Annotated in this window: 50 protein-coding genes and 1 tRNA gene; 29 read left to right on the top strand and 22 right to left on the bottom strand. The window is 67.0% G+C overall.

The annotated features are described in order from the left end of the window. Both O1Q03_RS31345 and O1Q03_RS31340 read right to left on the bottom strand, forming a co-directional pair. Window positions 1-494, bottom strand: a 494-nt coding sequence (locus tag O1Q03_RS31345) for a single-stranded DNA-binding protein (RefSeq protein ID WP_269508231.1), incomplete at its 3' end; no start/stop codon positions are given. Between the two features lie 103 nt (window positions 495-597). Beyond that, window positions 598-1,788 carry an MFS transporter gene (locus tag O1Q03_RS31340; protein WP_269508229.1) on the bottom strand — a complete coding sequence of 397 codons (1,191 nt, stop codon included), beginning with the start codon at window positions 1,786-1,788 and terminating at the stop codon, window positions 598-600. Window positions 1,789-2,052: 264 nt separating this feature from the next. On the opposite strand from O1Q03_RS31340, the gene uvrA reads away from it, so the two are divergent. Next, entirely contained in the window at window positions 2,053-4,938 is a 2,886-nt protein-coding gene (uvrA, locus tag O1Q03_RS31335) for an excinuclease ABC subunit UvrA (RefSeq protein WP_269508226.1), read from the top strand. 282 nt (window positions 4,939-5,220) lie between these two features. Next, window positions 5,221-6,303 carry an AI-2E family transporter gene (locus O1Q03_RS31330; RefSeq protein WP_269508224.1) on the top strand — a complete coding sequence of 361 codons (1,083 nt, stop codon included), beginning with the start codon at window positions 5,221-5,223 and terminating at the stop codon, window positions 6,301-6,303. A gap of 118 nt (window positions 6,304-6,421) precedes the next feature. Here O1Q03_RS31330 and purU read toward each other — a convergent pair whose 3' ends face one another. From purU to O1Q03_RS31305, 5 genes are all read right to left on the bottom strand, one after another. After that, a complete protein-coding gene (purU, locus tag O1Q03_RS31325; protein ID WP_269508222.1) occupies window positions 6,422-7,306 on the bottom strand; it encodes a formyltetrahydrofolate deformylase in 885 nt (294 codons plus the stop codon). Between the two features lie 73 nt (window positions 7,307-7,379). After that, complete coding sequence (locus O1Q03_RS31320; protein ID WP_269508220.1) at window positions 7,380-8,237, bottom strand: NUDIX hydrolase; 858 nt, start codon at window positions 8,235-8,237, stop codon at window positions 7,380-7,382. Window positions 8,238-8,242: 5 nt separating this feature from the next. Further along, entirely contained in the window at window positions 8,243-8,857 is a 615-nt protein-coding gene (locus O1Q03_RS31315) for a LysE family translocator (RefSeq protein ID WP_269508219.1), read from the bottom strand. Between the two features lie 42 nt (window positions 8,858-8,899). Beyond that, a complete protein-coding gene (locus tag O1Q03_RS31310) occupies window positions 8,900-9,466 on the bottom strand; it encodes an adenine phosphoribosyltransferase (protein ID WP_269508217.1) in 567 nt (188 codons plus the stop codon). Between the two features lie 124 nt (window positions 9,467-9,590). Continuing rightward, the gene (locus tag O1Q03_RS31305; RefSeq protein WP_269508216.1) at window positions 9,591-11,597 is read right to left on the bottom strand and encodes a monovalent cation:proton antiporter family protein; all 2,007 of its coding nucleotides are present in this window, start codon (window positions 11,595-11,597) and stop codon (window positions 9,591-9,593) included. Window positions 11,598-11,722: 125 nt separating this feature from the next. On the opposite strand from O1Q03_RS31305, the gene kdsD reads away from it, so the two are divergent. The 11 genes from kdsD to O1Q03_RS31250 all read left to right on the top strand — a co-directional run bounded on the left by kdsD (window position 11,723) and on the right by O1Q03_RS31250 (window position 20,965). After that, the gene (kdsD, locus tag O1Q03_RS31300; RefSeq protein ID WP_269508215.1) at window positions 11,723-12,706 is read left to right on the top strand and encodes an arabinose 5-phosphate isomerase KdsD; all 984 of its coding nucleotides are present in this window, start codon (window positions 11,723-11,725) and stop codon (window positions 12,704-12,706) included. Continuing rightward, on the top strand, window positions 12,706-13,242 hold the full coding sequence (locus O1Q03_RS31295) for a KdsC family phosphatase (protein WP_269508213.1): 537 nt from the start codon (window positions 12,706-12,708) through the stop codon (window positions 13,240-13,242). Before kdsD ends, O1Q03_RS31295 begins: the two co-directional genes overlap by 1 nt. 3 nt (window positions 13,243-13,245) lie before the next feature. Beyond that, on the top strand, window positions 13,246-13,860 hold the full coding sequence (gene lptC, locus O1Q03_RS31290) for an LPS export ABC transporter periplasmic protein LptC (protein ID WP_269508210.1): 615 nt from the start codon (window positions 13,246-13,248) through the stop codon (window positions 13,858-13,860). A gap of 20 nt (window positions 13,861-13,880) precedes the next feature. Then, window positions 13,881-14,546 (top strand): lipopolysaccharide transport periplasmic protein LptA, encoded by a 666-nt coding sequence (gene lptA / locus O1Q03_RS31285; protein WP_269508207.1) that lies wholly within the window; start codon window positions 13,881-13,883, stop codon window positions 14,544-14,546. Next, window positions 14,543-15,319, top strand: coding sequence for an LPS export ABC transporter ATP-binding protein (gene lptB / locus O1Q03_RS31280; RefSeq protein ID WP_269508204.1), 777 nt, complete (start codon window positions 14,543-14,545; stop codon window positions 15,317-15,319). The genes lptA and lptB overlap by 4 nt, the downstream gene beginning before the upstream one ends. A 169-nt stretch (window positions 15,320-15,488) precedes the next feature. Beyond that, window positions 15,489-16,994 carry an RNA polymerase factor sigma-54 gene (locus O1Q03_RS31275; protein ID WP_269508202.1) on the top strand — a complete coding sequence of 502 codons (1,506 nt, stop codon included), beginning with the start codon at window positions 15,489-15,491 and terminating at the stop codon, window positions 16,992-16,994. Window positions 16,995-17,153: 159 nt separating this feature from the next. Continuing rightward, window positions 17,154-17,513: a ribosome hibernation-promoting factor, HPF/YfiA family gene (gene hpf, locus O1Q03_RS31270; protein ID WP_006477786.1), complete on the top strand. Its 360-nt coding sequence runs from the start codon at window positions 17,154-17,156 to the stop codon at window positions 17,511-17,513. 168 nt (window positions 17,514-17,681) lie between these two features. Continuing rightward, the gene (locus O1Q03_RS31265; protein ID WP_269508199.1) at window positions 17,682-18,221 is read left to right on the top strand and encodes a PTS sugar transporter subunit IIA; all 540 of its coding nucleotides are present in this window, start codon (window positions 17,682-17,684) and stop codon (window positions 18,219-18,221) included. A gap of 129 nt (window positions 18,222-18,350) precedes the next feature. Continuing rightward, a complete protein-coding gene (hprK, locus tag O1Q03_RS31260) occupies window positions 18,351-19,319 on the top strand; it encodes an HPr(Ser) kinase/phosphatase (protein ID WP_006483133.1) in 969 nt (322 codons plus the stop codon). 75 nt (window positions 19,320-19,394) lie between these two features. Beyond that, window positions 19,395-20,303 carry an RNase adapter RapZ gene (gene rapZ / locus O1Q03_RS31255; RefSeq protein WP_269508197.1) on the top strand — a complete coding sequence of 303 codons (909 nt, stop codon included), beginning with the start codon at window positions 19,395-19,397 and terminating at the stop codon, window positions 20,301-20,303. A 26-nt stretch (window positions 20,304-20,329) separates the two neighbouring features. Continuing rightward, window positions 20,330-20,965, top strand: a complete 636-nt coding sequence (locus O1Q03_RS31250) for an LON peptidase substrate-binding domain-containing protein (RefSeq protein ID WP_269508195.1) — start codon at window positions 20,330-20,332, stop codon at window positions 20,963-20,965. Between the two features lie 111 nt (window positions 20,966-21,076). On the opposite strand, the gene mutY is transcribed toward O1Q03_RS31250, so the two are convergent. Both mutY and mutM read right to left on the bottom strand, forming a co-directional pair. Then, window positions 21,077-22,177 carry an A/G-specific adenine glycosylase gene (mutY, locus tag O1Q03_RS31245; protein WP_269508192.1) on the bottom strand — a complete coding sequence of 367 codons (1,101 nt, stop codon included), beginning with the start codon at window positions 22,175-22,177 and terminating at the stop codon, window positions 21,077-21,079. A gap of 35 nt (window positions 22,178-22,212) precedes the next feature. Continuing rightward, entirely contained in the window at window positions 22,213-23,040 is an 828-nt protein-coding gene (mutM, locus tag O1Q03_RS31240; protein ID WP_269508189.1) for a bifunctional DNA-formamidopyrimidine glycosylase/DNA-(apurinic or apyrimidinic site) lyase, read from the bottom strand. Window positions 23,041-23,126: 86 nt separating this feature from the next. Between mutM and O1Q03_RS31235 the strand changes: the two genes are divergently transcribed. From O1Q03_RS31235 to hisC, 8 genes are all read left to right on the top strand, one after another. After that, entirely contained in the window at window positions 23,127-24,950 is a 1,824-nt protein-coding gene (locus tag O1Q03_RS31235) for a tetratricopeptide repeat protein (protein WP_269508186.1), read from the top strand. Next, entirely contained in the window at window positions 24,950-25,570 is a 621-nt protein-coding gene (lolB, locus tag O1Q03_RS31230; protein ID WP_269508183.1) for a lipoprotein insertase outer membrane protein LolB, read from the top strand. Before O1Q03_RS31235 ends, lolB begins: the two co-directional genes overlap by 1 nt. A gap of 26 nt (window positions 25,571-25,596) precedes the next feature. After that, window positions 25,597-26,478, top strand: coding sequence for a 4-(cytidine 5'-diphospho)-2-C-methyl-D-erythritol kinase (ispE, locus tag O1Q03_RS31225; RefSeq protein WP_269508181.1), 882 nt, complete (start codon window positions 25,597-25,599; stop codon window positions 26,476-26,478). Window positions 26,479-26,533: 55 nt separating this feature from the next. After that, window positions 26,534-26,610 (top strand) — tRNA-Gln (locus tag O1Q03_RS31220). A gap of 43 nt (window positions 26,611-26,653) precedes the next feature. Then, complete coding sequence (locus O1Q03_RS31215) at window positions 26,654-27,616, top strand: ribose-phosphate pyrophosphokinase (RefSeq protein ID WP_269508179.1); 963 nt, start codon at window positions 26,654-26,656, stop codon at window positions 27,614-27,616. 163 nt (window positions 27,617-27,779) lie between these two features. After that, window positions 27,780-28,385: a 50S ribosomal protein L25/general stress protein Ctc gene (locus tag O1Q03_RS31210; RefSeq protein ID WP_269508176.1), complete on the top strand. Its 606-nt coding sequence runs from the start codon at window positions 27,780-27,782 to the stop codon at window positions 28,383-28,385. Between the two features lie 107 nt (window positions 28,386-28,492). Next, window positions 28,493-29,092, top strand: a complete 600-nt coding sequence (pth, locus tag O1Q03_RS31205; protein WP_269508174.1) for an aminoacyl-tRNA hydrolase — start codon at window positions 28,493-28,495, stop codon at window positions 29,090-29,092. Between the two features lie 151 nt (window positions 29,093-29,243). Beyond that, window positions 29,244-30,311, top strand: coding sequence for a histidinol-phosphate transaminase (gene hisC / locus O1Q03_RS31200; protein ID WP_269508171.1), 1,068 nt, complete (start codon window positions 29,244-29,246; stop codon window positions 30,309-30,311). Window positions 30,312-30,419: 108 nt separating this feature from the next. Here the strand turns inward: hisC and O1Q03_RS31195 are convergent, their stop codons facing one another. From O1Q03_RS31195 to rsmD, 3 genes are all read right to left on the bottom strand, one after another. Further along, window positions 30,420-30,686, bottom strand: coding sequence for a YfhL family 4Fe-4S dicluster ferredoxin (locus O1Q03_RS31195; protein ID WP_039321670.1), 267 nt, complete (start codon window positions 30,684-30,686; stop codon window positions 30,420-30,422). 59 nt (window positions 30,687-30,745) lie between these two features. After that, window positions 30,746-31,243: a pantetheine-phosphate adenylyltransferase gene (coaD, locus tag O1Q03_RS31190; protein WP_269508168.1), complete on the bottom strand. Its 498-nt coding sequence runs from the start codon at window positions 31,241-31,243 to the stop codon at window positions 30,746-30,748. 111 nt (window positions 31,244-31,354) lie between these two features. Beyond that, entirely contained in the window at window positions 31,355-31,969 is a 615-nt protein-coding gene (gene rsmD, locus O1Q03_RS31185; protein ID WP_269508166.1) for a 16S rRNA (guanine(966)-N(2))-methyltransferase RsmD, read from the bottom strand. Between the two features lie 200 nt (window positions 31,970-32,169). On the opposite strand from rsmD, the gene ftsY reads away from it, so the two are divergent. Continuing rightward, a complete protein-coding gene (gene ftsY, locus O1Q03_RS31180) occupies window positions 32,170-33,306 on the top strand; it encodes a signal recognition particle-docking protein FtsY (RefSeq protein WP_269508164.1) in 1,137 nt (378 codons plus the stop codon). Between the two features lie 77 nt (window positions 33,307-33,383). Here ftsY and maiA read toward each other — a convergent pair whose 3' ends face one another. Then, complete coding sequence (gene maiA, locus O1Q03_RS31175) at window positions 33,384-34,028, bottom strand: maleylacetoacetate isomerase (protein ID WP_269508161.1); 645 nt, start codon at window positions 34,026-34,028, stop codon at window positions 33,384-33,386. Between the two features lie 200 nt (window positions 34,029-34,228). On the opposite strand from maiA, the gene ybiB reads away from it, so the two are divergent. Further along, on the top strand, window positions 34,229-35,203 hold the full coding sequence (gene ybiB / locus O1Q03_RS31170; RefSeq protein ID WP_269508159.1) for a DNA-binding protein YbiB: 975 nt from the start codon (window positions 34,229-34,231) through the stop codon (window positions 35,201-35,203). A 401-nt stretch (window positions 35,204-35,604) separates the two neighbouring features. Further along, window positions 35,605-37,251 carry a 2-isopropylmalate synthase gene (leuA, locus tag O1Q03_RS31165; protein ID WP_269508156.1) on the top strand — a complete coding sequence of 549 codons (1,647 nt, stop codon included), beginning with the start codon at window positions 35,605-35,607 and terminating at the stop codon, window positions 37,249-37,251. 143 nt (window positions 37,252-37,394) lie between these two features. On the opposite strand, the gene O1Q03_RS31160 is transcribed toward leuA, so the two are convergent. Both O1Q03_RS31160 and O1Q03_RS31155 read right to left on the bottom strand, forming a co-directional pair. Then, window positions 37,395-37,778: a nuclear transport factor 2 family protein gene (locus O1Q03_RS31160; RefSeq protein ID WP_057926513.1), complete on the bottom strand. Its 384-nt coding sequence runs from the start codon at window positions 37,776-37,778 to the stop codon at window positions 37,395-37,397. A gap of 46 nt (window positions 37,779-37,824) precedes the next feature. Then, window positions 37,825-38,394 (bottom strand): acyloxyacyl hydrolase, encoded by a 570-nt coding sequence (locus O1Q03_RS31155; protein ID WP_269508154.1) that lies wholly within the window; start codon window positions 38,392-38,394, stop codon window positions 37,825-37,827. 362 nt (window positions 38,395-38,756) lie between these two features. Between O1Q03_RS31155 and rpoH the strand changes: the two genes are divergently transcribed. From rpoH to cydX, 5 genes are all read left to right on the top strand, one after another. Next, window positions 38,757-39,692: an RNA polymerase sigma factor RpoH gene (rpoH, locus tag O1Q03_RS31150; RefSeq protein ID WP_269508151.1), complete on the top strand. Its 936-nt coding sequence runs from the start codon at window positions 38,757-38,759 to the stop codon at window positions 39,690-39,692. 326 nt (window positions 39,693-40,018) lie between these two features. Then, the gene (gene cydP / locus O1Q03_RS31145; RefSeq protein ID WP_098550538.1) at window positions 40,019-40,297 is read left to right on the top strand and encodes a cytochrome oxidase putative small subunit CydP; all 279 of its coding nucleotides are present in this window, start codon (window positions 40,019-40,021) and stop codon (window positions 40,295-40,297) included. Next, window positions 40,287-41,867 (top strand): cytochrome ubiquinol oxidase subunit I, encoded by a 1,581-nt coding sequence (locus tag O1Q03_RS31140; protein WP_269508148.1) that lies wholly within the window; start codon window positions 40,287-40,289, stop codon window positions 41,865-41,867. The genes cydP and O1Q03_RS31140 overlap by 11 nt, the downstream gene beginning before the upstream one ends. 31 nt (window positions 41,868-41,898) lie before the next feature. Continuing rightward, entirely contained in the window at window positions 41,899-43,035 is a 1,137-nt protein-coding gene (gene cydB / locus O1Q03_RS31135; RefSeq protein ID WP_269508145.1) for a cytochrome d ubiquinol oxidase subunit II, read from the top strand. Window positions 43,036-43,094: 59 nt separating this feature from the next. Continuing rightward, window positions 43,095-43,217 (top strand): cytochrome bd-I oxidase subunit CydX, encoded by a 123-nt coding sequence (gene cydX, locus O1Q03_RS31130; RefSeq protein ID WP_442865891.1) that lies wholly within the window; start codon window positions 43,095-43,097, stop codon window positions 43,215-43,217. Between the two features lie 257 nt (window positions 43,218-43,474). On the opposite strand, the gene nagE is transcribed toward cydX, so the two are convergent. From nagE to O1Q03_RS31095, 7 genes are all read right to left on the bottom strand, one after another. Further along, window positions 43,475-45,256 (bottom strand): N-acetylglucosamine-specific PTS transporter subunit IIBC, encoded by a 1,782-nt coding sequence (gene nagE / locus O1Q03_RS31125; RefSeq protein ID WP_269508142.1) that lies wholly within the window; start codon window positions 45,254-45,256, stop codon window positions 43,475-43,477. Window positions 45,257-45,343: 87 nt separating this feature from the next. After that, window positions 45,344-47,926: a phosphoenolpyruvate--protein phosphotransferase gene (gene ptsP, locus O1Q03_RS31120; RefSeq protein ID WP_269508139.1), complete on the bottom strand. Its 2,583-nt coding sequence runs from the start codon at window positions 47,924-47,926 to the stop codon at window positions 45,344-45,346. A gap of 15 nt (window positions 47,927-47,941) precedes the next feature. Beyond that, window positions 47,942-48,988: an SIS domain-containing protein gene (locus O1Q03_RS31115; protein WP_269508234.1), complete on the bottom strand. Its 1,047-nt coding sequence runs from the start codon at window positions 48,986-48,988 to the stop codon at window positions 47,942-47,944. Beyond that, window positions 48,981-50,084 carry an N-acetylglucosamine-6-phosphate deacetylase gene (gene nagA / locus O1Q03_RS31110; protein WP_269508137.1) on the bottom strand — a complete coding sequence of 368 codons (1,104 nt, stop codon included), beginning with the start codon at window positions 50,082-50,084 and terminating at the stop codon, window positions 48,981-48,983. Before nagA ends, O1Q03_RS31115 begins: the two co-directional genes overlap by 8 nt. Before the next feature lie 120 nt (window positions 50,085-50,204). Then, window positions 50,205-50,939 carry a GntR family transcriptional regulator gene (locus O1Q03_RS31105; protein ID WP_269508134.1) on the bottom strand — a complete coding sequence of 245 codons (735 nt, stop codon included), beginning with the start codon at window positions 50,937-50,939 and terminating at the stop codon, window positions 50,205-50,207. A gap of 320 nt (window positions 50,940-51,259) precedes the next feature. Further along, a complete protein-coding gene (locus O1Q03_RS31100; protein WP_269508131.1) occupies window positions 51,260-54,478 on the bottom strand; it encodes an error-prone DNA polymerase in 3,219 nt (1,072 codons plus the stop codon). A gap of 6 nt (window positions 54,479-54,484) precedes the next feature. Then, the coding region (locus O1Q03_RS31095) for a Y-family DNA polymerase (RefSeq protein WP_269508127.1) at window positions 54,485-55,549 on the bottom strand (1,065 nt) is incomplete at its 5' end.

The following is a 55,549-nucleotide window of genomic DNA, read 5'->3' as shown; positions in this document are numbered from 1 at the left end:
TGGCCGCCGCCCGCTCCGCCGCGCGGCGCGCCGCCGGCACGACCGCCGCCGCCGCCACCGCCACGTTCCATCTGTTCGCCGCCGCGACCGCCGCCGCCACCACCGTAGCCGCCGCCGTAACCGCCTTCGTCACCGCCGCCACCGCCGCCGCCCGCACCGCCGCGGCCGCCGAGCATCTGCATTTGATCCGCGACGATTTCGGTCGAATAGCGATCCTGGCCGTCCTGGCCTTGCCACTTGCGCGTGCGGATGCGGCCTTCGATGTAGACCGACGAGCCCTTCTTCAGGTACTCGCTGACGATTTCGGCGAGACGGCCGAAAAACGCGACGCGGTGCCACTCGGTCATTTCCTTGAAATCGCCGCTCGCCTTGTCCTTGTAGCGATCGGTCGTTGCGAGACGAATGTTCGCAACCGCGTCGCCGCTCGGCAGGTAACGGACTTCAGGATCGGCGCCGAGATTGCCGACGAGGATGACCTTGTTGACGGATGCCATGTGTTTCTCCAGTAAATTCGATGCGGAGCCGCCCGCGAAAATCGTCGGAGCGGCCCGCCGGGCAAGCCGGCGAGCGCCGCCGGCGCCTGCCCGAAAAGAAGGGTCAGGCCTTGCGCAGCGGCGGCGCTTTCATGCTGGCCGCGATTATAAGCCACGCGGCAACGAGCCCTGAGCACGCGTAAAAGACGGTATCCGCACCGCCGTGCTTCAGCAGCCAGCCGCCCGCGATGCCGCCGAGCGCGAGCCCGATCGACTGCGTGGTGTTGTAGACGCCCGTGGCCGCGCCCTTGCGCGAACCGGGCGCGAGCTTCGACACGAGCGACGGCTGCGACGCTTCCAGGATGTTGAAGCCCAGGAAGTACACGAACAGGATCGCCGCCACAATCAGGATGGTATGCGGCGCGGTGCCCAGCAGCAATTGGCCGATCAGGATAGCCAGAATGCCGCCGAGCAGCACCGGCTTCATCTTGCCCCGTTTTTCGGCGACGATGATCGCCGGCACCATCATCACGAACGCGAGCCCCATCACCGGCAGGTAGACCTTCCAGTGCGACGCGACCGGCAGCCCGCCGTCGACCAGCAGGCGCGGCACGACGAGGAACAGCGCCGTCTGCGTCGCGTGCAGCACCAGCACGCCGAAGTTCAGGCGCAGCAGCTCCGCGTTGTGGAGCACCTCGGCGAACGGCGCGGGCACGTGCACCGGCTTCGCCGCGTCGGGCACGATCCACAGCACGACGCCGATTGCGAGGATCGACAGCACGCCGACGATCGCGAACAGGCCGCTCATCCCGACCCAGTGGAACACGATCGGCGCGCCGACGATCGCGATCGCGAACGACACGCCGATCGAGCCGCCGACCATCGCCATCGCCTTGGTGCGGTTCTGCTCGGAGGTGAGGTCGGCGATGAACGCGAGCACGGCGGACGACACGGCGCCCATCCCCTGGATCACGCGGCCGACGATGATCCACGTGATGTCGTGCGCGAACGCGGCGACGAAGCTGCCGAGCGCGAAGATCAGCAGGCCGGTGGCAATCACGGGCTTGCGGCCGAACTTGTCGGACGCCCATCCGTAGAAGATGTACAGCAGCGACTGCGTGACGCCGTAGGCGCCGAGCGCGAGGCCGACGAGCAGCACGTTGTCGCCGCCCGGGATGGTTTTCGCGTAGACCGAGAACACCGGCATGATCATGAACAGGCCGAGCATGCGCAGCGCGAAGATCGCCGCGAGCGACGTGGTCGCGCGCAGTTCGGGCGCGCTCATGCGGGAAGACGTGGCGGACGGATTGGACATCGGGAATGAATTTCGAATGATCGGATTGTCCGCGCGGCGGCGGGCGGCGGAAGATCAGGGCCACCGGCCCGGCAGGCCGGGCAGGTCGCGTGCCGGGGCATGACGCGGGCAGCCTGCGGGCCGTGCGAAGCCTCGCGGCGCGGCCGTTTTCCCGGCGCGGGCACTGCCTTGCTGCCAGCTGCTGCCGAGGCTGGGGGCCCCCAACGACGGCCTCGAAAAGCCGTTATAGTAGCAGGTTTGGTTCCCTCCATTTTCGCCAGGTTCATGGAACAGATCCGTATCCGTGGGGCACGTACCCACAACCTGAAAAACGTCAATCTCGACCTGCCGCGCCACAAGCTCGTCGTGATTACCGGGTTGTCCGGGTCGGGCAAGTCGTCGCTCGCGTTCGATACCCTTTATGCCGAAGGGCAGCGCCGCTACGTCGAAAGCCTGTCCGCGTATGCCCGCCAGTTCCTGCAGCTGATGGAGAAGCCCGACGTCGACCTGATCGAAGGCCTGTCGCCCGCGATCTCGATCGAGCAGAAGGCGACGTCCCACAACCCGCGTTCGACCGTCGGCACGGTCACCGAGATCCACGACTACCTGCGACTTTTGTTCGCACGTGTCGGCACGCCGTACTGCCCCGACCACGACATCCCGCTCGAGGCGCAGAGCGTGTCGCAGATGGTCGACGCCGCGCTCGCGCTGCCCGAGGAAACCAAGCTGATGATCCTCGCGCCGGTCGTCGCGAACCGCAAGGGCGAGCACGCCGAGCTGTTCGAGGACATGCAGGCACAGGGCTTCGTGCGCTTTCGCGTGCGCTCGGGCGGCGGCACCGCGAACGAAGGGGTCGCGAAGATCTACGAGGTCGAGTCGCTGCCGAAGCTGAAGAAGAACGACAAGCACACGATCGACGTCGTCGTCGATCGCCTGAAGGTGCGCCCGGACATGAAGCAGCGCCTCGCCGAATCGTTCGAGACGGCGCTGCGCCTCGCCGACGGCCGCGCGATCGCGCTGGAAATGGATACCGATCACGAGCACCTGTTCAGCTCGAAGTTCGCGTGCCCCATCTGCTCGTATTCGCTGCAGGAGCTCGAGCCGCGGCTGTTCTCGTTCAACAACCCGATGGGCGCGTGCCCGGAATGCGACGGCCTCGGCCAGATCACGTTCTTCGACCCGAAGCGGGTCGTCGCGCATCCGTCGCTGTCGCTCGCCGCGGGCGCCGTGAAAGGCTGGGATCGCCGCAACCAGTTCTACTTCCAGATGCTGCAGAGCCTCGCGGCGTTCTACGAATTCGACATCGACGCCGCGTTCGAGGATCTGCCCGAAAAGATCCGCAAGGTGCTGCTGTTCGGCTCGGGCAAGCAGACGATCCCGTTCTCGTACATCAACGAGCGCGGCCGCACGACGATCCGCGAGCACGTGTTCGAAGGGATCATCCCGAACCTCGAGCGCCGCTACCGCGAGACCGATTCGGTCGCGGTGCGCGAAGAGCTGTCGAAGTATCAGAACAACCAGCCGTGCCCGTCGTGCGAAGGCACGCGCCTGCGCCGCGAAGCGCGCCACGTGCGGGTCGGCACCGGCGACTACGCGCGCGGCATCTATGAAATCAGCGGCTGGCCGCTGCGCGACGCGCTCGGCTATTTCGACGGCCTGACGCTCGACGGCGCGAAGCGCGAGATCGCCGACAAGGTGATCAAGGAAATCGTCGCGCGCCTGACCTTCCTGAACAACGTCGGCCTCGACTACCTGTCGCTCGAGCGCAGCGCCGAAACCCTGTCGGGCGGCGAAGCGCAACGGATCCGGCTCGCGTCGCAGATCGGCTCGGGCCTGACCGGCGTGATGTACGTGCTCGACGAGCCGTCGATCGGCCTGCACCAGCGCGACAACGACCGCCTGATCGGCACGCTCAAGCACCTGCGCGACCTCGGCAACTCGGTGATCGTCGTCGAGCACGACGAGGACATGATCCGCACGGCCGACTACGTCGTCGACATGGGCCCGGGCGCCGGCGAACACGGCGGCGTGGTGGTCGCCGAAGGCACGCCGAAGCAGGTGCAGTCGAATCCGCAATCGCTGACGGGCCAGTACCTCGTCGGCAAGCGCGTGATCGAGTATCCGGACGAGCGCCTCGCGCCTGATCCCGAGCGGATGCTGCGGATCGTCGACGCGCACGGCAACAACCTGCAGCACGTCGATCTCGAGCTGCCGGTCGGCCTCCTGACCTGCATCACCGGCGTGTCGGGCTCCGGCAAGTCGACGCTGATCAACGACACGCTGTATCACGCGGTCGCGCGCCACCTGTACGGTTCGTCGGCCGAGCCGGCGCCGCACGAGGCGATCGAGGGCCTCGAGCACTTCGACAAGGTGATCAACGTCGACCAGTCGCCGATCGGCCGCACGCCGCGCTCGAACCCGGCCACCTACACGGGCCTGTTCACGCCGATCCGCGAGCTGTTCTCGGGCGTGCCGACCGCGAAGGAGCGCGGCTACGATCCGGGCCGCTTCTCGTTCAACGTGAAGGGCGGCCGCTGCGAGTCGTGCCAGGGCGACGGCGTGCTGAAGGTCGAGATGCACTTCCTGCCGGATGTGTACGTGCCGTGCGACGTGTGCCACGGCAAGCGCTACAACCGCGAAACGCTCGAGGTGCAGTACAAGGGCAAGAACATCAGCGAAGTACTCGACATGACGGTCGAACATGCGTATGAATTCTTCAGCGCGGTGCCGGTCATCGCGCGCAAGCTGAAGACGCTGCTCGACGTCGGCCTCGGCTACATCCGCCTCGGCCAGTCGGCCACGACGCTGTCGGGCGGCGAGGCGCAGCGCGTGAAGCTGTCGCTGGAGCTGTCGAAACGCGACACCGGCCGCACGCTGTACATCCTCGACGAGCCGACCACCGGCCTGCACTTCCACGATATCGCGCTGCTGCTGGAAGTGATCCACCGGCTGCGCGACCAGGGCAACACGGTCGTGATCATCGAGCACAACCTCGACGTGATCAAGACGGCCGACTGGGTGATCGACCTCGGCCCCGAGGGCGGCGCCGGCGGCGGCCAGATCATCGCGCAGGGCACGCCCGAGCAGGTCGCGAAGACCAAGGCCAGTTTCACCGGCAAGTATCTCGCGCCGCTGCTCAAACGCCCGACCCGCAAGGCGGCGGCCGGCTGACGGCCCGCCTCCGGCGTGCGCGGCCGCCCGGCCGCGCACGGTCCGGGCCCGCGGCGGCGCCCTGCGATTTGCCGTCCCGCGGTTTCCCCTCCGGCGGTTTCCCTCCTGTGGTTTTCCCTTCTGCGTTTACACCATGAGCCAAACTGCCTCATGGCGGACCATAATGGCAGCTATACTTTACGGTCGTAAGATTCGCCGTCCGCACCAATCCGGTGCCATGCCGGGCGAACGCCGCTCTGCCGCCCATCGCGCGGCATGACACACGAACGACAGGAATCCACGATGGAGAAGCAACAAGAGTCGCGCGACGCGCAGAACCGCGAGCCGCACCTGCGCAGCGTGCGGCTGACGAGCGACTTCAGCCTGCCGAAGTTGTCGGCGATCGAGATCGGCAGCTACCTGTTCGCCCTCGTGTCGATGGTGCTCGTCATCGAACTGAAGCTCCTCGGCGGGCTGCTGGCCGGCATGCTGGTCTACCAGCTCATCCACACGATCGCGCCGGTGATCGAACGCCACACCACCAGCATGCGGGCGCGCTGGGTCGCCGTCGTGCTGCTGTCGATCGCGATCGTCGGCGGGCTCACCGGCCTGACGATCGGCATCATCGAACACTTCGAGCACACGGTGCCGAACCTGCAGACCCTGCTCGGCCAGTTGATGCAGATCGTCGAGCAAACGCGCGCGCGCACGCCGGCGTGGATCGCGAACCTGCTGCCTGTCGACGTCGAGCAGATGAAGACCAAGGCGGCGCTGCTGATGCACTCGCACATGGATCAGCTCCAGCAAGGCGGCAAGAGCGTCGCGCGCGGCTTCGGCCACGTGGTATTCGGGATGATCATCGGCGCGATGATCGCGATCGGCGTCGAGCACGGCAAGGTGCGCCGGCCGCTGTCGACCGCCCTCGTCACGCGCGTGTCGCGCTTTGCCGAATCGTTCCGCCGGATCGTGTTCGCGCAGATCAAGATCTCGGCGATCAACTCCGCATTCACGGCCATCTACCTGCTCGTCGCGCTGCCGATCTTCCACGAGCAGTTGCCGCTGTCGAAAACGCTGGTGCTCGTGACCTTCATCGTCGGCCTGCTGCCGGTGATCGGCAATCTGGTCTCGAACACGCTGATCGTCGCGGTGTCGCTGTCGGTCAGCATGGGCACCGCGATCGCGTCGCTCGCGTTCCTCGTGATCATCCACAAGTTCGAATACTTCCTGAACGCGAAGATCATCGGCGGCCAGATCGAGTCGCGCGCGTGGGAACTGCTGCTCGCAATGCTGATCATGGAAGCCGCGTTCGGGCTGCCGGGCGTGATCGCGGCGCCGATCTTCTATGCGTACCTGAAGCGCGAGCTGTACATGCTGCGGCTGATCTGACGCGCCGCCGTCGGCGCCCTACTGGTCACGCAAACAAAAACGCCGCGCTCCGAAAAGCGCGGCGTTCTTGTTTGCGGCCACCGGCGGCCAGCACGGGCCGCCCGACGCGAATCGCCGATCAGCGAAACACGACCGTCTTGGTCCCGTTCAACACGATCCGGTGCTCGACGTGCCACTTCACCGCGCGCGCAAGCGTCACGCACTCGACGTCGCGGCCGATCGCGGTGAGCTGGTCGGGCGTCATGCTGTGGTCGACGCGCTCGACTTCCTGCTCGATGATCGGGCCTTCGTCGAGATCGGTCGTCACGTAGTGCGCGGTCGCGCCGATCAGCTTCACGCCGCGGTCGAACGCCTGGTAGTACGGCTTCGCGCCCTTGAAGCTCGGCAGGAACGAATGGTGGATGTTGATCGCGCGGCCGGCGAGCTGCGCGCACATGTTCGGCGACAGGATCTGCATGTAGCGCGCGAGCACGACGAGGTCGGCCTGGTGCTCGTCGATCACTTCCAGCACGCGCGCTTCCTGCGCGGCCTTCGCGGCATCGGACGAGCCGCCGACGAGCGGGAAGTGATGGAACGGGATGTTGTAGCTCGCGGCGAGCTGGTAGAACTCCTTGTGATTCGACACGATCGCCGGGATCTCGATCGGCAGCTGGCCGGTGCGATAGCGGAACAGCAGGTCGTTCAGGCAATGGCCGATCTTCGACACCATGATCACGACGCGCGGCTTCACGGCCGCATCGTGCAGCTCCCAGCGCATCGCGAACTGTTCGGCGAGCGGTGCGAATTCCTTGCGAAGCGTGTCGAGCGCCGACGCTGCATCCTCGCCGCCGCCGTCCTGCTCGAAGTGCACGCGCATGAAGAACTCGCCGGTGCGGCTGTCGCCGAACTGCGCCGAATCGAGAATGTTGTTGCTGCGCTCGAACAGGAAGCCCGAGACCGCGTGGACGATGCCGTGCCGGTCGGGGCACGACAGTTTCAAGATAAAGCTGTGATCGGTCGGCATGACCGCTACTCCCTTCGTTTCGGTATTCGTCAAATGGCCGGTTCGTGCGGCTGCGCCCCGGCCCGGGCGCGCGTCATGCGGACGGCGCGAACAGCGCGTCGATGCCCGCGGCATCGGCCGCCGCGAGCCAGCGATGGCGCAGCAGCGTGTCGAGCATCGCGAGGCTCGCATCCGTCGTCGCGCGGCCTTCGCGCAACCAGCCGATCACCTCCGGCACGCCGGCCAGCAGGTGCTCGGCGACTTCGCCGTCCTGGTTGTGCGGCGCGAAGTCGCGCGGCAGCGGCAGGTCGTACACGAAGATCAGTTCGGACTGCGTGCCTTCCGGCAGCGAGCACAGTACCTGCACCGCGCGGCCCGCGATCGCACGCGCCGCCAGTTCGGCCGGCATGCCGGCCTCTTCCCAGCACTCCTTGACGAGCGTCTCGTGAACGCCCAACCCCCAGCCGATGCCGCCCGCGACGACGTTGTCGAGCATGCCGGGGTCGGTGGCCTTGGTCGCGCTGCGACGGCCGAGCCACATCTGCGGCACGGCGGGCGAACCCGGTGCAACCGCATATTCTACGATGCCGTTCACGTGCACCGCGTAAGTCTGCGTACCGAAGAAGCGCGACGCGGCGCGCTCGATGTACGCGAGCGGCGGATCGTCGAAGCGGTTGCGGATCGCATAGATCTCGTCGCGCCAGCCGGGAATCGCGCCCTCGGCCGCCAGCGCGCCGATCGCGCTCGCGAGCGCCATGCTGCGCGCGTCCACGGAGTCGTAGCGCGCCGACAGCACGACACGCGCGTCGGTCAGCTCGAACACGTCGGGCCAGCGCGCGAGCTTCGCGACGTCCTGGCGACGCACCCAGCCGACCTGCTCGCCGGCGATCACGAAACGCAGGTGCGCGGCCGGATCGAAGCGGCGTGCAGCGGCGATGCAGGGAAACGTCATCGTCATCAATCCTTCAGCGCGACGCGAATGCCGATCGCGATGAACGTCGCGCCGGCGATCCGGTCGAGCCACACGCCGGCCTTCGGGCGGCGCTTCAGCCACGCGCCGATCGCACCCGCGCCGACGCCGAACAGCGTGAAGATCGCGGCCGTCTGCAGCATGAACAGCGCACCCAGTTCGAACATCTGCAGCGTCACGCTCTGCACGCCGTGCGGATCGACGAACTGCGGCAGGAACACGACGAAGAACAGCGTGACCTTCGGGTTCATCAGGTTGCCGATCACGCTCTGCCGGAAGATCGCACCGAGCGGCTGCGGCGGACGCGCATGCGCGTTCGCGAGACCGTGGCTGCGCAGCGCCTTGATGCCGATCCACACGAGATACGCGGCGCCCGCGAGCTTCAGCGCCTGGAACGCGAGCGGCGACGAACGCAGCACGGCGGCGACGCCGAGCGCCGCCAGCGTCGTGTGGAACAGGATCCCGGCCGTGAAGCCGAGCGCCGCGACGAAGCCGGCGGCGCGCCCCTGCGAGATGCCGCGCGCGAGCACCTGCAGGTTGTCGGGACCGGGCGCGAACGTGATCGCGACCGACGTCGCGAGAAACAGCATGAAATTGGGCATCGTGACCTCGCGGCGTAGGCCGGCGCTCAGTGATTCACTGGTTCAGTGGCCGGCGAATTCGGTGACGGTATAGACGGGCAGCCCCGCGTTGCGCAGCAGCGTCGAGCCGCCGAGATCGGGCAGGTCGATGATCGCCGCGCCTTCGACGACCACCGCGCCGAGCCGGTGCAGCAGGTTGCGCCCCGCCATCATCGTGCCGCCGGTCGCGATCAGGTCGTCCATGATGATCACGCGGTCGCCGGGGCGGCACGCGTCTTCGTGGATCTCGACCGTCGCACTGCCGTATTCGAGGTCGTACGACTCGGAACGCGTCTTGTACGGCAGCTTGCCGACCTTGCGGATCGGCACGAAGCCGACGCTCAGCTCGTACGCGACGATCGGCGCGATGATGAAGCCGCGCGCATCGAGCCCCGCGACGTAGTCGAGCTTCGCATCGACATAGCGTTCGACGAACAGGTCGACGAGGATGCGCAGCGCCTTCGGGCTCTGCAGCAGCGTCGTAATGTCGCGGAACTGCACGCCCGGCTGCGGCCAGTCGGGCACCGTGCGGATCTGGTTGTGAATGAAGGCGACCGGATCGAGCGGCGCGCCCGACGACGAATGCGGCATGAAACTCTCCGAAAAAAACGGTGCGCGACGATCGGGCACCGTTTCGAATAAATACGGGTCGGGTTGGCGAATCGCGGCTCAGGCGACTCCATCAACTCCGCCAGCTCCGGCGCCCCCGGGCGACTCAGGCGACCGCGACCGGCGGATCGCGCCGATGGCGCGACAGCCGTTCCTCCGCGAGCGCGAGCGCCTCGGGCAGCCCGCGCAGCACCACGATGTCGCTCGCGCGCAGCTTGGTCTGCGGATCGGGTTCGACGCCGCGAATGCCGTGCCGGCGGATCGCCGTGACTTCCAGCCCGAGCGCATACAGCCCGAGCTCTTCCAGCGAGCGCCCGACCGCGTCCGCGCGCGCGTCGACCGGCACAGATTGTAGCCGCACCTGCTCGTGATCGTCGTCGTCCGCATCGTCGGCGCCGCGGAAATAGCCGCGCAGCAGGCTGTAGCGCTCGTCGCGCATCTCCTCGACGCGCCGCACGACCTTGCGCATCGGCACGCCGACCAGCACCAGCGTGTGCGACGCGAGCATCAGGCTGCCTTCGACGATCTCCGGAATCACCTCGGTCGCACCGGCTGCAAGCAGCTTCTCGAGATCGGCATCGTCGACGGTGCGCACGATCGCCGGCAGCGTCGGCTCGAGCTCGTGCACATGGTGCAGCACGCGCAGCGCGGACGGCGTGTTCGCGTAGGTGATCGCGACGGCCGCCGCCCGGTGGATACCGGCCGCGAGCAGCGACTCGCGGCGCGCCGCGTCGCCGAACACGACCGACTCGCCGGCCGTCGCGGCCGCGCTCACGCGATCGGGATCGAGGTCGAGCGCGACGTACGAAATGCCTTCCTGCTCGAGCATGCGCGCCAGGTTCTGGCCCGCGCGGCCGTAGCCGCAGATGATCACGTGGCCGCGCTGCTTGAGGCTTTGCGTCGCGATCCGCGTCATCTGCAGCGACTGCTGCATCCATTCCGTCGACGACAGCCGCATCACGATGCGGTCCGCGTTCTGGATCAGGAACGGCGCGGCGAGCATCGACAGCAGCATCGACGCGAGGATCGCCTGCAGCAGCGTCGAATCGACGAGGTGCCGGTCGAGGATCAGGTTCAGCAGCACGAAGCCGAATTCGCCGGCCTGCGCGAGGCCGATGCCGGTGCGCATCGCGACGCCCGGCGTCGCGCCGAACAGCCGCGCGAGGCCCGCGATCATCGTCGCCTTGAACAGGATTTGCCCGACGAAGAAGCCGAGCACGAGGAACGGGTGTTCCCAGATCACGCGCGGATCGAGCAGCATCCCGGTCGTCACGAAGAACAGGCCGAGCAGCACGTCGCGAAACGGCTTGATGTCCTCTTCCACCTGATGGCGGAACGGCGTCTCGGAAATGAGCATCCCCGCGATGAACGCGCCGAGCGCGAGCGACAGCCCGAAGCGGTCGGTGATGAACGCGGCGCCGAGCGTGACGAGCAGCAGGTTCAGCACGAACAGCTCCTGCGAGCGGCGCCGCGCGACGACGTTGAGCCAGCGCGTCATGAAGCGCTGGCCGATGACGAGCAGCAGCGCGAGCGCGATCACGATCTTGACCGCCGCGAAGCCGAGCGTGAGCGCAAGATCCTTCGACGACTCCGCGCCGAATGCGGCGATCACGATCAAGAGCGGCACCACCGCCAGATCCTGGAACAGCAGCACGCCGAAGATGTTCCGACCATGCTCGGTCTCGATCTCGAGCCGCTCGGCGAGCATCTTCGACACGATCGCCGTCGACGACATCGCGAGCGCGCCGCCGAGCGCGACGCTGCCCTGCCACGTGATGTGCACCCAGCGCTCGAACAGCGCGCCGAGCACGACCGCGAGCACGAGGGTCGCGACGACCTGCAGCAACCCGAGCCCGAACACGAGCCGCTGCATCGCCCTGAGCTTCGCGAGCGAGAATTCGAGGCCGATCGAGAACATCAGGAACACCACGCCGAATTCCGCGAGGTGTTCGGCCCGTTCGAGGTCGGCGGCAATGCCGAACGCATGCGGGCCGACCAGGATGCCGACGGTCAGGTAGCCGAGCATCGGCGGCAGGTTCAACGAGCGAAATACGACGACACCCACCACCGAGGCCAGCAACAGCAGCAGGGTCATTTCGAGCGGGGAAATCACAGGCGAAGCGTCCTCGTTCGTCGGGGCCGCGGCAATGCGGGCGCGGGTGGTGGCGGTGGTCAGGCTGCATCGGACAAGTCCGAAAGCCCGGCGCGGCGAACAAACGCCTTTGCTATACTCCGCGCATGATAGCGAAAATCAATGATGATCGGGCGCTCGCGCTCGCCCGCGACGTGCTCGACATCGAGGCGGACGCCGTACGCGCGCTGCGCGACCAGCTCGACGGCGACTTCGTCCAGGCCGTTGCGCTGCTGCTCGGCTGTCGCGGCCGCGTGGTGGTGTCCGGCATCGGCAAATCGGGGCATATCGCCCGCAAGATCGCGGCCACGCTGGCCAGCACCGGCACGCCGGCGTTCTTCGTCCATCCGGCCGAGGCCAGCCACGGCGACCTCGGCATGGTCACGTCGGACGACGTCTTCATCGGCATCTCGTATTCGGGCGAGTCGGAAGAGCTCGTTGCGATCCTGCCGCTCGTCAAGCGGATCGGCGCGAAGCTGATCGCGATCACGGGCCGCGCGGGATCGAGCCTCGGCACGCTCGCCGACGTGAACCTGAACGCCGCGGTCTCGAAGGAAGCGTGCCCGCTGAACCTCGCGCCTACCGCGAGCACGACCGCCGCGCTCGCGCTCGGCGATGCGCTCGCCGTCGCGGTGCTCGACGCGCGCGGCTTCGGTTCCGAGGATTTCGCGCGCTCGCATCCGGGCGGCGCGCTCGGCCGCCGCCTGCTCACCCATGTGCGCGACGTGATGCGCTCGGGCGACGACGTGCCGCAGGTCGGCGCCGACGCGACGCTGTCGGACGCACTGTTCCAGATCACCGCGAAGCGAATGGGCATGACGGCCGTGGTCGAGGCCGACGGCCGCGTCGCCGGCATCTTCACCGATGGCGACCTGCGTCGCGTGCTCGCCCGCGACGGCGATTTCCGCACGCTGCCGATCGTCGAGGTGATGACCCGCGAGCCGCGCACGATCGGCCCCGAACATCTCGCGGTCGAAGCGGTGGAACTGATGGAGCGCCACCGGATCAACCAGATGCTGGTGGTCGATGCCGACGGCGTGCTGATCGGCGCGCTGAACATGCACGACCTGTTTTCGAAGAAGGTGATCTGATGAGCGCAGCGCTGACTGCGGCCGAACGAGCGAGCCGCGTGAAGCTGATGATTTTCGACGTCGACGGTGTGCTGACCGACGGCGGCCTGCTGTTTACCGCGGCCGGCGACGCGATGAAGTCGTTCAATTCGCTCGACGGCCACGGCGTGAAGCTGCTCGGCGAGGCCGGCATCGCGACCGCGATCATCACCGGCCGCCGCTCGGAAATCGTCGCGGCGCGCGCGAAGGAAATGAAGATCGCGCACCTGTTCCAGGGCGTCGAGAACAAGCTCACCGTGTTCGCCGACCTGGTCGCGTCGCTCGGCCTGACGGCCGACGCATGCGGCTACATGGGCGACGACTGGCCCGACCTGCCCGTGATGCTGCGCTGCGGCTTCGCGACCGCGCCGGCCAATGCGCATCCCGAGGTGATCGCCCGCGCGCACTGGGTGGCCGAGGCGCGCGGCGGCCACGGCGCCGTGCGCGAAGTGTGCGACGCGATCCTGCGCGCGCAACGCCGCTACGACGCGATGCTCGCGGCCGCCTGCGGAGCCTGACGGATGAACACGCATTTCCGCTGGACCCAGTTGCTGCCGCTCGTCGCGGTCGCCGCGCTCGCGGGCATCACGTGGTGGCTGCTGCAGGCGACGCTGCCGCCCCCCGGCGAGGGCGCCGCGCAGCCGAAGCGCCACACCCCCGACTACTTCGCGGACAACTTCTCCGTCACCGAGCTCGATCAGTCCGGCACGACCCAGTACCGGCTGACGGCCGCGAAGCTGATCCATTACGAAGACACCGACAACAGCGACCTGACCGATCCGGCCATGCGCGCGTTCCAGCCCGGCAAGCCGATCGTGACGACCACCGCGAAGCGCGGCATCGTCAACGGCGACGTGTCGATCGTCGATTTGTACGATGACGCGCGCATCCTGCGTGTGGCCGGCGGCGGCGATCCGCAGATGCAGGCCGATTCCCAGCATTTCCGGATCTTCGTCAATGACGATGTGATCCAGACCGAAAAGCCGGTTAAACTTCAGCGCGGCCTGTCGCTCGTCAACGCGACCGACGGCATGAAGTACAACAACGTCACCCGGGTCATCGAGCTTTACGGCAACGTGCGCGGCACCATTGCCGCGTCCGACACGTCCGGCGGCTCGAAAGGTCGACCCAAGTGACGCATCCCTCACGTGACTGCATGAACGAACCGTTCCCTCGACCGAATTCCGGCGGCGCTGCGCGCGCCGTCCGCGCCGCGCTCGCCGCGACGCTCGTGGCGCTCCCGCTCGTCGGGCTGGCGCCGCTCGCCCATGCCGAGAAGGCCGACCAGAACAAGCCGATCAACGTCGAGGCGGACAACCTCACCTATGACGACCTGAAGCAGGTCACGGTCGCGACCGGCAACGTCGTGATCACGAAGGGCACGATCGTCATCAAGGGCGACCGCGTCGAAGTGCGTCAGGATCCGGAAGGCTATCAGTACGCGACGTCGTTCGGCAGCGGCAAGAAGCATGCGACGTTCCGCCAGAAGCGCGAAGGTCTCGACGAGTACATCGACGGCGACGCCGAGCGCATCGACTACGACGGCAAGCAGGACCTGACGACACTGACGACCGCCGCGACCGTGCGCCGCCTGCAGGGCACGTCGACCATCGCCGACACCGTGCACGGCAGCGTGATCACGTACGACGGCCAGCACGACTTCTACACCGCGAAGGGCGGCAAGGACATCGCGGCGCCGGGCAACCCGACCGGCCGCGTGCGCGCGATGCTGTCGCCGAAGAACGGCGGCGCGGGGCCGCTGAACGGCGCGCCGGCGAAGCTGTCGCCGTCGACCACGATCCAGGGAGCGCCGGGCCAATGAATGCGCTACCGAATCGCCAGCCGGCCGGCACGACGAGTTCGCTCGTCGTCCGCAACCTGAAGAAGCGCTACGGCTCGCGCACGGTCGTCAAGGACGTGTCGCTCGACGTGAAGAGCGGCGAGGTCGTCGGCCTGCTCGGCCCGAACGGCGCCGGCAAGACGACGTCGTTCTACATGATCGTCGGCCTCGTGCCGACGGATGCGGGCGAGATCTCGCTGAACGGCAGCTCGATCAGCCTGCTGCCGATCCACAAGCGCGCGTCGCTCGGCCTGTCGTACCTGCCGCAGGAAGCATCGGTGTTCCGCAAGCTGACCGTCGAGGAGAATATCCGCGCGGTACTCGAGCTGCAGTTCGGCGACGACGGCAAGCGGCTGTCGAAGGAGGCGATCGCGTCGCGCACCGAGGCGCTGCTCGACGAGCTGCAGATCGGCCACCTGCGCGAGAATCCGGCGCTGTCGCTGTCGGGCGGCGAGCGCCGTCGCGTCGAAATCGCGCGGGCGCTCGCGACCAACCCGAGCTTCATCCTGCTCGACGAACCGTTCGCCGGCGTCGACCCGATCGCGGTGCTCGAGATCCAGAAGATCGTCAAGTTCCTGAAACAGCGTAACATCGGCGTGTTGATTACCGATCACAACGTCCGCGAAACGCTCGGCATCTGCGACCACGCATACATCATCAGCGACGGTTCGGTGCTCGCCGCCGGCGCGCCGAGCGACATCATCGAGAACGAAAGCGTACGCCGCGTGTACCTCGGCGAACACTTCCGCATGTAAGTCCCCTCGTGGCTCGCTGCACCCCGCCCGGCACCGCCGCGCGGGGCTGCGCGCGGCTTTCCGGCCATGTCGCCGCTCATCCCGCGGCCGGGCGCCGCGCCGCGCGTAATCGCGGATGGCTCAACGCGCCCGGGTCGTGGCACACTGCCGGTATGACTCCCTCTCTGCCATGAAAGCCAGCCTTCAACTCCGCCTGTCGCAACATTTGGCGCTGACGCCGCAGCTGCAGCAGTCGATCCGGCTTCTGCAGCTGTCGACGCTCGAACTGCAGCAGGAAGTCGCGATGGCCGTCGCGCAGAATCCGCTGCTCGAGAACGACGATGAATGGATCGCGAGTCCGCTGCGTGTCGCAGCGGATGGATCGCTGATCGCGCAGACGCCGCCCGCGCAGAACACCGAGCCGGCCGTAGCCAACGGCAGCAGCACGTCCAGCGATCGCGCGGAGCGCGACGAGCCGGCCGGCGCCGATGAATACGACGGCTATGGGTCCGGCGACGGCAACGACGGCCCGCAGTGGAATCTCGACGAGTTCGGCCGCTCGAGCGGCGCGTCCGACGACGACGACCTGCCGCCGCTGCAGGTGCAGGAAGCCGCGACGTCGCTGCGCGACCATCTGTCCGCGCAACTGCGCGTCACGCAGGCCGGCCCGCGCGATCGCGCGCTCGTGATGTTCCTGATCGAATCGCTCGACGACGACGGCTACCTGACCGCGTCGCTCGACGAAGTGCTCGCCGATCTGCCGGCCGAACTCGAAATCGACGGCGACGAACTGAACGCGGCGCTCGCGCTGCTGCACAGCTTCGACCCGGCCGGGGTCGGCGCGCGCTCGGCGTCCGAGTGCCTGAAGCTGCAGCTGCTGCGCCTCGATCCGTCCCCCACCCGCACGCTCGCGCTCGAAATCGTGTCGCAGCATCTCGAGCTGCTCGCCGCGCGCGATTTCACGCGGCTGCGCAAGCAGCTGAAGGCGAGCGACGACGCGCTGCGCGACGCGCACGCGCTGATCCGCTCGCTGGAGCCGTTCCCGGGCGCCGCATACGGCAAGGCCGAAGCCGACTACGTCGTGCCCGACATCATGGTGAAGAAGTCCGGCCAGGGCTGGGTCGCGGAACTCAATCCGGAAGTGATGCCGCGCCTGCGCATCAACAACCTGTACGCGAACATCCTGCGCAACAGCCGCGGCGATCCGTCGGCCGGCTCGCTGAAGCAGCAGCTCCAGGAAGCACGCTGGCTGATCAAGAACATCCAGCAGCGCTTCGACACGATCCTGCGGGTCGCGCAGGCTATTGTCGAGCGTCAGAAGAATTTCTTTGCGCACGGTGAAATTGCCATGCGCCCCTTGGTTTTGCGGGAAATAGCTGATACGCTGGGCCTACACGAGTCGACTGTCAGCCGTGTGACAACAGGCAAGTACATGCTGACCCCGTTCGGGACGCTGGAATTTAAGTACTTCTTCGGATCACACGTTTCGACCGACACCGGAGGCGCCGCTTCGTCGACCGCCATCCGAGCCCTGATCAAGCAACTGATAGGAGCTGAAGACCCAAAATCGCCACTTTCGGACAGCCGCATTGCCGAGCTGCTGGCAGAACAGGGTTTCGTGGTTGCGCGCCGCACGGTTGCCAAGTATCGCGAAGCTCTCAAAATCCCGGCAGTGAATCTGCGCAAGTCTCTTTAAGCCTGCTGCCTGCCTGGCGGCAGGCGTGTTCCGGCCACCGCGCACTCGGGGAACAGGCCGGGCGACTTGTCCGCGAATTTGCCGCCGCGTGCGGCAGGGGCAAGTCGACCGGAGCGCCGCCTCGATGCGGCCGGGTGGTCACTCGCTTGGAGAAGCACTATGAACCTGAAGATCAGTGGACATCATCTCGAAGTCACGCCTGCAATTCGCGAATACGTGATCACCAAGCTGGACCGGGTGCTACGCCATAGCGATCAGGTGATCGATGGCACTGTGATCCTCTCGGTCGACAACCACAAGGAAAAGGACAAGCAGCAGCGCGCGGAAATCAATCTGCATCTGAAGGGCAAGGACATCTTCGTCGAAAGCGCGAACGGTAACCTGTACGCCGCGATCGATCTGCTGATCGACAAATTGGATCGTCAGGTCGTCAAGCACATGGAGCGTCTGCAAACGCACGCGCACGACCCGATCAAGCTGCAGCCGTCGATCGACCAGATCGAACTGCCGCCGCAATAACGGTCACTGCAATACATGCGCCGCCCGGTTCGCCGGGCGTTTTTTTTGTGGCTTCGACGCAGCGGTGCGACCGGTCTGTCCATGCTGCGCCACGCGCGCGGCTGTGCTCTATAATGTTCCGGTTATCGCCGGGGGGCGTTGGTGCGGTAGCTGCCTTGCAGGTTGCCAATGCCGAACGCCTTGATATCGCCGAACATGGACAATCAGTCTGCCGCCGCAAGGAGACCCCAGGCCGCCCAATCGCCTGCCAACATGAATCGCCTAGCCAAAATCCTGCCCATAGAGAACGTCGTCATCGACCTCTCCGTCACCAGCAAGAAACGCGTCTTCGAACAAGCCGGGCTGATCTTCGAGAATCAGAACGGCATCGCCCGCAGCACCGTCACGGACAACCTGTTCGCGCGCGAGCGCCTCGGCTCGACCGGGCTCGGCGAAGGCGTCGCGATTCCGCACGGGCGCATCAAGGGGCTCAAGCACCCGCTCGCCGCCTTCGTGCGGCTCGCCGATGCGATCCCGTTCGAAGCGCCCGACGGCCAGCCGGTCGGTCTCCTGATTTTCCTGCTCGTCCCCGAGCAAGCCACTCAGCAACACCTCGAGATCCTGTCGGAAATCGCGCAACTGTTGTCCGATCGCGATGCGCGCGAGCGTCTGCACAACGAAACGGATATCGCCGAGTTGCATCGCCTGCTCACTCAGTGGCAACCTTGAGTTGATCCGGGCGGAATATTTTCCCGAACGAGGCGGCACGCGCCGCCGTCCACGGCTGCCCGGCGCCGGTCCCGCATGGCGACGCCCGTCGCCGCGCGCACGCACCGGCTCATTGGAGTGACGAGAGTCATGGATACGTCCAGCATCAACGCCCAGAGCATCTTCGACGACAACGCAGCCACGCTGAAGCTGAGCTGGCTGACGGGGCATGAAGGCTGGGAGCGCGGTTTTTCGGCCGACACCGTGGGCAACGCGACGTCGAGCGCCGACCTCGTCGGCCACTTGAACCTGATCCACCCGAACCGGATCCAGGTGCTCGGCGAAGCCGAAATCGACTACTACCAGCGGCAGACCGACGAAGACCGTTCGCGCCACATGGCCGAGCTGATCGCCCTCGAGCCGCCGTTCCTCGTCGTCGCCGGCGGCGCGGCGGCGCCGCCCGAATTGGTGCTGCGCTGCACGCGCTCGTCCACCCCGCTGTTCACGACGCCGATGTCGGCCGCCGCGGTGATCGACAGCCTGCGGCTCTACATGTCGCGCATCCTCGCGCCGCGCGCGACGCTGCACGGCGTGTTCCTCGACATCCTCGGGATGGGCGTGCTGCTCACCGGCGACTCCGGCCTCGGCAAGAGCGAACTCGGCCTCGAACTCATCAGCCGCGGCCACGGTCTCGTCGCCGACGATGCCGTCGACTTCGTCCGACTTGGCCCCGATTTCGTCGAAGGCCGCTGCCCGCCGCTGCTGCAGAACCTGCTCGAAGTGCGCGGCCTCGGCCTGCTCGACATCAAGACGATCTTCGGCGAAACCGCCGTGCGGCGGAAAATGAAGCTGAAGCTGATCGTCCAGCTCGTCCGCCGTCCGGACGGCGAATTCCAGCGCCTGCCGCTGGAAAGCCAGACCGTCGACGTGCTCGGTTTGCCGATCAGCAAGGTGACGATCCAGGTGGCGGCCGGCCGCAACCTCGCGGTGCTGGTCGAGGCGGCCGTGCGGAACACGATCCTGCAGCTGCGCGGAATCGACACGTTGCGCGACTTCATGGATCGGCAACGGCTCGCGATGCAGGATCCCGACAGCCAATTCCCCGGCAAGCTCGTGTAATTTCCGCGCGCCGGCCGCGCAGCGCCGACGCGTCGAGCCGGTGCTATGATGAAACGTCAGGATTCTCTGCTTCCCATGCGCATCGTCCTCATCACCGGCATCTCCGGCTCAGGCAAGTCCGTCGCGCTGAACGCGCTCGAAGACGCAGGCTATTACTGCGTCGACAACCTGCCGCCGCACGTGCTCCCCGAACTCGCCCGCTACCTCGCCGAGGCAGGCCAGCACCGGCTCGCGGTTGCAATCGATGCGCGCTCCAGCGCGTCGCTCGACGAAATGCCCGGCCTGATCCGCGCGCTGTCGCTCGAGCACGACGTCCGCGTGCTGTTCCTGAACGCGAGCACGCAGGCACTGATCCAGCGCTTCTCCGAAACGCGCCGGCGCCACCCGCTGTCCGGCTCGCCGTCGCACGATGCGAACGTCGGCCTGCTGTCGTCGCTCGAGGAAGCGATCGAGCGCGAACGCGATCTCGTCGCGCCGCTCGCCGAATTCGGCCACCAGATCGATACCAGCACGCTGCGCGCAAATGCGCTGCGCACGTGGGTCAAGCGCTTCATCGAGCAGAAGAACAACGACCTGATGGTGATGTTCGAGTCGTTCGGCTTCAAGCGCGGCGTGCCGCTCGACGCCGACCTGATGTTCGACGTGCGCGCGCTGCCGAATCCGTACTACGACCATGAGCTGCGCCCGCTCACCGGGCTCGACCAGCCGGTCATCGACTTTCTCGACGCACTGCCGATCGTCCATCAGATGATCGACGACATCCATGCGTTCCTGATGAAATGGCTACCGCACTTTCGCGAAGACAACCGCAGCTACCTGACCGTCGCCATCGGCTGCACGGGCGGTCAGCATCGCTCGGTGTTCATTGCGGAAACGCTCGCCGCGCGCCTCGCGCACGATGCGAACGTGATCGTGCGGCATCGTGACGCGCCCGTGGATGTCGACGCGTCGTCGCGGCTCGTCACCGAGGTCGATCGACCTTAGCGACTCCGCTCTTTCGCCGGCGCGCCATGTCTACCCTATCGACCACGCTGATCGACCTGCCGCTGTTTCCGCTGCACACGGTGCTGTTCCCCGGCGGCTCGCTGCCGCTCAAGGTGTTCGAGGCGCGCTATCTCGACATGGCCCGTGCATGCCTGCGCGACGACGCGCCGTTCGGCGTGTGCCTGCTGAAGAGCGGCCCCGAAGTGGCCCAGGAAGGCGCCGTCTCGGTGCCCGAGACCATCGGCTGCATGGCACGCATCACGGAGTGCGACACCGGCGAATTCGGGATGCTGTTCCTGCAGACCGTCGGCACGCAGCGCTTCGAGCTGCTGTCGTATCGCGTCGAAAGCAACGGGCTGCTGGTCGGCATCGCGGAGCCGCTGCCCGACGACATCCCGCTCGAAGGCGAGCAGGCGCTCGCGCAATTCGGCTCGTGCGCCGAGGTGCTCGAGCGCATCATCGAAGCGCTGAAGAAATCGGAACCGGACAAGATGCCGTTCGGCGAACCGTTCCGCCTCGACGATCCGAGCTGGGTGTCGAACCGTCTCGCCGAACTGCTGCCTCTCGACCTGCGCGCGCGGCAGAAGCTGATGGAGTTTCCGGACGTCGGTGCGCGCATCGACGCCGTACACCACGTGCTCGATCGGCACGGGTGGCTGTAGGCCGACCCATCGCGCATCGCTTCGTGGCGACATCGCGCGCAATTCAGCGGCCGGGTTGAAAACCCGGCGTCTCGCAGCATGCGCGGCCCATGCCGCGCACCACCCCACTCGTTACAGCAGCGGCCCGCTCAGCGCATCGAGCAGCTTGCGCACGGGCGCCGGCACGCCATACGCGTCGAGCCTGCCGAGCGGCACCCACGCCGTCTCGGCATCCTGGGCAAGCGGCAGTCCGGCGGCCGTCATGTCGCTCAGCCGCGGCTCGATCTCGAGCCGGAAATGCGTGAACGTGTGCGTGAACGGCGCGAGCGGCACCGGGCCGCCGCCGCCGAAGCCGCGCGCGAGCTCCGCGAGCGCGGCGTCGCCGTCGGCCTGCGGCAGGCACCACAGCCCGCCCCAGATGCCCGCCGGCGGCCGCCGCTCGAGCAGCACGGCATCGCCGTCGCGCAGCACGAGCATCCAGGTCTTGCGCGTCGGCACCGCCTTCTTCGGCCGCGCGGCCGGCAGTTCGCGCTGCCGCCCCGTCGATTGCGCGACGCAGTCGCCCGCGAACGGACAACGCGCGCAATCCGGCTTGCCGCGCATGCACAGCGTCGCGCCGAGATCCATCAGCCCCTGCGTGTACGCACTCACGTCGGCCGGGTTCGCGGCATCCGGCAGCAACGATTCGGCAAGGGCCCACATGTCGTTCTCGACGCGCTTCTCGCCCGGGAACCCTTCGACGCCGAACACCCGCGCGAGCACGCGCTTCACGTTGCCGTCGAGAATCGTCGCGCGCGCGCCGTATGCGAACGACGCGATCGCCGCCGCCGTCGAGCGGCCGATGCCGGGCAGTTCGGCGAGCGCGTCGGGCGTCGACGGGAATACGCCGCCATGCTCGGCGGCGACCACCTGCGCGCAGCGATGCAGATTGCGGGCGCGCGAGTAGTAGCCGAGGCCGGCCCACAGCGCCATCACGTCGTCGGCGGGCGCGTCGGCCAGCGCGACGACGGTCGGGAAGCGTTCGAGAAAACGCGTGTAGTACGGGACGACGGTCGATACCTGCGTCTGCTGCAGCATGATTTCCGACAGCCAGATCCGGTACGGATCGCGGGTGTTCTGCCATGGCAGGTCGTGGCGGCCGTGCACGCGCTGCCATGCGATGAGGCGCGTGGCGAACGTGCGGTGCAGCGGCGTGACGGGGTATGGGGCGGGAGCGGTGCGAGGCGGCTTCAAGTTCGAATCTGTGAAGAAAGGGTTCAACGCGCGGTTCAGCGCTGGCAGGTCGGGCAGTAATAGGTCGAACGCTGACCCTGCACGATCTGGCGGATCGGCGTGCCGCATGCGCGGCAAGGCAGGCCCGCGCGATCGTAGACGAAGCAGTCGAGCTGGAAATACCCGCTTTCGCCGTTGCTGCCGACGAAGTCGCGCAGCGTGCTGCCGCCGCGCTCGATCGCGTCGGCAAGCGTCGCCCGTACGGCGTCGGCCAGCCGTTCGTAGCGCGGCAACGAGACCTTGCCGGCGGCCGTCGTCGGCCGGATGCCGGCGCGAAACAGGCTCTCGGACGCATAGATGTTGCCGACGCCGACGACCATGTCGCCCGCGAGCAGCGCCTGCTTGACCGACACCGTGCGGCCGCGCGTGCGCGCGTGCAGCAGCGCGCCGGTGAACGCGGGCGAGAACGGCTCGACGCCGAGGCTCGCGAGGAGCGGATGCGAATGCACGTCGCCCGCTTCGCGCGGGTGCCACAGCACGGCACCGAAACGGCGCGGATCGCGAAAGCGCAGCACGAATTCGTCGAAAATCCAGTCGATGTGGTCGTGTTTGGCCGCAACGGGCACGCCGGCTGCTGGCAGTACGCGCAACGTGCCCGTCATCCCGAGATGAACGATGAACCAGCCCGCGTCGACCTCGAACAGCAGGTACTTGCCGCGCCGCTCGACGGCGAGCACCTCGCGCGCGCACAGCTGCTCCGCGAGCCCCGCCGGCACGGGCCAGCGCAGCATCGCGGTACGGACGTCGACACGCTCGACGCGGCGGCCTGCGACAAAGGGCTCGATGCCCCGCCGCGTGACTTCGACTTCTGGCAACTCTGGCATGTTTTGCAGGTCTGAGACGGGATTCACGATCGTGCGTGTATTGTAGCGAGCGCGTTACAATCGGTTGAAACATCGAACGGATTTCCATGACCCTGCCCTCGAAGCTGCTTCTGAAGCGCCGCGCCGCCGAGCGTGGCGTGCGTGCGCTCCCGGTCCGCCGCGCGCTCGGCGCCGCGCTGTTCGCCGCCTGGACCCTCACCGCCTTCCCGGCTCACGCGCAGGATCCGGCCCCGGACGACGCGGATTCGCAGGGCGCGTTCGAGCACGTGATGCCGGACGAGCAGAAGGATGTCCCCGGCGTCCCGCTGACGAGCCAGATCGTCTACCAGGTGCTGGCTGCCGAGGTCGCGCTCCAGCGCAACCAGCCCGCGCCCGCCTACCAGACCTATCTCGCACTCGCCCGCGACACGCACGATCCGCGCATGGCGCAGCGCGCGACCGAGATCGCGCTCGGCGCGCAGAGCCCGGCCGATGCGTTGTCCGCCGCTTCCCTGTGGCGCCAGTACGCCCCCGATTCGAACCGCGCATCGCAGGTCGACGCCGCGTTGCTCGTGCTCGCCGGCAAGCCGGCCGACGCACAGCCGATGCTCGCGCGCGAGCTGGCCCGCGCGACCGGCGAAACGCGCGGCCCCGCGATCCTCGCGCTGCAGGCGCTGCTGGTACGCGGCGCCGACCGCGTCGGCGGCCTCGCGGTGCTGAAGGACATGCTGAAGAACGACATGAATCGGCCCGAAGCGCAGCTCGCGATCGCGCGGCAGCAGCTCGCGGTCGACGACAAGGACGGCGCCGCGCAGTCGCTGAAGCACGCGCTGCAGATCCGCCCGGACTACCTGCCGGCGGCGCTGATGCTGGCGCAGATGGGCCCCGCGGAGCGGGCGGCCGGCATCGCGTCGTTCGAGAAATATGTTCAGCAGAATCCGAAGTCGCGCGACGCGCGGCTTGCGCTGTCGCAGCTCTATCTCGCCGACGATCGTCTGGACGACGCGCAGAAGCAGTTCGAGACGATGCGCAAGCTCGACTCGAAGGATCCGACGCCGCTGATGGCGCTCGCGCTGATCAAGATCCAGCAGAAGAAGCTCGACGACGCGAGCGCGTACCTGAAACAGTACGTGCAGCTCGGCGACAAGCAGCCGAACCTCGACGTCGGCCAGGGCTACATCTATCTGGCGCAGATCTCGATCGAGCAGGGCAACGACGCGCAGGCGTCGCAATGGCTCGACAAGGTCGACCAGACGAGCCAGCACTACCTGCCCGCGCAGATCACGCGCGCGCAGTTGCTGCAGAAACAGGGCAAGACCGATCAGGCGCGCAAGGTGCTCGACGATCTGCCGATCAGCGATCCGCGCGATGCAGCGGTCGTCGCACGCACCGACGCGTCGATCCTCTTTACCGCGAAGCGCTATCAGGAAGCCGAGGCGCGGCTCGCGCAGGCGGTGCAGGACTTCCCGGACGATCCCGACCTGCGCTACGACTACGCGATGGCGGCCGAGAAGACCGGCCACTACACGACGATGGAACAGCAGCTGCGCGAGCTGATCCGCACGCAGCCCGACAATCCGCAGGCGTACAACGCGCTCGGCTATTCGCTGGCCGATCGCAACCAGCGCCTGCCCGAGGCCAGCAAGCTGATCGACAAGGCACTGTCGCTCGCACCGAACGATGCGTACATCATGGACAGCCTCGGCTGGGTGAAGTACCGCATGGGCGACACGGCCGGCGCGGCGAAGATCCTGCGGCATGCGTACAACCTGCAGCCGAACGCCGAGATCGGCGCGCACCTCGGCGAAGTGCTGTGGAAGAGCGGCGCGCAGGACGACGCACGCGCCGCGTGGCGTGCCGCGCAGAAGCTCGAGCCCGACAACGACACGCTCGTGCAGACGCTCAAGCGCTTCCAGATCAACAGGCTCTGATGCGGATGTTCCCGATGCTTTCCCCGTCTTCCCGCGCGCTGCGCACGCTGGCCGCGGCCGGCGCGGCGCTCGCGCTTGCCGGCTGCGCGAGCACGCCGCCGTCCGCGAATGCGCCGTCGGGCGCCGTGCTGAAGACGGCCGCGACGCACGCGTACCACGGCCGCTTCGCGGTGCAGTACAACGATCGCCTCGGCCGGCCGCAGAACGTGTACGGCAACTTCGACTGGCAGGAGCACGGCGACGACGTGTCGGTCGAGTTGCGCAGCCCGCTCGGCCAGACGCTCGCGATCGTGAAGTCGACGCCGCAGGCCGCATCGCTCGAGTTGCCGAACCGTCAACCGCAATATGCGACGGACGTCGGCGAGCTGATGCAGAACACGCTCGGCTTCTCGCTGCCGCTCGCCGGCCTGCGCTACTGGCTGCTGCCGACGCCCGCGCCCACGACAGCCGCGCAGACGGTGCGCGACCCGGCCGACAGCACGCATCTGAAGCAGATTCGCCAGGACGGCTGGACGATCGACTACCTCGCCTACGCGGACGCACCGGCCACCGGCGTCAAACGCGTGAACCTCGTGCGCGCGACACCGCCGCTCGACATCAAGCTCGTGCTCGACCAGTAAGCACGCGAACCTATCCCGACATACGCATGACCGATTCGACCCGCTCGCTGCGCAATTGCCTCGCGCCCGCGAAACTCAACCTGTTCCTGCACATCACCGGCCGTCGTCCGAACGGCTATCACGATCTGCAGAGCGTGTTCCAGTTGCTGAACTGGGGCGATACGCTGCACTTCACGCTGCGCGACGACGGTCGCGTCGCCCGCGTCACGGAGGTGCCGGGCGTGCCCGAGGCAAGCGATCTCGTCGTACGCGCGGCGAACCTGCTGAAGGCCCACACGGGCACCGCGGCTGGCGTCGACATCGAAATCGACAAGTGCCTGCCGATGGGTGCGGGCCTCGGCGGCGGCAGCTCCGACGCGGCGACGACGCTGCTCGCGCTGAACCGCCTGTGGCAACTCGACCTGCCGCGCACGGAGTTGCAATCGCTCGCGGTGAAACTCGGCGCAGACGTGCCGTTTTTTGTTTTTGGAAAAAATGCGTTCGCAGAGGGTATCGGGGAAGAATTAGCTGAGGTACAATTGCCGACTCGCTGGTTCCTGGTTGTGACGCCGCGAGTTCATGTCCCCACCGCTGAAATTTTTTCAGATGAGTTGTTGACAAGAGATACGAAGCCAGTCACAATTGCTGACTTTCTTGCACAGCAAAACAGCGATGCGGGATGGCCAGACAGTTTCGGCCGGAACGATATGCAGCAAGTTGTAGCAAGTAAGTACGCGGAAGTTGCAAAGGTGGTCAAATGGTTGTATAATGTGACCCCCGCGAGGATGACAGGCTCCGGAGCAAGTGTGTTTGCAGCGTTTCGCAGCAAGCATGAGGCAGAAGCGGCGAAAGCCAAGCTGCCCACCGGTTGGAACGGTGCAGTTGCCGAGAGCTTGAGCGAGCATCCGCTCTTCGCTTTCGCGTCATGAAGTTTTACTTTGCCGAACGGCCTACACGAGTTCGGTGAAGTTATCAGTTAAGTGTAGGGGAGTCGCCAAGTTGGTCAAGGCACCGGATTTTGATTCCGGCATGCGAGGGTTCGAGTCCTTCCTCCCCTGCCAAAATTTTCCCGCATTTCCCGCCCAAGCCTGAAGCAGGTGCACGATGAGCAGCCACAGCCATGATGGCCTGATGGTCTTTACTGGCAACGCGAATCCCGCGCTCGCCCAGGAAGTCGTCAGTATCCTTGGTATCCCCCTCGGCAAAGCAATGGTCAGCCGGTTCTCCGACGGCGAGATCCAGGTCGAGATCCAGGAAAACGTGCGCGGCAAGGACGTCTTCGTCCTGCAATCCACGTGCGCACCGGCGAACGACAATCTGATGGAACTGATGATCATGGTCGATGCGCTCAAGCGCGCATCCGCCGGCCGGATCACCGCAGCCATCCCCTACTTCGGCTATGCCCGTCAGGATCGTCGCCCGCGCTCGGCGCGCGTCGCGATCTCGGCGAAGGTCGTCGCGAACATGCTGGAAATCGCCGGCGTCGAGCGGATCATCACGATGGATCTGCACGCCGACCAGATTCAGGGCTTCTTCGACATTCCGGTCGACAACATCTACGCAACGCCGATCCTGCTGGGTGACCTGCGCAAGCAGAACTACTCGGATCTGCTCGTCGTGTCGCCGGACGTCGGCGGCGTGGTGCGTGCCCGTGCACTCGCGAAGCAGCTCAACTGCGATCTCGCGATCATCGACAAGCGTCGTCCGAAGGCGAACATCGCCGAAGTGATGAACATCATCGGTGAAGTCGAAGGCCGCACCTGCGTGATCATGGACGACATGGTCGATACGGCAGGCACGCTCTGCAAGGCTGCACAAGTGCTGAAGGATCGCGGCGCGAAGCAGGTGTTTGCCTACGCGACGCACCCGGTGCTGTCGGGCGGCGCCGCCGATCGTATCGCGGCATCGGCACTCGACGAGCTGGTCGTCACCGATACGATCCCGCTGTCGGCCGAATCGCTGGCCTGCTCGAAGATCCGCTCGCTGACGAGCGCGAGCCTGCTGGCCGAAACGTTCTCGCGGATCCGCCGCGGCGACTCGGTGATGTCGCTGTTCGCGGAATCCTGATCGCGGAACGACACGACAAAGTAATGCGCGGAAAGCGAAGCGGCAACGCTTCGCTTTTTGCACAATCGGACGGGATAGACGAAACCCCGTCCGCTTCATCGGGGGCCGCCATTTCGCCGGCCCCGTTTTACTGCCTGGTCGCGGGCAGCTATTGGAGAATCACATGAAAGTCGTCGCTTTCGAGCGCCAAGAGCAAGGTACGGGTGCGAGCCGCCGCCTGCGCAACGCTGGTAAGACCACGGGTATCGTCTACGGTGGCGAAGCAGCCCCGCAAAAGATCGAACTCGATCACAACGCGCTGTGGCATGCACTGAAGAAGGAAGCCTTCCACTCGTCGATCCTCGACCTGGAAGTCGCTGGCCAGTCGCAACAGGTTCTGCTGCGCGACGTGCAATACCACCCGTTCAAGCAACTCGTGCTGCACGTTGACTTCCAGCGCGTCGATGCGAAGAAGAAGCTGCACACGAAGGTGCCGCTGCACTTCCTGAACGCCGAAGTCAGCCCGGCAGTGAAGCTGTCGAGCGCAATCGTCTCGCACGTCGCGACGGAAATCGAAGTCGAGTGCCTGCCGTCGGCTCTGCCGGAATTCCTCGAAGTCGATCTGTCGAAGATCGAAGCAGGTCAGTCGCTGCACGCGAAGGACATCGCGCTGCCGAAGGGCGTCGCGCTGGTCGCGCACGTCGACGCGGAAAACCCGGTTGTCGCATCGGCGACGGTCCCGGCTGGTGCCGTGTCGGACGCAGCAGAAGGCGAAACGCCGGCTGCCTAAGCGCTGTTCGATCCGTTTCACGAAACGGTCGACGCAACCCGCCGCGGCTTGCCCGGCGGGTTTTTCTTTTTCTGCGCCCAGGCGGCCGCGGCCGCCCACGAAACGTCATGATCAAACTGATCGTCGGCCTCGGCAATCCCGGGGCGGAATACACCGCGACGCGTCACAACGCCGGCTTCTGGCTGATCGACCAGCTCGCCCGCGAAGCAGGGACGACGCTGCGCGACGAGCGCCGCTTCCACGGCTTCTACGCGAAAGCGCGCCTGCACGGCGAGGAAGTGCACCTGCTCGAGCCGCAAACCTACATGAACCGCTCCGGCCAGTCGGTCGTCGCGCTCGCGAGTTTCTTCAAGATCCTGCCCGACCAGATTCTCGTCGCCCACGACGAGCTCGACCTACCGCCAGGCACCGTGAAGCTGAAGCTCGGCGGCGGCAGCGGCGGCCACAACGGCCTGAAGGACATCACCGCGCACCTGTCGTCGCAGCAGTACTGGCGGCTGCGGATCGGCATCGGCCATCCACGCGACCTGATTCCGGAAGGCGCGCGCGCCGGCGCGAAGCCCGACGTCGCGAACTTCGTGCTGAAGCCGCCACGCCGCGACGAGCAGGACGTGATCGACGCGTCGATCGAACGCGCGCTCGCCGTGATGCCGATGGTGGTCAAAGGCGAACTCGATCGCGCAACGATGCAGTTGCATCGCAACTGAAATCGCAACTGAGCGCGCGTCGCACCGGCATGGTGCGTCATGCCGTCCGGCAGCGTCGGGCGGCCGCCGCTTCCCGCCCCTTGCCGCGCAAGTGCGCACTGCAACGCGCACATGCGGTAATCTCGTCGTTTTGCCCGTCAGGAGCCAAGCGGTGAGCCGTTACTGGAGCGACGTCGTTCAGCAACTCGTGCCTTACGTGCCGGGCGAACAGCCCGCGCTCGCGCACCCCGTCAAGCTGAACACCAACGAGAATCCCTATCCGCCTTCCCCGCGCGTCGTCGCGGCGATCGCACGCGAACTCGGCGAAACCGGCGATACGCTGCGCCGCTATCCCGATCCGCTCGCACGCGCGCTGCGCGAGACGATCGCGGCCCATCACCGCATCAAGCCCGAGCAGATCTTCGTCGGCAACGGCTCCGACGAAGTGCTCGCGCATGCGTTCCAGGCGTTGCTCAAGCACGAGCGACCGCTGCGTTTCCCCGACATCTCATACAGCTTCTATCCGACCTATGCACGGCTGTACGGCATCGAGACCACCATCGTGCCGCTCGCGGACGACTTCTCGATCCGGGTGGAAGACTATCTGGACGACGCCGGCGGCGTGCTGTTTCCGAATCCGAATGCGCCCACCGGACGCGCGCTGCCGCTCGCAGACATCGAACGGATCGTGGCCGCGAACCCGTCGTCGGTCGTGGTGATCGACGAAGCGTACGTGGATTTCGGCGCGCAATCGGCCATCACGCTGATCGACCGGTATCCGAACCTGCTCGTCGTGCACACGACGTCGAAGGCGCGCTCGCTCGCGGGCATGCGCGTCGGTTTCGCGTTCGGCGATGCAGGGTTGATCGACGCGCTCAATCGCGTGAAGGACAGTTTCAACTCGTATCCGCTCGACCGACTCGCGCAGGTTGCCGCTCAGGCCGCATACGAAGACACCGACTATTTCGATGCGACCTGCCGCCGCGTGATCGACAGCCGCGAGCGGCTCACGCATGCGCTCGAAGGGCTCGGTTTCGACGTCGTCCCGTCGGCCGCGAACTTCCTGTTCGCGCGCCATCCCGCGCACGATGCGGGCGCGATCACGGCCAAGCTGAAGGATCGGGAGATTTTCGTGCGGCACTTCCGCGCGCCGCGAATCGACCAGTATCTGCGCATCACCGTCGGCACCGATGCCGAGTGCGACGCGCTCGTCGCGGCGCTGCGCGACCTGCTGGGCTGAAACGGAACCGGCCCCGAAAGGCGCCGGCCGGAAATCGTGATGGCATGACGGTGACGCCGTGACCCGCGCGGCAATGCCGAAGCGCGTCACTGCAGCCTCACCCCACGGTCACTGCGCGTCGTCGCCCTTCGCGGCGATCAGCGCGTGGTACTTCTCCATCAATTGCGCGTGCGATTCGTCATGTTGCGGATCGCGCGGAATGCACTCGACCGGACACACCTGCTGGCACTGCGGCTCGTCGAAATGGCCGACGCACTCGGTGCACTTGTTCGGGTCGATCACGTAGATATCCGGGCCCATCGAAATCGCGCCGTTCGGGCACTCGGGCTCGCACACGTCGCAATTGATGCACTCGTCGGTAATCATCAAAGACATACTGATCTCACTTCTTCAGGCCGGCGGCCGGCTTCGTGACGAAACCGGCCGGCGCCGCGTCACGCGGCCGGGCCTCCTATCGCAGCGACTTTCTCGGTCAGCCACTTCTCGACGGACGGAAACACGAACTTGCTGACATCGCCGCCCAACTGCGCGATTTCTCGCACGATCGTCCCCGAGATGAACTGGTACTGATCGGACGGCGTCATGAACATCGTCTCGACGTCGGGCAGCAGATAGCGGTTCATCCCTGCCATCTGGAACTCGTATTCGAAATCGGACACGGCGCGCAGGCCGCGCACGATCACGCGTGCGTTGTTGATGCGGACGAAGTCTTTCAGCAGACCGGTGAAACTCATTACCTTTACGTTCGGATAATGACCGAGCACCTCGTTTGCAATCGTCAGACGTTCTTCCAGCGAAAAGAACGGCTTCTTCGCGCGGCTATCCGCAACGCCCACCACCAGCGTATCAAAAATGCTGGACGCACGCCGCACGAGGTCTTCGTGCCCGCGCGTCAGCGGATCGAACGTACCGGGATACACGGCGACTACCATGTCGCTCCTCCTGTCATCACGCAAACGGGTTGGCAGCCGTGCAATCCGCACACCGCTGCCGAGATGGGCATGCGTCGCCTTTGCGGCGCGCCGCCTCGTATGGAACGCGCATTATTCATCATTTTCGCGCCGCAGCAAATGATAGTGAACCGCCCCGGCCTTGCCGTGCTTCACCACCTGCCAGCCAGCGAGCGCTTCGTGCGCTGCCGTGTCGAGCTCGGCGCCCGTCTCGACATACAGCGCGCCGCCCGGCGCGACGAGCGATGCCGACAGCGCGATCGCGCGATCGAGCACGGCCTGCTCGCCGAACGGCGGATCGAGGAACACGACGTCGAAGGCGCCCGGCGTCAGCCCGGCCGCGAGCCTCAGCGCATCGGCTTCCGCGACCTCGACCGCGCGTGCGCCGAGCTTGTCCTTGATCGCGCGCAGCTGCTGCGCGGCGCGCGGATGACGCTCGACCATCACGACGCTCGACGCGCCGCGCGACGCGGCTTCGAAGCCGAGCGCACCGGTGCCCGCGAACAGGTCGAGACAGCGCCGGCCTTCGAGATCCTGGCCGAGCCAGTTGAACAGCGTCTCGCGCACGCGATCGGGCGTCGGCCGCAGGCCGTCGAGATCGAGCACGGCGAGCGGCGTGCGCTTCCAGTCACCGCCGATGATGCGGATCGTGTGCGGCTTGCCGCGGCCAGAGGGGGCCGCAGGGCGGCCGGAAGAGGAACGGGACATACGGAATATCGACAACGGAGGGACCGGGTGCGCACGGGGCGCACCGCCAAACAGGCGCACGTTACCACAGCGGCGGCGCGCACTGGCGCGAGTGGCCCGCCGCGCTGATAAAATGCACGGTTTCGGCCGCCGTGCGCACGCAGGACGGCCCCTTCGGCGCTCCGCCATGGCGGCGCCCGCCCTCTTCCCGACGCCAGACCATGTTCAGCTTCTTCAAACGATTCAAGAAAACGCAGGAGTCCGACTCCGCGGAATCGCAATCGGCCGACGCGCCGCAACCGGACGAAACGTCCGAAGCACCTGAAGCGCCCGCGCCCGAGGCCCCGCAAGCACCCGCGCAGCCGGCCGTCGTGATGACGGTCACGCCGGCGAACGACGGCAGCGACGAGGTCGTCGAAACGGTCGAGATCGTGCCGCCGCCCACGCAGGACGCGACCGCGAAGAAGTCGTGGCTCGCGCGCCTGAAAACGGGGCTCGCAAAGACGGGTTCGAGCATCACCGGCGTGTTCATCAACACGAAGATCGACGAAGATCTGTACGAAGAACTCGAAACCGCGCTGCTGATGTCCGACGCCGGCGTCGACGCGACCGAGTACCTGCTCGGCGCGCTGCGCGAGAAGGTGCGCGTGGGCCGGCTGACCGACCCGCAGCAGGTGAAGAGCGCGCTGCGCGACCTGCTCGTCGAGCTGCTGACGCCGCTCGAGAAATCGCTGATGCTCGGCCGCGCGCAGCCGCTCGTGATGATGATCACCGGCGTGAACGGCGCCGGCAAGACGACCAGCATCGGCAAGCTCGCGAAGCATCTGCAGAGCTTCGACCAGTCGGTGCTGCTGGCCGCGGGCGACACGTTCCGCGCGGCCGCGCGCGAGCAGCTGGCGGTCTGGGGCGAACGCAACAACGTGACGGTCGTGCAGCAGGAAAGCGGCGACCCGGCCGCGGTGATCTTCGACGCGGTCAGCGCCGCGCGCGCGCGCAGGATCGACGTGATGATGGCCGACACGGCCGGCCGCCTGCCGACGCAGCTCCATCTGATGGAAGAGCTGAAGAAGGTGAAGCGGGTGATCTCGAAGGCGCACGACGGCGCGCCGCACGAGGTGCTGCTCGTGATCGACGCGAACACGGGCCAGAACGCGCTCACGCAGGTGAAGGCATTCGACGATGCGCTCGGCCTCACCGGCCTGATCGTCACGAAACTCGACGGCACCGCGAAGGGCGGCATTCTCGCCGCGATCGCGCGGCAGCGTCCGGTGCCCGTCTACTTCATCGGCGTCGGCGAGAAGGTCGAAGACCTGCAGCCGTTCAGCGCAGAGGAATTCGCCGACGCGCTGCTCGGCTGAACACCACCGGCCCGCACCGCACGGGGCGCCTTCGGGCGCCCTTTTTCATGCGCGGCCGCGAGCCGACGGCCGCCGCGTCATTCGGCGTCGGGCTGCACGCCGGGCTCGGCGGCCTTGAACGCGTCGAGCGTCGATGCGTAGTCGGCGATCCGCTGGATCGTCGGGAAGCGCGACGTGTCGATCGAGAACCGGTTCGCGTTGAACACCTGCGGCACGATGCAGATATCGGCGAGCGTCGGTGTGTCGCCGAAGCACAGCTTGCCGGTGCGCGAATCGTTCGCGAGACGCGTCTCGAGCGATGCGAAACCGGCCTCGATCCAGTGCCGGTACCACGCGTTCTTCGCTTCCTCCGGCACCTTCAGCGTGTGCTTCAGGTACTTCAGCACGCGCAGGTTGTTCAGCGGATGGATCTCGCATGCGACCTGCAGCGCGATCGCCCGCACATACGCGCGATCGAGCGGCTGCTTCGGCAGCAGCGCGGGTTCGGGATGCGTTTCCTCGAGATATTCGATGATCGCGAGCGATTGCTGCAGCGTCGCGTCGCCGTCGACGAGCGACGGCACGACGGCATCCGGATTCACCGCGCGGTAGGCGTCCTTCAGTTGCTCGCCGCCGTCGCGCAGCATGTGCACCGGGACGGTTTCGAACGGCAGCTGCTTCAGGTTCAGGGCGATCCGCACGCGGTACGACGCGGAACTGCGGAAATAGCTGTAGAGCTTCATGGGCTGTCTCTGTTGGTCGTATTCGGCCCGCACCGGTATGCGCGGCACGCGCGCGACACCGCCGGGTATCAGAGTTTAGCGCGCCGCGCCCGGCCGGCGCGCGCGGCCGTACGCTTGGGCGAGCCGCGCCCGTGCGATACTCGGGGCATTCCTTACCGCTCACCGCGCGGCCCGATGCCGGCCGCCCGCCCCACGCTCCAATGACCGCTCCTCAAGACTCCGCAGCCTCGCCGTTCCCTTGTGCCCGCTTCATCAAGGAAATCGGCCGCGGCCCGCACGGCGCGCGCGCGCTGTCCGCAGAAGACACGTTCGAGCTCTATCGCGCGATGCTCGATGCGCGCGTGTCGGACGTCGAGCTCGGCGCGATCCTGATCGCGTATCGCCTGAAGGGCGAAACCGCCGACGAGCTCGCCGCGATGCTCGCCGCCGCACAGGCGTCGTTCGAGCCCATTCGCGTGCGGGATGCGGCGTTCCGCCCGGTGTCGATCCCCAGTTACAACGGCGCGCGCAAGCAGCCGAACCTGGTGCCGCTCCTCGCACTGCTGCTCGCACGCGAAGGCGTGCCGGTGCTCGTGCACGGCGTCGAGCGCGATCCGGGCCGCGTGACGAGCGCGGAGATCTTCTCCGCGCTGTCGATCACGCCGGCGACGTCGCACGACGCGATCGAGGACACGCTCGCCGAGCGCCGCGTCGCGTTCGCGCCGATCGACGCGCTGGCGCCACGCGTCGCGCGCCTCTTGGCGATGCGCGGCGTACTCGGCGTGCGCAACTCCACGCATACGCTCGTCAAGATCCTGCAGCCGTTCGCGCCGGCGGGCCTGCGGCTCGTCAACTACACGCATTCGCCGTACCGCGACAGCCTCGCGCAACTGTTCCGCGGCCATCCCGAAGCCGCGCTCGGCGGCGCGCTGCTCGCGCGCGGCACCGAAGGCGAGGCGGTTGCCGACACACGGCGCCAGGTGCAGGTCGACTGGCTGCACGACGGCGTGTGCGACACGCTGATCGAGCCCGAGCGTTCGTCGACCGACGCGGCGCCCGTCGCGCTACCGGAATCGCGCGACGCGGCGACGACGGCCGCATGGACCGATGCGGTGCTGCGTGGCGAAATCCCGGTGCCCGACACGCTCGCGCGGCAGGTCGAAACGATCGTGCGGATTGCCCGGACCGCGCCCTGAGCGTCGCGCCCGCCGCCTTCGCGGGCCCTGCCTTGCGCCGATATTTCCGCCGACCATTTGACACGCGTGCGCATCCTGGCATAGAGTTGCCGACATGCGTTCCTTTCCGAACACCCTCCGAATTACCTCCGGCCGCCTAGCGCGGCCGCTATCGCTACGACTAGCCTAAGGCTTTCGTAGCGCCGTGTGCTGTTCGCACGGTCCCTCCCGGCAGTTCCTCGCAGCACCCTTCTCGCAGTTTTTACAACCCGAAGTCGTCAGCATTCGTCCGTCTATCCGTCGGTCGATTCGCGAAGATCATCCGTATCCGCAGCGCTATCCGGCGCCACGGTGCGAGGCAGCGCCAACCGGCGCCCATGCCGCCCGTCTTCGCTCGCGACTTGAGACCCGAGGTCCAGAAGATGAAGCGCAACCCGCAAGACAAGTACCGTCCGTTCGAGCCCGTCCGCATCCATGGCCGCCGCTGGCCGACCCGCACCATCGAGCGTGCGCCGGTCTGGATGAGCACCGACCTGCGCGACGGCAACCAGTCGCTGATCGAGCCGATGAGCATCGAGCAGAAGCTGGAATTCTTCGACATGCTGGTCGCAATCGGTTTCAAGGAGATCGAAGTCGGTTTTCCGTCGGCGTCGCAAACCGACTTCGATTTCGTCCGCAAGCTGATCGACGAGAAGCGCATTCCCGACGACGTGACGATCGAAGTGCTCGTGCAGTCGCGCGAAGACCTGATCGCGCGTACGTTCGACGCGCTCGAAGGCGTACCGCGTGCGATCGTGCACCTTTACAACGCGATCTGCCCGTCGTTCCGCCGCATCGTGTTCGGGATGTCGAAGGCGGACGTGAAGGCGCTCGCGGTCGAGGGCACGCGGATCATCAAGGAACACGCGGCCGCCCGTCCGGACACGCGCTGGACCTACCAGTACTCGCCGGAAACCTTCAGCATGACCGAGCTGACGTTCGCGCGCGAAGTGTGCGATGCGGTCGCGCAGATGTGGCGCCCGACCCGCGATCACAAGATGATCGTGAACCTGCCGGCGACCGTCGAGGCCGCGAGCCCGAACGTGTTCGCCGACCAGATCGAATGGATGGACCGCAACCTCGCGTATCGCGACAGCATCGTGTTGTCGGTGCATCCGCACAACGATCGCGGCACCGCGGTCGCGGCCGCCGAACTCGCGCTGCTCGCGGGCGCCGACCGCATCGAAGGCTGCCTGTTCGGCAACGGCGAGCGCACCGGCAACGTGGACCTCGTCACGCTCGCGCTGAACCTCTATACGCAGGGCATCGACCCGGGGCTCGACTTCTCCGACATCGACGCGGTGCGCCGCGTGGTCGAGCGCTGCAACCAGATTCCCGTGCATCCGCGCCATCCGTACGCGGGCGACCTCGTATTCACCGCATTCTCGGGCTCGCATCAGGACGCGATCCGCAAGGGCTTCGCGCAGCAGCGCGCGGACGCGGTGTGGGAAGTTCCGTATCTGCCGATCGACCCGGCCGACCTCGGCCGCAGCTACGACGCGGTGATTCGCGTGAACAGCCAGTCCGGCAAGGGCGGCGCCACGTTCCTGCTCGAACGCGGGATGGGCTTCACGCCCACGCGCCGCGTGCAGATCGAGTTCAGCGCCGCGGTGCAGACGCTCGCCGACGCATCCGGCGAGGAAGTGACGGGCGACGCGATCTGCGCGCTGTTCGCACGCGAATTCCTCGAAACGGATGGCCCGGCCGCGCGCCACGGCAACGGCGCACGCTGGCAGCACCGGGAGATCGCGAGCACGCCGCCGGCCGACGCGACGCCCGACGACGCCGTGCAATGCGCGGCCGCGGCGTTCGCGGCGGCGGCCGGCGTGACGATCGATGTCGCATCGTGCGAACACGTACGCACGACGGACGGCCGGATCGCGGTATCGGTCGGCTGCCGGGTCGGCGATGCGCCGCTGCGGCATGGCGTCGGGCTGCACGCCGATGCGGCGAGCGCCGCGCTCGACGCGGTCGCGAGCGCGATCAACCGCTCGGCGTGGCATTGCGCCGACCGCCGCGCGGCAGCGTGACTGCCGGGTTCCGATTCAAGGTTTGAACGTCAGCGAGCGGTGTGTGAACGCCCGTGCGCCGCGCGATCCGCGCCGCACGGGCCAGCAAAAAGCGGCCCAGAAGGCCGCGTCGGTCGGGACATGAAAACGGGCGCTACCTGCGCTCACGTCTCGGTCGCACACCGCGTCGCCTGCCACGCCAGCAGGCGCCAGTGGCCCTGCTCGTGGGTGTGGACGGCGGTGTACGCGATCGGGAACACGAGCCCGCCGTTGTTCGTTTCCATCTCGATCAACGCGCGCCCCGTGACGACGCAGGTTGCGTCGCCGACGGGCAGCAGATCCTGCGACTGGATTTCGATCTGGCGATAGCGGCGGCGGCCGGCAACGATGGCGTCGATGAACTGCTGCTTGGTTTCGCGTTTGCCGTTGGTGTGCACGAAGAACACCTTGTCCGACAATTGCGCATCGAGCGCTTCGCCGTCCCCGTCCACCATCGCCCGGAACCGATCGCGCTCGAGCGCGCGAATCGCATCGACCACCTTCGCCATCGCCTGACTCCTCGGCAACGCGCCCGCCGCGCGGGCGTAGTACGGATCAGAAGTTGTACTGCACGTAGAACTGGTGGAAATTTATACCAGGATTCGGCTCTTTGATACCCGCGTTAGACACATGTTCGAAACGGTAGCCAACCTGATACTGTTGCCGTTGTCCGAACTGCACGCCCACCCCGCCCGTCGGTGCGAACTGGAACGCGGTCGACAGCGAGAAATTGTCCGAGATCGTCGGATGCGTCAGCAGCCGCAGGCCGCCGCCGGCCTCGATGTACGGGCGGATTTCGCCCGAGCTCTTGATGAACCGGAACATCGGCGTCACGCCGAATTCGCCGATGCTGCTGTGGACGTTGCCGCCCGTATGCCAGTAGCTCGCGTGCCCTTCGACCACGAACGCGAAGTGCCAGCCGCCGATTTCCCACCAGTTCCAGCCGGGATCCCAGACCACGCCGAGATCGCCCTTGTCGATCCCGCGACGGTCGGAAAACCCGCCGCCCGCCTGGATCCCCCACCGGTCCGCGAATGCTGCTGTCGATCCGCCGAGCAATGACGCGACGACCAACGCATGCAGCGCAAACCGGCTGCGGGGCCGGCGATTCTTTTTATTGTTCATCTGACACTCCACCTTTTATGGGTTGAATGGAGCCTGCCGCAGCGGCCGGGCCCGAGCGAACTGAATGGTATGGTAAAGGACTTTTCGGATCGGCATCACGTAGCGAAAAGGTTTGCTTCCAAAACCACAAAAATCGAAATCCTCTGCTGATTCCCATCAGAAACAACGGCTTACGGAACTTCGCCGCTTCGACCCGGTCGCATTCTAGACTATCGATTCGACTAATCCGATAGAAAAAAGGGGAACTCCGATGCCCCCGTGCGCTCTAAGGAATTAGCACTCGGATTACGGGAGTGCTAAGATTGCCCTCGGAGTCTCATCCGAGACCAGGGGTTTGTCCCTGATTCCAAAGGAGTTTTTTAGTGAGCCACGCATTGACCCTTCCGAATACCCTGAGCCCGACGCCGGCCAAGGCCGAATCGGCAGGCTCGCTGGCGCTCGCAACTCAATCGATGTTGTCGGGCCAGCTTGGCAACATCGACGCGTATATCCAGGCCGTCAACCGCATCCCGCTGTTGAGCGCCGAAGAAGAACGCCAGTACGCGACCGAATTCCGCGACAACAACAACCTCGAGTCGGCGCGCCGCCTCGTGCTGTCGCACCTGCGGCTCGTCGTGTCGATCGCCCGCAACTATCTCGGCTACGGGCTGCCGCACGGCGATCTGATCCAGGAAGGCAACATCGGCCTGATGAAGGCCGTGAAGCGGTTCGACCCGGCGCAAAACGTGCGCCTGGTGTCGTACGCAATCCACTGGATCAAGGCCGAGATCCACGAGTACATCCTGCGCAACTGGCGGATGGTGAAGGTCGCGACGACGAAGGCGCAGCGCAAGCTGTTCTTCAACCTGCGCAGCCACAAGAAGAGCATGCAGGCGATGACGCCCGAGGAAATCGACGGCCTCGCGCAGGAGCTCAACGTCAAGCGCGAGGAAGTCACCGAGATGGAAACGCGCCTGTCGGGCGGCGACATCGCGCTCGAAGGGCAAGTCGAGGATGGCGAGGAATCGTACGCGCCGATCGCCTATCTGGCCGATTCGCACAACGAGCCGACCGCCGTGCTGGCCGCGCGTCAGCGCGACATGCTGCAGACGGACGGCATCTCGCAGGCACTCGACGCGCTCGACGCGCGCAGCCGCCGGATCATCGAGGCACGCTGGCTGAACGTCGACGACGACGGCTCGGGCGGCTCGACGCTGCACGATCTCGCCGCCGAATTCGGCGTGTCCGCGGAACGCATCCGCCAGATCGAAGCGAGCGCAATGAAAAAGATGCGCACCGCGCTCGCCGAATACGCGTAAAGCCCGGCGATTTAGAGCGCTTCACCCAAAACCGCTGCCTCTCGGCAGCGGTTTTTTTGTCTGCACGCCGCCGGCACTTCACTTATTAATCGACCTTATTGATCGGGTATTGGGCGGGTGCTGGCCCCTTCCGCACAACCTTGATCTACCTCAAGTTTTTACCCGCGATTCGCGACGGTCTGCCGCAGCGCTGCACTCGGCATCGGAAAGCCGGCATTTTAAAATCGGCATGTCGGCATAAAAGGATTAATAACTGTTTCATTGCCGTCATGAATCCGACGTAAAGTCGCCCCAAAACCCACGTAAATCGATTCAGGATTATCGCCTTGATCTCGATCAATAAAGAGCCTGCGCCGCCTCCCCCGCCGGCCGCCGGTGCGATCGGCTGGCGCGCCCGCATCGCCGCGTGGGCGCGCGGGCCCACGCTCGTGCGCGACATCACGCTGGTGCTGATCGTCAAGCTGATCCTCCTGATGTCGCTCAAATACGCATTCTTCAATCATCCGCAGGCCGAGCACATGTCGCTGCCGCCTGCCGTCGTCGCCGAAAGACTGCTTTCGGTGCCGGCGCCCGCCTCTACCGAGGGAGACCATCATGATAAGTAGCGAAGTCGTCGACCTGTCGCGTCTGCAGTTCGGCATCACGGCGCTCTACCACTTCCTGTTCGTGCCGCTGACGCTCGGCCTGTCCTGGCTGCTCGTCATCATGGAAGCCGTCTACGTGATGACCGGCAAGCAGGTCTACAAGGACATGACGCAGTTCTGGGGCAAGCTGTTCGGCATCAACTTCGCGATGGGCGTGACGACCGGCATCACGCTCGAATTCCAGTTCGGCACGAACTGGTCGTACTACTCGCACTACGTCGGCGACATCTTCGGCGTGCCGCTCGCGGTCGAAGGCCTGATGGCGTTCTTCCTCGAATCGACGTTCGTCGGCCTGTTCTTCTTCGGCTGGAACCGGCTGTCGAAGGTCAAGCACCTGATCGTCACGTTCCTCGTCGCGCTGGGCTCGAACCTGTCCGCGCTGTGGATCCTCGTCGCGAACGGCTGGATGAACAACCCGGTCGGCGCCGAGTTCAACTACCAGACGATGCGCATGGAAATGACGAGCCTGTTCGACGTGCTGTTCAACCCGGTCGCGCAGGTGAAGTTCGTGCACACGGTGTCGGCCGGCTACGTGTCGGCGGCGATGTTCGTGCTCGGCGTGTCGTCGTGGTACCTGCTGAAGAAGCGCGACGTCGATTTCGCGCTGCGCTCGTTCGCGGTCGCGGCCGGCTTCGGCCTCGCGGCGACGCTGTGCGTGATCGTGCTCGGCGACGAATCGGGCTACACGACCGGCGAAGTGCAGAAGATGAAGCTCGCCGCGATCGAATCCGAATGGGAAACCCAGCCGGCGCCCGCGTCGTTCACGCTGATCGGCATCCCGAACCAGGAGGAACAGCGCACCGACTACGCGATCAAGATCCCGTACGCGCTCGGCCTGATCGCGACGCGCTCGATCGACGAACCGGTGATCGGCCTGCGCGATCTCGCGAAGCACAGCGAGGAACACATCCAGAGCGGGATGATCGCGTACGGCGCGCTGCAGAAGCTCAAGCAGGGCGACACGAGCGACGCGACCCGCGCGCTGTTCGACCAGCACAAGCAGTATCTCGGCTACGGGCTGATGCTCAAGCAGTTCACGCCGAACGTGACCGACGCGACGCCCGAGCAGATCAAGGCCGCCGCGAAGAAGACGATCCCGCCCGTCGCGCCGGTGTTCTTCTCGTTCCGGATCATGGTGGCCCTCGGCTTCCTGTTCGTCGCGACGTTCGTTGCCGCGTTCTGGTTCTGCGCGCGCCGCGAACTGCTGCAGGACAACCGCCGCTGGTTCCTGCGCTACGCAGTGTGGGCGATCCCGCTGCCGTGGATCGCGATCGAATTCGGCTGGATCGTCGCCGAGCTGGGCCGCCAGCCGTGGACGATCGCCGGCGTGCTGCCGACGCACCTGTCCGCGTCGAGCCTGCAGCCGAGCGACCTGTACCTGAGCCTCGCCGGCTTCATCCTGTTCTACACCGCGCTGTTCGTCATCGAGATCAAGCTGATGTTCAAGTACGCGCGCCTTGGCCCGTCGTCGCTGCATACCGGCCGCTATCACCACGAACTCGCCGCCGCCGGCGAGCGGGCCGCGGTTTGAGCACGCCCTCGCAACCGAACAAGGAATCGCTATGGACTATGCAACTCTCAAGCTGATCTGGTGGGTGCTCGTCGGCGTGCTGCTGATCGGCTTCGCCGTCACCGACGGCTTCGACATGGGCGCGACCGCGCTGCTGCCGTTCCTCGGCAAGACCGACGACGAGCGCCGCATCATCGTCAACACCGTCGGCGCGACCTGGGAAGGCAACCAGGTGTGGCTGATCACGGCCGGCGGCGCGATGTTCGCGGCCTGGCCGCTCGTCTACGCGGCGTCGTTCTCCGGCTTCTACTTCGCGATGCTGCTGGTGCTGTTCGCGCTGTTCTTCCGGCCGGTGGGCTTCGACTACCGCAGCAAGCGGCCGGACCCGCGCTGGCGCGCGGGCTGGGACTGGGGCCTGTTCGTCGGCGGCTTCGTGCCGGCGCTGGTGTTCGGCGTCGCGTTCGGCAACCTGCTGCAGGGCGTGCCGTTCCAGTTCGACAGCGACCTGCGCGTGACCTACTACGGCGGCTTCTGGGCGCTCTTGAACCCGTTCGCGCTGCTCTGCGGGCTGGTCAGCCTCACGATGCTCGTCGCGCACGGCGCCGCGTTCATCAAGATGAAGACCGACGGCGTGATCGCGCGCCGTGCGTCGATCGCGCTGCGTGTCGCGTCGTTCCTCGCGGTCGTGCTGTTCGTGCTGGCCGGCGTGCTGGTGGCCACGTCCATAGGCGGCTTCCACATTACTCACGCCGCGCCGAACGACACCGTCGCGAACCCGCTGCTCAAGGACGTCGCCGCCGGCTCGGGGCTGTGGCTCGCGAACTACGGCGACTATCCGTGGATGATCGCGGCGCCGGTGGTCGGCATCGCCGGCGGCCTGCTCGCGCTGCTGCTTGCCGGCTCGAAGCAGGAAAAGACGGCGTTCTTCTGCACCGGCCTGATGATCACCGGCGTGATCCTGACCGCGGGCTTCTCGATGTTCCCGTTCATCATGCCGTCGTCGCTCGACCCGCGCAGCAGCCTGACCGTGTGGGATTCGACGTCGAGCCACATGACGCTGCAGGTGATGCTGTTCGCGGTGATCGTGTTCCTGCCGATCGTCCTGCTCTACACGAGCTGGGTCTACCGCGTGATGCGCGGCAAGGTCACGCGCCAGACGCTCGAAGAGAACACGCACTCGATGTATTGATGCATTGAACCGGTGGGGGCGCACGCGCCCTCGTCCATCGTTTCGCAAGGAGTCGGATCATGTGGTATTTCAGCTGGATTCTCGGTATCGGCGTCGCGCTGTCGTTCGGCATCGTCAACGCGATGTGGCTCGAAGCGCGGCAGAAGTCGCCGGAAGCGCCGGCGCGCGCACGGCGCGACTGATACTTGACGCACGCGCGGCGGGCGATTGGTCGCCCCGCCGCGCGCCGTCCGCCGCCCGTCGTCCGGAACCAACCTCGCTACCTGCGAGTTTTTTGTCGGAGCAGTCCGGGGCAGGCGATTGCCGTGTCCGCACGGTATCGCCCCCGACCGGATCGCCGCCCCGAAAATGAAAACGGCTTGCGACGCATCGCAAGCCGTTTTCGCTTTACCGACCGGCGGCCCGGAACCGCTACGCGGATCGGGCCGGCCTCATCGCATCAGGCCGGTTGCGCGGCCGCGCCGCCGCCCGTCGACGGCAGACGCGCGCCGAGCTGTTCGGCGTAGCGCGCGGCCGCGTTGCCGCACACGATGTGGAACGTATCCGCCGACACCCATGCGACGTCGAGCGCGCCGAGGCGATCGCGATCGACCGCCGACACATCGCGCACGACGACACGCAGGCGCGTGGTCGCGATCGCGTCGAGCGACGCGACGTTGGTCGCACCGCCGAACACGGCGAGCCAGCGCACCGGATCGGGATCGAGCGGGCCGGCCGCCGCGCCCGCGACCGGCTGCGCCGTAGCGGCCGTGGCAGCCGTGGCGCCCGTGGCGATCGCCGCTGCGCCGGTCGCGCCGCTGCCGATGGCCGAGCGCATTTCGTCGGCAATGATGTCGGCTTCGGGCCCGATGATCACCTGCACGCTGTTGCCGCCGCGCTTGAGCACACCGCGCGCCCCGATCGACTTCAGCTGCGGCTCCGACACCTTCTCCGGATCGACGACGGTCAATCGCAGACGCGTCGTGCATGCGTCGACGACCGTCAGGTTGCCCGCGCCGCCGAGCGCGGCGATGTAGCGCTGCGCGCGCGGCGCTGCCTCGGCAGCGCCGGCCGCCGGCGCGACGAAACCGCCGGTCGCATGCGACTCGGTCGCCGCATCGGCCGAAGCCGGCTCGCGGCCCGGCGTCGCCATGTTGAACTTGCGGATGAAGAAGCGGAACAGCCCGTAGTACGCGACGCCATACGCGATGCCGAGCGGAATCGCGATCCAGCCCTTCGTCGACAGCCCGTAGTTCAGCACGTAGTCGATCGCGCCGGCCGAAAACGTGAAGCCGAGCTTCACGCCGAGGATCTGGCAGATCGCGAGCGACAGCCCGGTGAGCACCGCGTGGATCACGTACAGCACCGGCGCGAGGAACATGAAGCTGAATTCGATCGGCTCGGTCACGCCGGTCAGGAACGACGTGAGCGCCATCGAGAACAGCAGGCCGCCGACCATCGCGCGGCGCTCCTTCGGCGCTTCGTGCAGCATCGCGAGACACGCGGCCGGCAGGCCGAACATCATGATCGGGAAGAAGCCGGCCATGAAGGTGCCCGCGGTCGGGTCGCCAGCGAAGAAGCGGTGCAAATCGCCGTGCACGATCTCGCCGCCGGCGGGCGGCGTGAAGTTGCCGAACACGAACCACGCGAGCGAGTTGATGATGTGGTGCAGGCCCGTGACGAGCAGCAGCCGGTTCAGGAAGCCGAACACGAACGCACCGATCGCGCCCGCCGTCGTCAGCCACTGGCCGGCCGCATCGATCGCATGCTGGACCGGCTGCCATACGTATCCGAATACGATGCCCAGTATCACGCACACCAAACCCGTGATGATCGGCACGAAGCGCTTGCCGCCGAAGAACGCGAGGTAGTCGGGCAGCTTGATGTCCTTGTAGCGGTTGTACAGCAAGCCGGCGACCACGCCCGCGATGATCCCGGACAGCACGCCCATGTTCAGCTTGGGATCGATGTCCTTCATGATCGCGGTTTCGATCAGGTAGCCGATCGCGCCAGCAAGTGCCGCCACGCCGTTGTTGTCCTTCGCGAAACCGACCGCCACGCCGATCGCGAACAGCAGCGGCAGGTTGTCGAAGATCGCGCCGCCGGCATCGGCGATCATCTTGATGTTGAACACGTCCGGCTGCCCGAGTCGCAGCAGGATGCCGGCAACCGGCAACACCGCGATCGGCAGCATCAGGGCCCGACCCAGGCCCTGTATCTTCAGAAACGGATTCCCGTCCATTCAGTCCTCCAATCCATGTCTCTTCATTAATCGTCGTTGAGGTGATTGCTTTCGTAGTGAAACGGGTCGCGCGCCCGCCGTCGACGTTCAGTCGAGCGGCCAGACCTCGCGGCTTGCTGCCCTTACCGCCTGTGCCGAGTCGAGCGCGAGCAGATCCTGCGCGCGCTGACGGCACAACTGGTAATCGAGACGGCGCACGCGCGCCTTGATGCCCGGCACCGATACCGGGTCGACCGACAGCTCGGTCACGCCGAGGCCGACGAGGATCGGCACCGCGAGCGGATCGCCGCCCAGCGCACCGCACACGCCGACCCACTTGCCGTGCTTCGCCGCACCGCGCACCGCGATGTCGATCAGGCGCAGCACGGCCGGATGCAGGCCGTCGGACTGCGCGGCGAGATCGGCCTGGCAGCGGTCCATCGCGAGCGTGTACTGCGTGAGGTCGTTGGTGCCGATCGACAGGAAATCCGCATGCTGAGCGAGCTGGTCGGCGAGCAGCGCCGCCGACGGCACCTCGATCATCACGCCGACCTCGATCGGCTCGGTGCGCCCCTGCGCCCGCGCGAATTCGTCGATGCGTTTCCTGATCCGCACGAGCTCGCCCGCGTCCGTCACCATCGGCAGCAGGATGCGCACCGCGCCGAACGGCTTCACGGCGAGCAGGCCCTGCAACTGATCGTCGAGCAGGTCCGGGCGCACCTGCGCGAGGCGGATGCCGCGCAGGCCGAGCGCCGGGTTCGGTTCGGGCGGCAGCGTCAGGTAGTCGACTTCCTTGTCGGCGCCGACGTCGAGCGTGCGGATGATCGCGGTGCGGCCCTGCAGCGCGTCGACGATCGACTGGTAGCTCTGCTGGTGTTCGACGACGGTGGGCGCCGCCTGGCGATGGATGAACATCAGCTCGGTGCGCAGCAGGCCGACCGCGTCCGCGCCGTTGTCGATCGCGGTGTTCGCGTCATCGAGCGTCGCGATGTTCGCGGCGACCTCGATCGCGCGGCCGTCGATGGTCGCGGCGGCCGCGCCGGCCATCTGCCGGTTCGCTTCGCGCACGCCGTCCAGACGCTGACGCTCGTGACGGGCGCGCTCGACGTCGAGCGCGGTCGGCGCGTGTTCGAGCCGGCCCGCGCTCGCGTCGACGACGACCTGCGTGCCGTCGGGAATCGCGTACAGCGCATCGCCGACCGCGACGAGCGCCGGGATGCCGAGCTGACGCGCGATGATCGCCGCATGCGACGTCGCGCCGCCGCGCGCCATCACGAGCGCGGTCACGCGCTGGCGATCGAGCGACGACAGGTCGGACGGCGTGAACTCCTCGGCGGCGAGCACGGCCTCGTCGGGCAGCGCGCGCGTCGCGCCGCCGGTGTGGCCGAGCGCGCGCAGCACGCGCTTCTCGATGTCGCGCAGGTCGGCCGCGCGCTCGGCGAGCAGCGCGTCGTCGAGCTTCGACAGCGTATCGATCTGCTCGCGGATGGTCGCGCGCCATGCGAAGCCCGCGCTCTTGCCGAGGCTGATCTGGTCGCGCGCCGCGTCGACCAGCGTCGGGTCTTCGAGCAGCACGCGATGCACCGCGAAAATCCCCGCTTCGCCGACGGCGCCGCGCGCCGATGCGTTGCGCACCGTTTCGTCGAGGTCGGCGTCGACGGCCTTCAGCGCCTGATCGAGGCGGCGGCTTTCCGACGCGGGCGTGCCGGCTGCCTGTTCGAGCGGCACGATGTCGGCGTCGTCGAGACGCACCAGCGAGCCGACCGCGATGCCGGGCGCCGCGCACACGCCCGCGAGCGTGTTCGGGTCGAGCGGCGCGCCGGTGTTGCGCGCGACGGCCTGCGGTGCGGGCGAGCGCAGCCGGGCGGGCTTCTCCTCGACCTCGCCGTGCGCTTCGCGCAGCAGTTCGTTCGCGATCGCATCGATCGCCTCCTGCGCGTGCGCGCCGCGACCGACGAGCTCGACGGTCGCGCGTTCGCCGGCGCCGAGACCGAGCAGGCCGACCACGCTTTCGATCGATGCCTTGCGTCCGTCGAAATGCACTTCGACGTGCGCGTCGAGCCCGCGCGCGGCTTCGCGCGCGCGCGCGGCCGGCCGCGCATGCAGGCCGCCCGGCTGCGTCAGCACGATCTCGCGGCGCACTTCGTTCATCGCTGCCGCGCCGACCTGCGCCGCCTGCGCGGCGGCTTCGCCCTTGCCGCGCAGCGCGAGCAGCGGCGTCTCGCCGGCCGTCGCGAAACCGCTCGCGCGCTCGACGATGTCGAACGCGTCGGAGTTCGCGATCGCGACCACCGACACCAGCGAATGCGCGCTGCGCGCGACCGTGTCCTGGTCGAACTCGATCAGCAGGTCGCCCGCTTCGACACGCGCGCCGGCTTCGACGTGCGCGGTGAAGCCCTGCCCGTTCAGCTCGACCGTGTCGATGCCGATGTGCAGCAGCACTTCCGCGCCTTGCGGCGTCGTGATCGTCACGGCGTGGCCGGTGCGCGCGAGATGCGACACGATGCCCGCGCACGGCGCGACGAGCTTGCCTGCGAGCGGATCGATGCCGATGCCGTCGCCGAACATCCCGCCGGAGAACACCGGATCGGGCACGTCGGCCAGCGCAACGATCGGCCCCGTCAAGGGACTAAGCAGAACGATCTGATCAGGGGTGGAACTCTTCAACTGGGACTCCTCTGCGCGTCTCATCGGCTGTCTCGGCTATCAGTGCGTTTCGGTGACTTTGTTCAGATGGCGCGGCGTGTCGGGATTGCGGCCGCGCGCGACGGCGAGATCCGCCGCCATTACGTAGAACGAAAGAATGGCGGCGATCGGGTCGAGCGCCGAATGAGCGGACTGCGCGAGCGGCAGCACGGTGCCCGATACGCCGGGCGTCGATACGCCGGGCGTCGATACGCCGGGCGTGCCGGCGGGCGCCGCGAGCAGCACGGCGGCGCCGCGTGCGCGCATGTCCTGCGCGAGCTGCAGCAGCCCGGCCTGCTCGGGCCCCGGCGGCGCGAACACGAGCAGCGGATAGTCGCGGTCGATCAGCTCCATCGGGCCGTGACGGACTTCGGCGCTCGAGAACGCCTCGGCCTGGATGCCGGAGGTTTCCTTCAGCTTCAGCGCGGCTTCCTGCGCGATCGCGAGGCCCAGGCCGCGGCCGATCACGATCATCCGTTCGACGCCCGCGAGCGCCGCGACGGCCTGCGACCAGTCGAGCCGGCCGGCTTGCGCGAGTACGTCCGGCAGGCCGCGCAATGCGGTGATCAGCGCGGCGTCGCGCTGCCAGTACGCGACGATCTGCGCGGAGGCCGACAGCATCGCGATATAGCTCTTCGTCGCGGCGACCGACAGTTCGGGGCCGGCGAGCAGCGGCAACTGGTGTTCGCACGCGTCGGCGAGCGGCGACGGCAGCACGTTGACGGCGGCGACGGTGCGCGCGCCGGCTTCGCGCAGCGCGGCCATCGTGTTGACGAGATCGGGGCTCTTGCCCGACTGGGAGAATGCGAGCGCGAGCTGGTCCTGCACCAACAGCCGCGCCTGCTGCAGCGTCGCGACCGACATCGGCAGCGATGCGACGGGCACGCCGAGGCGGCTCATCGTCAGGCTCGCGAAATAGCTGGCCGCGTGATCCGAGCTGCCGCGCGCGACCGTCAGCGCGACGGCCGGCGGGCGATCGAGCAATTGGCCGGCGAGCGCTTCGACGCGCGCGGTGTCGGCGAGTTGCGCGGCGACGACCTGGGCGGACTCGCGCGCTTCCTTAAGCATATTCGACAATCGATTCTCCTTCGACGTAGGTCGCGGTGAGGTTCAGGTCGCGGTCGAACACCGCGAGGTCGGCCCATGCGCCGCGCTCGAGGCGGCCGCGATCGGCAATGCCGAGGTAGTCGGCCGCATAGCGCGACATCCGGTTCGACACGTCGGCGATCGGCAGGCCGAGCGAGACCAGGTTGCGCAGCGCCTGATCCATCGTCAGCGTGCTGCCGGCGAGCGTGCCGTCGGCGAGCCGCACGCCGCCGAGGCACTTCGTCACGTGCTGGCTGCCGAGCCGGTATTCGCCGTCGGGCATCCCGGTGGCGGACGTGCTGTCGGTCACGACGTACAGGCGCGGGATCGCGCGCAGCGCCGCGCGGATCGCGCCCGGGTGCACGTGCAGCAGATCGGGGATGATTTCCGCGTATTCGGCGTGCGCGAGCGCCGCGCCGACGAGGCCCGGGTTGCGGTGATGCAGCGGCGACATCGCATTGAACAGGTGCGTGAAGCCGCACGCGCCGTGCTTGAGCGCGGCGACCGCGTCGTCGTAGGTCGCGAGCGAGTGGCCGAGCTGCACGCGCACGCCGCGCGCGGCCATCTCGCCGATGATCTCGATGTGGCCCGCGATTTCCGGCGCGAGCGTGACGACGCGGATCGGCGCGATCGACAGGTACTTCAGCACTTCGTCGAGCACGGCCGACACGGCCGCGTCCGGCTGCGCGCCGAGCTTGCCGGGGTTGATGTACGGCCCTTCGAGATGCACGCCGAGCACGCGCGCGCCGCCCTGCGTACGCGTGCGGGCGACGGTGCCGAGGTTCGCGACGACCTCCATCAGTTCGTCGCGCGGCGCGGTCATCGTCGTCGCGAGCAGGCTCGTCGTGCCGAATTGCGCATGCGTGCGGGCGATCGTCTCGATCGCGTCGCCGCCTTCCATCACGTCGGCGCCGCCGCCGCCATGCACGTGCAGGTCGATGAAGCCGGGCAGGATGTACGGCGCGTCGTTCGTCGCGGGATCGACGGGCGTGCCGTCGAGCGTGGTGATGCGGCCGTTCTCGCTATCGAGCGAGCCGTGAATCCAGCCGTCGGAGGTAAGGATGTTGCCAGTCAGCATGACGTTCTCTTGATGATCTGGTGACGCGGGCGTCCGCGTCGTGATTGGCCAATCCGTTGCGATTCATTGCGCGCGATTGCGTTCCATCGCGATCGCGTGGTGCGCGGGCAGTCTCGCGCGTCAGCGTTTCAGTTCGGCGACGAAGTCGTAGTAGTCGTCGCGGCAATACGTTTCGGTCACTTCGATCGCGCGCTGGTCGGCGCCGTAGCCGATGCGCGTGATCACCAGCAGGGCCGAGCCCGGCTTCACTGCCATCCACTTCGCGATCTCGTGCGTCGCGTTGGCCGCGCGAAAGTGCTGCAGCGCGCGCACGACGGTCATGCCGCGCGCCTCCAGGTATTCGTACAGCGACGCGCCGAGCGCCTGCGGGTCCGGCACCACCGCGGCCGGCAGCGTCGAATGCTCGACGGCCATCACGATGCCGTCCGCGCGGCGCAACCGTTCGAGCCGCGCGACCGTCGCGCCGGGCGCGAGGCCGAGACGCGTGATCTCGTCGCGATGCGCGGCGCGCAGCGTGCGCGACAGCCACACCGAATCGGGCACGAAGCCGCGCTGCTGCATCTTCGCGGTGAAGCCGACGAGACGCGACAGCGGATCGGCAACGCGCGGCGTGATGAAGCTGCCCGCACCGCGCGCCCGTTTGATCAGCCCCTGCTCGACCAGCAGCGCGAGCGCCCGACGGGCCGTAATCCGCGACACGCCGACCGACACCGACAGCAGCCGCTCCGACGGCAGCGCCTCGCCGGCTCGCCACGCGCCGGCGTGAATCGCGCTCGTCAGATTGCGGGCGAGCTGCAGATAGAGCGGCGTGTCGTCGACGGGATCGGGCGCCAGTTCGGACCAGCCGGTTTCCATATGCCTCCGGGTGTCGGACGACGATCTCGGACCGTCGAAGGTGAACGCATTATATAACCACCATAATACCAGTCAACGAACTGGTATTAGCGGCGCGGAAATCGCCGCGAGCCTTGTCCGGCAAGCGGTTTAGTAGCGGAAAGGCCTTTGTTTACAATGCAGTGCAGGATAGGGATTTACCCGAAGTGGTATGCGAAAGCACGATTCAGGCGCCGGATTCGACAGCTTGACGGTGCTGAAAACGATACCGAAATAGAACCAGTTAGCCAACTGGTATGCATGGAGCGTGGCGACCGCGCGTGCCGGCGGGGCATGCCGGCCTAGTGGAATTCCCGGCTCGACGTGCGCAGCCCGCCGAGCAGCGGCGTCAGATCCTCGAAATGCTGCGCGACGAGGTGCCGCACGTCGCTGACGACCTGCCACACGCCGGACGCCGCGAGCAGCCGCGAATCAAGCGTTTCGCGACGCTGCCGCGCGAGCAGTTCGGGCCGGACGATCACGTTCACGCAGCCCGTTTCGTCTTCGAGCGTCATGAACATCACGCCCTTCGCGGTGCCCGGCATCTGTCGCGCGATCACGAGCCCGCATGCGCGTGCGAGCCGGCCGTCGGGGCGGTCGCGCAGCTCGGCCGCGGACGACAGCCGCTGCTTATGCAACACCGGCCGCAGCAACGCGACCGGGTGGCGGTTCAGCGTAAGGCCGGTGGTGTGATAGTCGGCGAGGATGTCGTCGGCTTCCGACGGCGCGCCGAGCGCCGGCTGCTCCGCTTCGTCGATCGGCGCGGCGGCGAGCAGGTCGCGCTCGGGTGCTGCGGCGACGGCCTGCCACAGCGCATCGCGGCGATGGCCGGCGAGCGTCGCGAGCGCGTTCGCGGCGGCGAGCGCTTCGAGATCGCGCCGTTCGAGCTGCGCGCGGCGTGCGAGCGCATCGACGTTCTCGAACGGGCCGACCGCGCGCGCGGCCTCGATGCGCCGCGCGGCAGCTTCGCCGAGGCCGCGCACGAGCGACAGGCCGAGCCGCACCGCCGGCTGGCCGTGCGGCGGCGGCTGGCCCGGCAGCGCTTCGAGCGACGCTTCCCAACCGCTTTGCGTGACGTCGATCGGCAGCACCTTCACGCGGTGACGCTTCGCGTCCTGCACGAGTTGCGACGGCGGATAGAAACCCATCGGCTGACTGTTCAGCAGCGCGGCGACGAAGATCGCCGGTTCGTGGCATTTGAGCCAGCTGCTCGCATACGCGAGTTTCGCGAAGCTGGCCGCGTGGCTTTCGGGGAAACCGTATTCGCCGAAGCCCTTGATCTGCTCGAAGATCTGCTCGGCGAATTCGCGCGTGTAGTTGCGTTTGAGCATCCCGTCGACGATCTTGTCGTAATACTTCTCGAGGTTGCCCTTGCGTTTCCACGCGGCCATCGCCCGCCGCAACTCGTCGGCCTCGCCGGGCGTGAAGCCCGCCGCGACGATCGCGATCTGCATCACCTGTTCCTGGAAGATCGGCACGCCGAGCGTGCGTTCGAGCACGGCCTTGAGCGCGTCGCTCGGGTACGTGACCTCGCCCTCCTCTTCGCCGGCCACGATCCTGCGCCGTTTCAGATACGGATGCACCGCGCCGCCCTGGATCGGGCCGGGCCGCACGATCGACACCTGGACGACGAGGTCGTAATAGTTGCGCGGCCGCAGCCGCGGCAGCATCGACATCTGCGCACGCGATTCGATCTGGAACACACCGACCGTATCGGCGCGGCAGATCATGTCGTAGGTTGCTTCGTCATCCTGCGGAATGTGCTTCAGCGTGAACGGCTCGCCGTCCGGCTCCGGCGGCCCGCGCCATGCGGTGCGCAGGTCGAACGCGCGATGCAGCGCCGACAGCATGCCGAGCGCGAGCACGTCGACCTTCATCAGCCCGAGCGCCTCGAGATCGTCCTTGTCCCACTGGATCACGCGCCGCCCGTCCATCGCCGCGTTCTCGACCGGCACGAGCCGCGTGAGCTTGCCGCGGCTGATCACGAAGCCGCCCGAATGCTGCGACAGATGGCGCGGAAAATTGAGCAGCCGTGCGGCGAGTTCGGCCCACGTGCGGATCAGCGGCGTCTGCGGATCGAGCCCGGTCGACGAGAATTGCTGCAGCAGGTCGCGACTGCCGTCGAACCAGCGATGGCCTTTCGCGACGCGATCGACCAGCATCGGATCGACGCCGAGCGCCTTGCCGGTTTCGCGCAGCACGCCGCGCGGCCGATACGTCGACACGGCCGCCGCGATCGCCGCGCGATCCTTGCCGTATTTCCGGTAGATATGCTGAATGACTTCTTCGCGGCGCTGATGCTCGAAGTCGACGTCGATGTCGGGCGGCTCGCCGCGCTCCTCGCTGATGAAGCGCTCGAACAGCAGCGTGCTCTGCTCGGGATTCACCTCGGTGATGCCGAGGCAATAGCAGACGACCGAGTTCGCGGCCGAGCCGCGGCCCTGGCACAGGATGTTCTGACTGCGCGCGTATTTGACGATGTCGTAGACGGTCAGGAAGAACGGCTCGTAGCGCAACCGGGCGATCAGGTCGAGTTCATGCCGGATCTGCTTTTCCACCTTTTCCGGAATGCCGCGCGGATAACGCCCGTTCGCCCCTGCGAAGGTTTCCTGTTCCAGATAGCGCGTCGGTGTGAGCCCTTTCGGCACGATCTCGTCGGGATACTCGTAGCGCAGCTCGCCGAGGTCGACGTCGCATGCATCGAGAATCGCGCAGGTTTCAGCGATCTCTTCCGATGAAAACAGCTTCGCGATCCGTCCACGCGAACGCAGATGCTGCTCCGCATTCGGCGCAAGCGCGTATCCGCATTCAGAAACCGGCATGCCGACGCGAATCGCCGTCATCACGTCCTGCAGCGGCTTGCACGAGCGCACATGCATCGTCACGTCGCCCAGCGCGACGATCGGCACGCCGCGCCGCTCGCCGGCCGCGCGAATCTCGTCGCGCTGCGCGCCATCGAGCGCGCGCTGCAACTGCACGAGCCCGAGCCGTGCGCGCTCGCCGAAGGTCGCGCGAAACCATGCGACCTGCGCATCGAGCACGTCCGAGCGCACCGGATACGCGGGCACGAGGATCGCGAAGCAGTCGGGCATCCCGCGCAGGTGCGCGAACTCGGAAGGCGGCGCCGACAGCATCCGCGACGTCAGCTTGTAAGTACCCTTCGGCGATGCCATCCGCCGCCACGAAATCAGCTCGGACAGGTTGCCGTAGCCCTCGCGGTTCTGCGCAAGCAATACGAGCCCGAACGCACCAGGGCCCGGATCGTGGCCGGGCGCGACGTCATCCGGCGTGACGTCGAAATACGAACCGATGACGAGCGGCAGCCCTTTCGCCTTCGCGGCGACATGCATGCGCGGCGCGCCGGCCAGCGAGCATTCGTCGGTGATCGCGATCCCGCGATAGCCGAGTTCGGCCGCGCGCTCGACCAGCTCCTCCGCATGCGACGCACCATGCAGGAACGAAAAGTTCGAACGGCAGAACAACTCCGCGTAATCGGGCAGCAAACTGAATTCCGCAACCATCTTCGCTCACCCGAACAGGCCGTGCAGGAACCAGTGCGGCTCGGACTCGCTTCCGGCTCGCTCCCTGAACACCCAATAGCACGCACCGGCTTCGTCCTGCGCGACGTGGTAATCGCGCGCAGCGAGCTGCCCGTCGAACCACCCGGCTTCGATCCGCTCGGCCGACGACATCATCCGGAGCGGCGTATGAAATACCGGCCGCTCGCCGCGCATCAGAAGCGGCAGCGGTTCGGCCAGCAGCCACGCGGGACGCGGCGGCGCGGCAGGCAGGCCGGCGGCCGGCTTGCCCGCTTGCGCATCGAGCGACAGCCAGCGGTTCGCGACCTCGGGGCGGTAATCGGCGACGGGCGCCGCGCGCAGCACGTTGTCCGCGCCGAGCCGCGCGACCAGCAGTTCGAACAACCGCTCGCGGGTTTCACGCGTGCCGCCCGGCTCCGGAAAGAGATCGTCGGCCGGCGGCGCGACCGATTCGACGCGCGTGGCCGTCAGCCGCACCGCGATCACCGCGGCCGGCAGCTCGACGCGCGCGAGCCGCTCGCCGAGCAGCCGCATGAAATGCGCGTCGTCGCGCACGGGTGCGGCGAACGCGAGTTCGAGCTGCGTCGGCGGCACGGCCTGGCGGCCGCGCTCGTGCTCGAGATCGAACGTCATCGCGGCCAGCGACAACTGCCGCGCGGCCAGCCATCCGCACAACTGCACGACGAGCCGCCGTGCGGCGAACAGCACGGCTTCCGCGTATTCGACGCGCTCCGGCAATTCGAGCCGCACGTCGAACACGGGCGGCACCGCCATCCACGCAAGCGGCTCGACCGCCTCGCCGTACGCACGATCGAGCGCGGCGAGCAGCGCCGGACCGCAGCGGCGCTGCAGGCCCGCGCGCGGCAGGCCGCGCAGATCGGCGAGCGTGCGGCAGCCGAGGCCGTCGAACCAGCCCGCATACGGGCGCGCGTCGGGCAACAGCACGCACGGCAAACGATCGAGCGCACGCACGAGCGAGGCCGGCGCGGCCACGCGACGCCGGATGCGGGCACGCGCCGACGTGCGCGCGAGCAGCCACGCGCCGCGCCCGGT

Source organism: Burkholderia sp. IMCC1007 (assembly GCF_027257875.1).
Taxonomy (GTDB): domain Bacteria; phylum Pseudomonadota; class Gammaproteobacteria; order Burkholderiales; family Burkholderiaceae; genus Burkholderia.
The sequence above is the reverse complement of the archived record's forward strand: the minus strand, read 5'-3'. Positions and strand labels throughout refer to the sequence as shown.

Coding starts and splice junctions, on each gene's coding strand:
- O1Q03_RS31105 (WP_269508134.1), bottom strand. CDS start 50,939: ATGGAAACCGGCTGGTCCGAACTGGCGCCCGATCCCGTCGACGACACG.
- O1Q03_RS31265 (WP_269508199.1), top strand. CDS start 17,682: ATGCCGAACGCCTTGATATCGCCGAACATGGACAATCAGTCTGCCGCC.
- lptB (WP_269508204.1), top strand. CDS start 14,543: ATGAATGCGCTACCGAATCGCCAGCCGGCCGGCACGACGAGTTCGCTC.
- mutM (WP_269508189.1), bottom strand. CDS start 23,040: ATGCCAGAGTTGCCAGAAGTCGAAGTCACGCGGCGGGGCATCGAGCCC.
- O1Q03_RS31115 (WP_269508234.1), bottom strand. CDS start 48,988: ATGCTTAAGGAAGCGCGCGAGTCCGCCCAGGTCGTCGCCGCGCAACTC.
- O1Q03_RS31210 (WP_269508176.1), top strand. CDS start 27,780: ATGAAAGTCGTCGCTTTCGAGCGCCAAGAGCAAGGTACGGGTGCGAGC.
- hprK (WP_006483133.1), top strand. CDS start 18,351: ATGGATACGTCCAGCATCAACGCCCAGAGCATCTTCGACGACAACGCA.
- coaD (WP_269508168.1), bottom strand. CDS start 31,243: ATGGTAGTCGCCGTGTATCCCGGTACGTTCGATCCGCTGACGCGCGGG.
- rapZ (WP_269508197.1), top strand. CDS start 19,395: ATGCGCATCGTCCTCATCACCGGCATCTCCGGCTCAGGCAAGTCCGTC.
- cydB (WP_269508145.1), top strand. CDS start 41,899: ATGGACTATGCAACTCTCAAGCTGATCTGGTGGGTGCTCGTCGGCGTG.
- uvrA (WP_269508226.1), top strand. CDS start 2,053: ATGGAACAGATCCGTATCCGTGGGGCACGTACCCACAACCTGAAAAAC.
- O1Q03_RS31340 (WP_269508229.1), bottom strand. CDS start 1,788: ATGTCCAATCCGTCCGCCACGTCTTCCCGCATGAGCGCGCCCGAACTG.
- purU (WP_269508222.1), bottom strand. CDS start 7,306: ATGCCGACCGATCACAGCTTTATCTTGAAACTGTCGTGCCCCGACCGG.
- O1Q03_RS31140 (WP_269508148.1), top strand. CDS start 40,287: ATGATAAGTAGCGAAGTCGTCGACCTGTCGCGTCTGCAGTTCGGCATC.
- nagE (WP_269508142.1), bottom strand. CDS start 45,256: ATGGACGGGAATCCGTTTCTGAAGATACAGGGCCTGGGTCGGGCCCTG.
- O1Q03_RS31160 (WP_057926513.1), bottom strand. CDS start 37,778: ATGGCGAAGGTGGTCGATGCGATTCGCGCGCTCGAGCGCGATCGGTTC.
- kdsD (WP_269508215.1), top strand. CDS start 11,723: ATGATAGCGAAAATCAATGATGATCGGGCGCTCGCGCTCGCCCGCGAC.
- O1Q03_RS31275 (WP_269508202.1), top strand. CDS start 15,489: ATGAAAGCCAGCCTTCAACTCCGCCTGTCGCAACATTTGGCGCTGACG.
- leuA (WP_269508156.1), top strand. CDS start 35,605: ATGAAGCGCAACCCGCAAGACAAGTACCGTCCGTTCGAGCCCGTCCGC.
- O1Q03_RS31100 (WP_269508131.1), bottom strand. CDS start 54,478: ATGGTTGCGGAATTCAGTTTGCTGCCCGATTACGCGGAGTTGTTCTGC.
- O1Q03_RS31330 (WP_269508224.1), top strand. CDS start 5,221: ATGGAGAAGCAACAAGAGTCGCGCGACGCGCAGAACCGCGAGCCGCAC.
- lptC (WP_269508210.1), top strand. CDS start 13,246: ATGAACACGCATTTCCGCTGGACCCAGTTGCTGCCGCTCGTCGCGGTC.
- ybiB (WP_269508159.1), top strand. CDS start 34,229: ATGACCGCTCCTCAAGACTCCGCAGCCTCGCCGTTCCCTTGTGCCCGC.
- O1Q03_RS31295 (WP_269508213.1), top strand. CDS start 12,706: ATGAGCGCAGCGCTGACTGCGGCCGAACGAGCGAGCCGCGTGAAGCTG.
- O1Q03_RS31310 (WP_269508217.1), bottom strand. CDS start 9,466: ATGCCGCATTCGTCGTCGGGCGCGCCGCTCGATCCGGTCGCCTTCATT.
- ispE (WP_269508181.1), top strand. CDS start 25,597: ATGACCGATTCGACCCGCTCGCTGCGCAATTGCCTCGCGCCCGCGAAA.
- ptsP (WP_269508139.1), bottom strand. CDS start 47,926: ATGAGACGCGCAGAGGAGTCCCAGTTGAAGAGTTCCACCCCTGATCAG.
- maiA (WP_269508161.1), bottom strand. CDS start 34,028: ATGAAGCTCTACAGCTATTTCCGCAGTTCCGCGTCGTACCGCGTGCGG.
- ftsY (WP_269508164.1), top strand. CDS start 32,170: ATGTTCAGCTTCTTCAAACGATTCAAGAAAACGCAGGAGTCCGACTCC.
- O1Q03_RS31155 (WP_269508154.1), bottom strand. CDS start 38,394: ATGAACAATAAAAAGAATCGCCGGCCCCGCAGCCGGTTTGCGCTGCAT.
- O1Q03_RS31215 (WP_269508179.1), top strand. CDS start 26,654: ATGAGCAGCCACAGCCATGATGGCCTGATGGTCTTTACTGGCAACGCG.
- rsmD (WP_269508166.1), bottom strand. CDS start 31,969: ATGTCCCGTTCCTCTTCCGGCCGCCCTGCGGCCCCCTCTGGCCGCGGC.
- O1Q03_RS31250 (WP_269508195.1), top strand. CDS start 20,330: ATGTCTACCCTATCGACCACGCTGATCGACCTGCCGCTGTTTCCGCTG.
- nagA (WP_269508137.1), bottom strand. CDS start 50,084: ATGCTGACTGGCAACATCCTTACCTCCGACGGCTGGATTCACGGCTCG.
- O1Q03_RS31195 (WP_039321670.1), bottom strand. CDS start 30,686: ATGTCTTTGATGATTACCGACGAGTGCATCAATTGCGACGTGTGCGAG.
- O1Q03_RS31315 (WP_269508219.1), bottom strand. CDS start 8,857: ATGCCCAATTTCATGCTGTTTCTCGCGACGTCGGTCGCGATCACGTTC.
- cydX (WP_442865891.1), top strand. CDS start 43,095: ATGTGGTATTTCAGCTGGATTCTCGGTATCGGCGTCGCGCTGTCGTTC.
- hpf (WP_006477786.1), top strand. CDS start 17,154: ATGAACCTGAAGATCAGTGGACATCATCTCGAAGTCACGCCTGCAATT.
- lptA (WP_269508207.1), top strand. CDS start 13,881: ATGAACGAACCGTTCCCTCGACCGAATTCCGGCGGCGCTGCGCGCGCC.
- O1Q03_RS31235 (WP_269508186.1), top strand. CDS start 23,127: ATGACCCTGCCCTCGAAGCTGCTTCTGAAGCGCCGCGCCGCCGAGCGT.
- pth (WP_269508174.1), top strand. CDS start 28,493: ATGATCAAACTGATCGTCGGCCTCGGCAATCCCGGGGCGGAATACACC.
- O1Q03_RS31320 (WP_269508220.1), bottom strand. CDS start 8,237: ATGACGTTTCCCTGCATCGCCGCTGCACGCCGCTTCGATCCGGCCGCG.
- lolB (WP_269508183.1), top strand. CDS start 24,950: ATGCGGATGTTCCCGATGCTTTCCCCGTCTTCCCGCGCGCTGCGCACG.